The following is a 55,545-nucleotide window of genomic DNA, read 5'->3' on the forward strand; positions in this document are numbered from 1 at the left end:
TGCACTACCTGGGCATGTACGCGATGAACATGGCGGGGGACGTCACCTACGACCCGCTGTTCGTGGCGCTGTCGGTGGTCATCGCGATCGTCGCGGCCACCGTCGCGCTCTGGTTCACCCTGCGGGTCCGCGGCGCGCTCAAGATCGGCGGCGCGGCGCTGGTCATGGGCGTCGCGGTGACCGGCATGCACTACACGGGGATGTACGGGATGTCGGTGCACGCTCACAGCCCGGCGGGGCCGGTGACCGGCGCGAAGGCCATCGACTTCCTGCTGCCGCTGATCGTGGGGCTCAGCGTGATCACCATGGGGCTGCTGCTCACCGTCATGCTCTCGCCCTCGGAGAAGGAACTGCACCGGGAGGCGGAGTTCCGTGCCCGGCTGGAGGGACGCACCCCGCCGCAGCCACAGGGCGGTGCCCAGGTGGCAAAAAACGGGGGCGCGCCGGATGTGGATCTCTTCGGCACGCCCCGCTCTTGAGCTATGTCATAGGTACGGCTTGCGGCGCGTGGTGGGCCGCCGACTCGCCGCGGCGCAAGCCGTACCCTGAGGGGGTTGTAGCGGTAACCCCGCTGATACAGAAGCTACGGCCGCCCGCTTGCAACCCGCTTTCAATCAGCCGAAGAACACCTCGGCCTCCGCGTAGCGCGACACCGGCACCGTCTTGAGCTCGGCCGTCGCCTCGTCGAGCCCGACGCGGACGATGTCGGTGCCGCGCAGCGCCACCATCTTGCCGTAGTCGCCCTCGTGCGCCGCGTCGATCGCCTGCAGCCCGAACCTGGTGGCCAGGACCCGGTCGTAGGCCGTCGGGGTGCCGCCGCGCTGGATGTGGCCGAGCACGGTGGTGCGGGCCTCCTTGCCGGTGCGCTTCTCGATCTCCTTGGCCAGCACCTCGCCGATGCCGCCGAGCCGTACGTGGCCGAACGCGTCGAGCTCGCCGGCCTGCAGCGCGATCTGGCCCTCGATCGGGTGCGCGCCCTCGGCGACCACGAGGATCGGCGAGTAGCGGGTGCGGAAGCGCGACTCGACGTACTCGCAGACGCGGTCGATGTCGAACGGCCGCTCGGGGATCAGGATGACGTTGGCGCCCCCCGCCATGCCCGCGTGCAGCGCGATCCAGCCCGCGTGCCGGCCCATGACCTCGCAGATGAGCGCCCGGTGGTGGGACTCGGCGGTGGTGTGCAGGCGGTCGATGGCCTCCGTCGCGATGTTGACGGCGGTGTCGAAGCCGAAGGTGTAGTCGGTGCCCGACAGGTCGTTGTCGATCGTCTTGGGCACGCCGACGACCTTGACGTCGCGCTCGAACAGCTGCCTGGCGACGCCGAGGGTGTCCTCGCCGCCGATGGCGATCAGCGCGTCGACGCCGGTGGCCGCCAGGTTCTCCTTGATGCGGTCGACGCCTCCCTCGATCTTGATGGGGTTGGTACGCGAGGAGCCGAGAATCGTGCCACCCCGCGGAAGGATGCCCCGTACGGCCTGGATGTCCAACGGCATCGTGTCGCCTTCGAGCGGGCCGCGCCAGCCGTCACGGAACCCGACGAACTCGTGACCGTAGACGCTCACCCCCTTCCGCACGACCGCCCTGATCACCGCGTTGAGTCCGGGACAGTCGCCGCCCCCGGTGAGCACTCCGATTCGCATGACGGGTTCCTCCTATGGGTTTCTTGCCGTTAGTGAAAACATCAGCTCTTCTCAGTCTTCGTCTGAGATTGTCGATATGTGAAGCTCTCGGAGTGGGCGCGGCGGAACGGCGTGCATTACCAGACCGCCTGGCAGTGGGCGCGAGACGGGAAGATGCCCGTCCCGGTGGTCAAGACCGCCACCGGTAGGTACATGGTCCTCGATCGGACCGCCGAGGTCACGGGCCGGACGGTGGCGTACTGCAGGGTGTCCGGCACCGACCAGCTGGCCGAGCTCGATCGGCAGGCGGCCCGCGTGGTCCGTGCGGCCACCGCGATGGGCCTGACCGTCACCGAGGTCGTCGGCGAGGTCGGCTCGGGCATGGACGGCGACCGGCCGAAGCTGGCCCGCCTGCTGCGCGACGCGTCCGTGGGCGTGATCGTGGTCGAGCGCCGCGACCGGCTCGCCCGGTTCGGGCTGGAGCAGCTGTCGGCCGCGCTGGAGGCCACCGGCCGCCGGATCGTGGTCACCGACGAAACGGAGGCCGGCGAGTCGGGCGCCGTCCCCGGCGCCCGGGTCGACGACGAGCTGTTGCGTGACATGGCGGAGGTCCTCACCTCGCTCTGCGCCCGGTTGTACGGCCGGCGCTCGGCCGCCCGCAGGGCCAGGGCCGCGCTCCGGGCCGCCTTCGAGGCAGCGTGAGGCGGCGCATGTCCCCGGCGAGCGAGGCGCATGCCGATGGAGCCGGCACGAGGATCACTAAGATTCTCCGAACGGTTTCACGATGACCGTAATTCTGCCCGTCCACGCGGCCAGTGGTCTAGACCAAACGCGAGCGTAGTGACCGGAACCCCTTTCAGGGAGGCGACTTCGTGGGGATCCTGCATCGTCAACCATGGGTTGACGGCCCTACATCGTCAACCTATGGTTGACTCATGGATCAGACCGTACGTCTCGACGACCTCATCAACGCGATCAAGAGCCGTCACCCCGACGGCGATCTCCTCGGCCAGCTCTCCGACGCCGTGACGTTGGGCGAGCACCTGGGCGAGGTGGCCGACCACCTCATCGGCCACTTCGTCGACCGGGCCCGGCACTCAGGCGCCTCCTGGACCGAGATCGGCCGCAGTATGGGTGTGACCAAGCAGGCCGCCCAGAAGCGGTTCGTCCCCAAGGAGGGAGGGCTGGCCGAAGAGCTCCGCGCCTACGCCCGCTACACCGACCGGGCGCGCTCGGTCATCGTGCGGTCCGAGCAGGCGGCCATCAGGGCGGGCAGCGAGTACATCGAGCCGGAGCACCTCGTGCTCGGGCTGCTGAGCGAGCCGGAAGCGCTGGCGGCCAAGGCCATGGTGACGCTCGGCGCGCCGCTGGAGCGGGTCGAGGAGGTCATGACGGCCATGCTCGCCCCGCCGAGCGAGAACGCGCCCGACAAGCCGCCCTACGCCCCGCAGAGCAAGAAGGCCCTGGAGCTGACGCTGCGCGAGGCCCTGCGGCTCGGCCACAACTTCATCGGCACCGAGCACATCCTGCTCGGCGTGCTGTCGCTCGGCGAGGGGACGGCCGTGGCAGCGCTCGACGGGCTCGGCGTGACCAAGGAGGGTGCCGAGCCCGAGATCCAGCGGATGCTGGCCGAGATTCTGCTCAGGCGCCAGGGGAAGGCTTAGGGCGCCCCGCCGGGCCCTGGGCGAACCTGGTCAGGATGTTGCGCGTCGCGCGGCGGGTGAAGGGGGCGGCGGCCTTGGTGACCCCGTGGCCGCACCGCCTTCCCCGCATCCCGCACACCCAGCGCATCGTCCCTGAGGCGAACACCCCGGCCCCTCCCGGTGCGGTGTAGTAGGTGCTGTCGGAGGAGGTCGCCCGGCCGCCGCAGTCGACCGGCGAATGGGCCAGCACCTTGATGTTCTCGGGCGAGCCGTCGGACACCTTGTCGGTCTCGACGCCGGCCAGGCCGGGGAAGCGCCTGCCCCGGGTGCCCTCGAAGATCCAGTGGCCGGGTCTGCGCAGCACGTAGGCGGCCTCGGCGGGGAAGCAGTCGTACTCCTGCCCGACCAGCGCGCTCTCCGGCGCGGACGCGCGCCAGAGCGGGCACTGGCTCTCCTTGTCGCACGCGATCATCCGGCCGTACAGCCCGATGCGCCAGTAGACGGCGTTGGCGCCGAGGAAGGCCAGGTTCGTGCCGGCGTCGCGGGCCTGGGTGACGGCGGCGCGCATGCCGGGCGACCAGTACTCGTCATGCCCCAGGGACACCACGGCCCTGGCTCCGTCGAGGACACCGGGCCGCAGGTCCAGGCTGGTCAGGTAGGCCAGCGGCACGCCGCTCCGCTCGGCCAGCTCGATCGCGGACAGCTCGAAGTCGAGGAAGAGCCGCGCGCCCGAGGTGTCGTAGGGCCGGTCGAAGGTCACCTTGCGCGAGCGGTCGTCGAACCCGCCCGGACCCTGGTAGAGGCTGCGGCCGCCCCACAGGTTGTACGCCTGCCAGGTGGTCACCGCGTTGACCAGCACCACCCGCCCCTGTGTCGAGGCCGAGCGTACGGTGATCGGGACGTAGCGCTGGCCGCCGCTGGAGGCGTCCAGGCGTACCAGGTAGGCGCCCTCCCGCCAGCCGGTCGTGTCGACGGTGAGCGAGGGCTTCCAGTGGGCGGCCGTGACCATGCCCTCCACCGTCTGGGGCGGCGCCTGACGTACCCCGGGAAGCGGGCCTGAGTGCCAGACCTCCGCCGGATGGGCACCCACGCGGAAGGCGTGCGCGGTGAAGCGCGGCGCGGTCGTGGAGACGCGCATCCGGAACCGCTCGCCGGGCAGCACGCTGACGCGGTCGGCGTATCCCTCGATCTCGTGCTCCGCCCCGCGCTCGGTGATGCGCCAGCGCACCGTCCGGGCGGCCGGCACCTCAGCGGGGGCGGGCGCGGCGGCTTCGGGCGCCGGAGCGGGCGGGTGGGCCGGGGCGGCGGGGGTGGTGCTGCCGCACGCGGACGCCAGCAGGATCAGGACGATCAAGGACTTGCGCACAGCGCACCATGGTCACGACCGCCCGCCCACCGGGCCGGCGACTTGGGGAAGTCCTTACGCCCGCAGCACGCAAGCGGGCCCAGGACGCGTAAGGACCTTTACATCGGCGGCACCCAGGAGGCTCTTTACGCCGGCAGCACGCAAGAGGGGCTGTCGACCTCCAGCACCTCACCCGTCGGCTCGGGTACGCCGTCCTTCAGCGCGAACTCGGTGACCACTCCCGAGTGCTGGTTGGCAACGTACAGGCGGTCGCCGGCGATGGCGAAGTGCCGGGGCCATTCGCCACCCGACGGCACCTCGGCCACCAGTGTCAGGTCCTCGGCCCGCAGTACGGTGATCGTGTTGGGGCCGCGGTTGGCCACGTACAGGAAGTCGCCGTCCAGGTCGAGGTGGGAGGGCTGGTTGACGCCCTCGGCGCGCGAGGCGAGGGTGCCCGCCGTCTTCTCGCCGTCGATGAGGGTGACAATGCCGTCGAGCTCGCCCACGACGTACAGGCGCGAGCCGGCGAAGACCATGTGGCGCGGCCCGGTGCCCGGGGTCAGGCGCAGCGGCTCCAGCGCCTCGCCCTCGGGGGTGTAGCGGCGGATCTGGTCGGTGCCCAGGTCGGAGACGTACAGCAGGCCGTCGTGGAAGACCGTCTGGTGGGCGTGCGGGCCCTGCTGGCGCTCGGGGTGCGGCCCGGAGCCCTCATGGCGCAGCACGATCGGGCGGCCCTCGAACGCGCCGCGGGAGTCGAGGTGATGCAGGCTGACCGTGCCGTCGCCGTAGTTGGCGACGGCGAGCAGATCGCCCTCCGGATCGACCGCCACGTGGCAGGGGCTGTCACCCATGCTGGGCCGCTCGTCCAGCGGGGCGAGCGCGGCCGCTTCCGTGCTGAACGCGCTCAGCCAGCCCTGGGCCAGCTCGCCCACCGCGTACAGCACCGGCAGCTTCGGATGCGCGGCCAGGAACGAGGACGAGGTGAGGCGGGTCAGCTCTCCGCCGGGGGTGACGATGCCGGGCCCATATCCGCCTATATACAGGTGCTTCACAGAAGGCATCCTCTCATGCTTGACTAAAGCAATGAGTTCGTTGACAAAGGCAAGGGTCGCCGAGATCAGGGCCTTCAACCGCTTCTATACGAAGGTCATCGGCGTCCTTCAGGCCGGAATGCTCGACTCTCCCTATTCGCTGGCCGAGTGCAGAGTGCTGTTCGAGCTCGGGCACGCGGGCCGGCTGGAGACGGGCGAGCTGCGCGCCCTCATCGGTCTCGACGCGGGCTACCTGAGCAGGATCCTGACCCGCCTCGAGGGCGACGGGCTGATCTCGAAGGAGCGCGCGGCCACCGACGCCCGCAAGCAGGTCGTCCGGCTCACCGCGGCGGGCGTCGAGTCGTACGGGCTGCTGGACACGCGGTCGGCCGAGGAGGCCGAGCGGCTGCTGGCAACGCTGCCCGAACCGGGGCAGGAACGCCTGGTCGCGAGCATGGCCACGATCAGGACGCTGCTGGAGGGCACCGGCGAGCGCGAGCCGTACGTGATCCGGCCCCTGCGCACGGGCGACCTGAGCTGGGTCGTCTACCGGCACGGCGTCCTTTACAGCCGGGAGTACGGCTGGGGCATGGACTTCGAGCGGCTGGTGGCCAGGATCATCGGCGCCTACGACCCGTCGCGCGACATGGGGTGGATCGCCGAGGTCGGCGGGCAGCCCGCCGGGTGCGTGTTCTGCGTACGGGAGGACGACACCACCGCGCGGCTCCGGCTCCTGCTGGTCGAGCCGTCGGCCCGCGGGCTGGGGCTGGGCGGACGGCTCGTGAGCGAGTGCCTGCGCCACGCCAAGGCCGAGGGCTACAAGCGGATCACGCTGATGACCCGCGACTGCCTGGACAGCGCGCGGCGCATCTACCAGGGGGCCGGGTTCGAGCTGGAGTCGGAGCACACGGAGTCAGAGAACGGGATCGAGGTCACCGAGCAGGAGTGGAGCCGCGACCTCTAGGCCACCGGTCGCTCAGAGCCTTTCGGTGAGCGTGCGAGCCGCCTCCGTGACCAGCTTGCCGTACTCGGGCCGGAGGGCATTTCCCCGCGATCCGGCGGAGCTGACGTGCGCGACCGGGCTAGGCGCGGAAGGGGCCGGCCACCTCGAAGGTGCGGCCGTCGTCGCGGCCCCGTCTGGCCGAGAAGTAGAGCCGCCCGCCGTCGGGCGCGAACGCCAGCCCCGTGAGCTCGGCCCCGCTGAGGCCACCGAGCTTGAGGAACGGCGTGACCGCCCGGTCGGGGGTGATGACGTCGATCTCCGTCGACTGCCTGGCGACGTAGAGGTCGCCCGAGGGGGCGGCGGTGATCGCGCGTACGCCGTCGCAGATCCGGTCGAGCGTGGAGGTCTCGGCGTCGTAGGCCCACAGGCCGCTGTCGCCCTCGGTGGTGAAGTAGCAGACCCCGCCGGCGTAGTGGCAGCCCTCGCCGCCGTCGAAGTGGCGGGCGTCGTCCATCTGGTGGCGCGTGGCCTTGAGCAGGGCGGCGGGCGACGGCACGGGCTTCCAGTCACCGGCGAGGCAGAGCACCTCCAGGGTGCCCTCAGTGAGATCGCCCCAATCGCCGGGCCTGAACCGGTAGAAGCACCCGTCGGGCTCCCCCTCCGTCAGGTAGACGACCTGCCGGTCGGGGTCGCAGGCGGCGGCCTCGTGCTTGAACCGGCCCATGGCCAGGCGGGGGCGCCCGGCCCGCATGCCGTACGGATCGCACTCGAACACCTGGCCGCGGTCACCGAGCTCGCAGGAGAGCCAGCTGTGCCACGGCGTCGCGCCGCCCGCGCGGTTGCGGTCGGTGCCGGACAGGATGCGGTAGGCGTCGGCGATCGAACCGTCGGCGCGGAACCGGAGCGCGGACGCGCCGCCGAGCAGCGGCAGCTCGGAGTTGGACACGTAGATCCAGCCGGTGCCGTCAGGGAAGCACGCACCGCCGTCGGGTGCCGCGTGCCACGTCAGCCCGGCCACCTTCTGGCCCGAGCGGGCCACGACCCGGCCGCTGAACCCCCCGGGCAGCGCCACATCGTCGCCGCCTGGCGGCTCCAGCGGGCCGTAAGGGCTCATCCCGCCCTGCCAGAGCGGGCCCGTGCGGAGGAGAGTCTTGCTGGACATCGTGAGGCCTCCCTCTAGGTGCCACGCTAGTCGACCCCGCCGACATGAATGACAGGGAGGCCCGAGATCAAACTCTGCGCGAAATCTCTGGCCGTCAGGTGAGCGCGACGATGCGCCGGCCGCCCGGGAGCGCGGGCAGTGGCGGTGTCAGCGCTGGGCCTGGAACATCCAGTGCTGCTTGTCGATGTCCTGAGCCACCGCGATGAGCAGGTCCTGGCTGACCGGGTCGGGCTCGTCGGTCGCGGCGACACGCTCACGCATTCGCTTGCCGACGGCCTCCAGGATGTCGGTCATCGTCGCCACGACCTTGCCGTCCTCGATCCAGCCGTTCTCCGGTTGCGAGAGCTTGGTGGACTTGGCGATGGTGGCCGCGCGGCCGTCCGGGTTGATGCTCAGGGCGACGGCGCGTTCGGCGATGGTGTCCGCGTGCTCACGGGCCAGGGCGGTGACCTCGTCGAGTTGGAGGTGGATCTGCCGGAAGTGCGGGCCGGTCAGGTTCCAGTGCATCTGCTTGGCGAGCAGCGAAAGATCGAGGAGATCGACCAGAGCTCCTTGAAGGGCCGTCGCGACCGTCTTCTTCGCCTCGCCCGAGAGCGGACCGGTGATCGTAGCCATGATGTGTTCCTCCCCGTGGTTCGACATCAGGGTCTCTTTGCGACCCACCCCCTTTGCCCGCTTTCCCTCGGTTGACACTGCAATAGTGACAGTGTAATTGTGAAGGTATGAGCGAGACCTGGACCATCCGTGAGCTGGCGGAGCGCGCCGCCGACGCGTTGCGCGCGCACGCCCAGCCGCACGCGCAGCCGCTCAACGGCCGGGTCCGCGACGTGCCCGGCGAACGGTTGATCAGGTGGTACACCACGATCGGCCTCGTCGACCCGCCACTGACCAGGCGCGGCCGGATCGCCCAGTACGGCCGGCGGCATCTGCTGCAGCTCGTGGCCATCAAGCGGCTGCAGGCGGCCGGGCGCTCGATCGCGGAGATCCAGACCGCCCTGACCGGCGCCACGGACACGACCTTGGAGCGGACGGCCCACCCCGGATGGTCGCCCCTGGACGAGGATGTCGCGGCGACGGCGGCCGTTCTGGACGCCACGACGCCCGCGCCCCAGGGTGAGGCGGCTCACGATGCCGCGGACCTTCCGGAGGGCGAGACGCCTGAGCCGCCGGCCCTCCCCGACGGCTCGGCGGCTCGGTCCGGGAGCCCGCGCGGACGGTTCTGGGCCGCGCACCCCGCCGATGCGACCGGTCCCGCCCTTCCGCATCCCCCGCCCATCGGCGTTCCGCGACCGGCCGATCCTCCCCCGTCCGACGGTGCGGGCCGGCCCGGGCACCTCCCCCGGCCGACGAGGCACGGGGCGCTGGTGCGCGGGATCAGGCTGGCCGACGGAGTGACGCTCGTGCTCGACGGTGCCGGCCGTACCCCGGCTGAAGACGACATCCAGGCGGTACTCACCGCGGCGGCACCGCTGCTGGCGCTGCTCGAAGAGAGGAAGCTAGCATGAAGATCACTTCGCTCGAGCCCACCCGGTGCCTGCCGGTGCCGGACGCCGGGTTCGGCGCGCTGCGGACCGCGCGCGGGAACCTGCCTCTGGAGAGCGTCGACGTGTCCGCCGACATCTCCGGCCTGATGGCCGAGGTCGAGGTGACGCAGGGCTTCCGCAACCCGTACGACGTCACGCTGGAGGCCACCTACGTCTTCCCGCTGCCCGACAGGGCGGCGGTGACGGGGTTCAGGATGGAGGCCGACGATCGGGTGATCGACGGCGTGCTCAAGGAGCGCGGCCAGGCCAGGGCCGACTACGACCGGGCGCTGCGCGAGGGGAAGCGGGCCGCGATCGCCGAGGAGGACCGGCCCGACGTGTTCACGATCACGGTGGGCAACCTGCTGCCGGGCGAGCGGGTGACGGTCCGGCTCACGCTGAGCCAGCCGCTGCCGTACGAGGACGGCGCGGCCACGTTCCGCTTCCCGCTGGTCGTCGCCCCCCGCTACATTCCGGGCACGCCGCTCGACGGCCCCGGCGCCGGCGACGGCACCGCGCCCGACACCGACGCGGTGCCCGACGCCTCGCGGATCACGCCGCCGGTGCTCCTGCCCGGCTTCCCCGACCCGGTACGCCTGTCGCTGACGGCGACGATCGACCCCGCCGGGCTGGACCTGCGGGAGCTGTCCTCCAGCCTGCACGTGGTCGAGGAGGAGGGTCATACCGTACGGCTGCGGCCGGGCGAGCGGCTGGACCGCGACTTCATCCTGCGGCTGTCGTTCGAGGCCTCGACCGCGCTGCAGCTCGACGGCCGGGGCGCGTTCTCGCTGACCGTGCTACCCCCTGCGCTGGAGTCGCCGCGCACGCCACGTGACCTCGTACTGCTGCTGGACAGGTCGGGCAGTATGGGCGGCTGGAAGATGGTCGCCGCGCGCCGGGCCGCGGCGCGGATCGTCGACACGCTGACGGAGCAGGACCGCTTCGCGGTGCTGACGTTCGACTCGGTGGTGGAGGAGGCGTTCGAGGGGCTCGTGACGGCCTCGGACCGCAACCGCTACCGCGCGGTCGAACATCTCGCGCGCGTGGAGGCCCGCGGCGGCACCGAACTGCTGGAGCCGCTGCGCCGGGCGATTTCCCTGCTCCGCGACCAGGACGGGCGCGAACGCGTCCTGGTGCTGGTCACCGACGGACAGGTGGGCCACGAGGACCAGATCCTGGAGCAGACCGGCGGCGCGCTGTCGGCCATGCGGGTGCACACCGTCGGCATCGACCGGGCGGTGAACGCCGGGTTCCTGGGCCGGCTGGCCGGTCTGGGCGCGGGCCGCTGCGAGCTGGTCGAGTCGGAGGACCGCCTGGACGCCGCCATGGAGCAGATCCACCGCCGCATCGGCGCGCCCCTCGTGACCGACCTGTCCCTCAAGGGCCTCGACGTGGAGCCCGGCACGGTCACCCACCTGGGCTCCATCTTCCCGGGCGTCCCGCTGCGCGTGCACGGCCGCTACCGGGACGGCTCGTCGGTGACCGTACGCGGGCTGGCGTCGGGCGCCCCGTGGGAGCAGCAGGTGACGGGCACCGTGGTGGACAACCCGGCGATCCGCGCCGTCTGGGCCCGCGCGCACCTGCGCGAGCTGGAGGACCGGTACGCCATGGGCGAGCACGAGCTGGAGGCGGAGATCGTCCGGGTCTCGCTGGAGAACGGCGTCCTGTGCCGCTTCACCGCCTACGTGGCGATCGACACCAGAAAGGTGGCGGAAGGGGAGCCGGAGCACCGCGTCATCCAGCCGGTGGAGCCGCCGAGCGGCTGGGATATGCCGCAGAACCCGCCGATGATGCCCTTCATGGCCCAGGCCGCGGTGATGGCCGCGCCATCCCGCCCCATGTCGATCCCCGACCCGGGCTTCGCCCCCGGCCAGAGTCACGGCCTCATGGGCACCCAGGAGACCGGCGACCCAGACGCGACCCGCCGCACCAGGGGGCCCGGCGGGGCCGCGCCCCGCAGCCCTGGGGGAGGCTCAGCCGGTGGTTTCGGCGGTAGCTCGGCCGGTGGGCGGATGAGCCCGTCGCCGCGGTTCGCGCCGCCCGCCGCTCCCCGGCCGGGCGGGCCCGGCCTGGAGTCCGTCAGGACGCAGCTGGTCGTCGAGCTCGACCGGCTCCGGGCGCTGCTCGGCGCTCCCGACCCGCTCTACCTGGCGGATCTGGGCTCCCGGCTGTCGGCGCTGGCCGCCTTCCTGGGCGGGCATCCGGAGCTGGCCGCCCTGGGCCGCGAGCTGCAGACGGCGGAGCAACCGGGCATCGACGCCGAAGCGCTGCGGGCGCACGCCATCGAGGTGCTCACCGTTCTCACGAGCGGATCACCCTCGGCCCCGACCGGATCGTCCGCGCCGGGTACGCCCCGCCGCCCGTTCTGGAAGCGCACCTGACGGCAGCGCCCGCGTGACCTGTGGGTATGGGGTGATCTGCTAAAGAATCGGCGTCCACTCCTTGAGCAGCACCACCTCATACCCGTTCACCGCCGTATACGGATCGCTCCGGAGGATGTCCCGCACCTCCCCCTCATCGGCCGCCTCGTACACATGCAACGCCCCACTGTCGTCCGCCCACGGCCCCGCCGTCACCAGCCGCCCCTGGTCATGGAGCCCGCGCAGATGGTCCCGATGTGCCGGCCGGACGGCCAGCCGCCGGGGATCGCCGTCGAACGCCAGCTGCACCACAAATCTCGCCATACCCGCACGCTAGGCCCGCGAGCTGGACGGTCGCCGCAACACCGGGCACGGCCGTGGTGTATCACCTGATACATGACGCACACGCTGGCCGCCCTCCCGATGTTCCGTGAGCTGGGCAAAGAAGGGCTGCGCAGGCTGGAGTCCGTCGCGCGGCAGCGGCGCTACCCGGCGGGGCAGGTGCTCTGCACCGAGGGCGACCCGGCCGACCAGCTGATCGTGCTGCTCGACGGCCGGGTCAAGGCCGGGCGGGTGAGCGTCGACGGCCGCGAGGTGGTGCTGTCGGTGGACGCCGCACCCGTGGCGTTCGACAAGACGACCCTCCTGGTGGAGGGCACGCACCGGGCCACGCTGACGGCCCTCACGCCGGTGGAGGTGGCCTACCTGCCAAGCGTGGCGGTGCTCGAGGTGATCGCCACCGAGCCGTCGGTGGCGGCCCGGCTCATGCGTACACTCGCCCAGACCGTACGCGACCTCGATGAGCGGCTCACGGACGCGGTCGTGCTAGACGTCTCCGCGCGGGTGGCCAAGTGGCTGGTACGACGCGGCGAAGGCGGCCGGGTCCAGCTGCACGCCGGACAGGCGGGCCTGGGGGCCGAGATCGGCGCGACCAGGGTGAGCGTCAACCGGGCCCTGCGGTCCTTCGAGCGCCGCGAGCTCGTCGAGATCGGCGACGGCGAGGTGACGGTAAAGGACGCCGAAGCGCTCGCCCGCATCGCGAAGACCACTCCAACCGGCGGCGGAACGAACTCCGGCCAGGTCCACCCGAAATACGAATAGGCGTCTATCGAAGTCCGGCGGCCTGTTCTATCGTCACCGTACATGGCGACCTCTCGCGCACCGCTGCGCTTCGCCGAGGCGATCTCCGCCACCGTTTCCGCGGCCCGGGAATCGGGTTTCTTCTTCGATTTCGACGGCACTGTCGCGCCCATCATGAATGATCCCGACGCGGTGCTCCCCGTCCCCGGGGCGGTGGAGCGGCTGGGCGCGCTGGCGGAGCTGTTCGCCCGCGTCGCCGTCGTCTCCGCGCGCCCCGCCGCGTTCCTGCGCGACCGCTTCTCCGGCGCCCCCGGCGTGCGGCTCTTCGGTCTGTACGGCCTGCAGACGGTGGTCGACGGCGAGATCAGGAACGCCGGTGAGGCGGAGCCATGGGCGCCGGTCATCCGCCGCCTGGTCGCCGAGGCCGCCCGCGATCTGCCGGGCAAGGTGCTGGTGGAGGACAAGGCGCTGATGGTCGCGCTGCACTACAGAGCGGATCCGGAGCTGCGTGGCGCGGTGGAGAGATGGTCGTCGGCGAAGGCCGCCGAGCTGGGCCTGGCCGAGCAGCTGGGCCGCATGGTGGTCGAGCTCAAGCCGCCGGTGCACGGCGACAAGGGCACCGTCGTCGAAGCGGAGAGCGCCGCCCTGGCCAGGGCCTGGTACTTCGGCGACGACCTGTCCGACGCCCGCGCCTTCGAGGCCCTGCGTACGCGCGAGGAAGGCGACCCGGAGTTCGTCGGGGTCAAAGTGGCGGTGGCGAACAGCGAAACCGGCGACGAACTGGCCCGCCAGGCGGATTTCACCGTGGCCGGCCCGGCCGACGTGCCGGCCATGCTGGACGAGATAATCCGTGCTTTCCATGACAACCGGCAAACGCAATAGCCCCGGCCGGAAATTCACCCGCCTTATTAGAGCGGTTCACCCGAGCCGGAAAGTGCTGTCGAGTACGCGGGGCACCATACTCTGGACGGGTGAGCACCCTTGTCCTGGACGGTGGCCTGGCCACCCGCCTCGAAATGCTCGGCGCCGACCTGAGCGACGAGCTGTGGTCGGCGCGGCTGCTGGTGGAGGATCCGGCGCTGATCCGGCGCGTGCACGCCGACTACTTCGCCGCCGGCGCCGACGTGGCCACGACCGCGAGCTACCAAGCGTCGATCCCGGGGTTCGTCCGGCGCGGACTCGACGAGGCGCAGGCCGAGCGGCTGATCAGGCTCTCGGTCGAGCTGGCCGGCCAGGCTCGTGACGAGGCCGGGGGCGGGCTGGTGGCCGCCTCGATCGGCCCCTACGGCGCTTACCTGGCCAACGGCGCCGAATACACCGGCGACTACGACCTCGACGAGCTGGGCCTGCTCTCGTGGCACCGGCCACGCTGGGAGATCCTCGCCTCGAGCGGGCCCGACCTGCTCGCCTGCGAGACCATCCCGTCCTACCCGGAGGCGCGGGCGCTGGCCAGGCTGCTCGCCGAGACGCCGTCGGTCAAGGCGTGGGTGAGCTTCTCCTGCCGCGACGCCGCGCACCTCAACGACGGCACCCCGATCGCCGAGGCCGCCGCGTTGTTCGCCGGCAGCTCGCAGGTGGTGGCCGTCGGCGTCAACTGCACCGCGCCGCGGCACATCCCCGGCCTCATCGCCACGCTGGCCGGCGGCCTGCCGGTAGTCGTCTACCCGAACTCCGGCGAATACTGGGACGCCGAGCAGGGCCGGTGGCGCGGCACCGCCGAGCCCGTGGAGTACGGCCAGGCGGCCGAGGAGTGGCAACGGGCCGGCGCCTCGCTCATCGGCGGCTGCTGCCGTACCACTCCCGAGCACATCAAGCAGATCCGCGCCCACCTGTCCTGAGCCACGTCAAGCTCAGGCTGCGACGTTCTCCGGGGTGCGGCGGCGGGAGGACAGCACGCGGTCGAGGGCGAGCGCGCCACCTCCGCTGAAGCCGACGGCCAGCGCGCCCGCCGCCAGCGACAGGACGAACTCGAAGCCGCCCTTGTCCACCGCGAACCCGTTGGCCCCATGGACGAACAGGATCGCGCCCGCCATGTCCAGCGCCAGCAGCGTCCCCACGACGGGCAGCGCCACACCGAGGATCAGCGCCAGGCCGCCCACGACCTCCAGCACCGCCACCGCCGGAGCGGCGGCCGCGGCCAGCGGGATCCCGGCCGACTCGAAGAACTTGGTGGTCCCGGCGATCCCCATCATGGCGAACTTCTGGTAGCCGTGCACCAGGAAGATCACGCCGACGGCCACTCGGGCGACCAGGATGGCTACGGAACGTGACTGGTCAAGCATGCGCTCTCCAAAAGGCAGTAGTTCAGATTTGAACCAGCACTCTACCCGGAAGTTCAAATCTGAACAACAAGTACACTGGACGCCGTGACGGACACCGCGTGGCTCGACGAGACGGAGATGGCGGCTTGGCGCGCCTTCCTGTCGACCTCCCACCTGCTGGAGCGACGCATCGAAGAGCAGCTCAAGGCCGCGGCCGGGCTGACCCACCCGCAGTACGAGGTGCTGGCGCGCCTGGCCGACGCCCCCGGCCGTCAGATGCGCATGACGGAGCTGGCCAGGGGCGTCGTGGTGTCGAAGTCCGCGCTGACCTACCAGATCGGGCAGCTGGAGAAGGCGGGCCTGGTCGAGCGGACCACCTGCCCGTCAGACGAGCGCGGCGTGCTGGCGGTGCTGACCGAGGCGGGCGTCCGCTGCCTGGAGCGGGTCGCCCCCGGCCACGTGGAGGTCGTCCGGGCCTACCTCATCGACCGGATGACCCGCGGCGAGCTGGAGACGATGACCACCGCGATGCGCAAGACCGAGCAGGCACTACGGCAGTAGTGAACGGTGGTGGTCAGCCCTTGGCGGCCCGGGCCGCGCGCTCCATCTCGACCTTGGCGCTGGCGGCGTACTTGTCGACGTACTCCTGCTCCGACAGCTCCATGAGCGCGTACATGATCTCGTCGGTCACCGCGCGCAGCACCAGCCGGTCCCCCTCCATCCCGTAATAGCGGGAGAAGTCGAGCGGCTTGCCGAATCGCACCCCGGGCCGGATCCCGAGCTTGGGCAGCGGGTGGCCGGGGGGCATCATCTCGAAGGTGTGGACCATGGCCCACGGGATCACCGGCACCCGCGACATGAGGGCCAGGCGGGCGACGCCCGTCTTGCCCTTGTACAGGCGGCCGTCGGGTGAGCGGGTGCCCTCCGGGTAGATGCCCAGGACGTGGCCCTCGCGCAGCACCCGCATGCCGGTGCGCAGCGCGGCCTCGCTGGCCTTGCCGCCCGACCGGTCGATCGGCACGGTGCCGACGCCGCTGAAGAACAGCCGGGTGAAGAAGCCCTTGACGCCACGCCCGGTGAAGTAGTCGGACTTGCCGAGCGAGATGACCTTGCGGCGCAGATGCAGTGGCCCGAAGAAGTGGTCGGCGAACGACAGGTGGTTTCCGGCCAGAATGACCGGCCCCTGCCTGGGCACGTTCTCCACACCCTCCGCCCATGGCCGGAAGGCGACGCGGAGGATAGGCCCCAAGATGGCCTTGACCACCCAGTAGAACACCCGGCCACCTCTTCCCCACAGCGCGATCTGTAAGCAAAGTCATCTTCGCATCTCAGAACCGATGCTCCTACCTCACCTCTCGCACAATCCACCTCGATCGTGCGACGATCGGGCAATTCCGGGATGAAATCCCACCGAGGAGCTGTTATGCCGCTCATGCCAGGCGCGGAGCCCTATCACCACGAAGCAGGCCAGGTCGGCGTACTGCTGTGCCATGGCTTCACCGGCACCCCGCAGTCGCTACGGCCTTGGGGCGAGTATCTCGCCGGGCAGGGGGTGAGCGTCTCCCTCCCCCGCCAGCCCGGACATGGCACCACCTGGCAGGAGATGAACCGCACCCGCTGGGACGACTGGTACGCCGAGGTGGAGAAGGCGTTCGAGGACCTCCAGGGCCGCTGCGCCAACGTGTTCGTGGCGGGGCTGTCCCTGGGCGGCTGCCTGGCGCTGCGGCTGGCCGAGGTGCACGGGGACGCGATCAGCGGCGTCATCGTGGTCAACCCGTCGATCGTACGCGATGTGCCGCTGCTGATGCTGGCCCCGGTGCTCAAGTGGTTCCTGCCGTCGGTGCCGGGGGTTGCCAACGATGTCAAGAAGCCGGGCGTGACCGAGCTGGCCTACGCGCGCACGCCGGTGAAGGCGGCCGCCTCGCTGCCCGGCCTGTGGTCGCTGGTCCAGGCCGACCTGGCGAAGGTGACGCAGCCGCTGCTGGTCTTCCACAGCACCGAGGACCATGTGGTGAAACCGAGGAGCGTGGAGATCATTCGCCAGAAAGTACCGCAGGCCACGATCGAGGAGCTTACCGATAGCTACCATGTTGCGACGCTGGACAACGATGCCGACAAGATCTTTGCCGGGAGCCTCGACTTCATCCGGACACATGCCTCGGTACCCTTGCAGAGGGACTGATCGCACCCAGGGGGAAGTCGCGATCGCTGCGGAGAGGCCGATCTAGGTGACGCCCCAGAGTGACGAGGACGAGGTCTGGCGCCAGATCGTCGCGTCCTTCAACGACACAGCCGAGCGCGACTCGGCCGACCAGCCATGGCCGGACAGCGAGAACGTACCGGTCGAGCCCGTCGCCCGGGTGGTCAAACCCGCGGTCGACGAGGACGCCGACGTGGAGGCGGAGCAGGGCGAGGAGGACCTCGACGAGGATGAGGACGGCGAGGAGCGCTTCGTGCCGCCGCCCCCGCCGCCGCTGCCCAAGCTCGACCTGCCGACCAAGCTGGCCTGGGTGGCGCTGTTCGGCGGCCCCGCCTACCTGCTGATCGCCGCGATGGCCAACTGGCAGATGGAGGGCTGGGCGCTCTTCACCGCCGTGGCCGCGTTCATCGGCGGTTTCGTGGCGCTGGTGGTGCGGATGGGCGACGGCCCGCCCAACGACGGCTGGGACGACGGCGCCGTGCTCTGAGACCGGCTGGGACTCCTTCAGCGACCGGCTAGGAGTCCTTCAGCGAAGGCTCTCTGGGCCCGAACAGCTCCACCACGTCCGTGTAGCGCTCGCGGGCGTCCACGGCGTGACCGACCGCCCAGACGTCGCCCTTGCCCGCGAGGTAGGTGACCGCCTGCAACCGCACGCTGTCCTTGCCCTTCGCGGCGCCGCCCCGGATGATCTCGCAGTCGCTCTTCTCGCAGCGCATCATGAACGGCTCGGCGGCCCGCGACGGGTCGAAGCCGGAGATCCAGAACCGGCCCTTGCCGTCGCCGGTGACCCCGTAGAGCCGCGACTCGGTCTCGGGCAGCCGCTCGCGCTTCCAGCGCTTGCCGTTCCACGACAGGACGAGCGGGTCGACCTCGCCGTCACTGCCGTAGACCCCGCCCACGGCCAGCGCCCGCTTGGGGCCGTCGACCTGGATGTCGCGCAGGTAGCCGCCGGGAATGTCGGGCACGCGCATGGGCTTCCAGGTGGCGCCCGACAGGTGCATGATCAGCGGTGCCCGGCCGGTGTCGCCGACGGCGAACCCGTTGGACACGCCATAGAGCGCGCCCGGCTCCAGGACCTTTCCGTCGTCGTCCCTGGGGGACTCCTGGGTGGTCCACTCGCCGCCCTGGCCGGTGAGGATGAGCCAGGAGTTGTCGCGGCTGCCGACGGCCACGACGCGTCCCGGACGGGCGTCGATGCCGCCGAGCCAGTCGCCCCCGCGCATCCCCTGCGCCCTGACCCGGTCGAAGCCGCCGGTGTCTCCGTGGGCGAGGTAGGGCAGGCCGTCGTGGCCGTCGCCCACGGCCCACACGTCGGACGGTGAGGTGGCGGCCACGCCGCGCAGGTTGCCGGCCCCGGTGGCGTCGCGCAGGGTCACCTCGGACCAGTTGGAGCCGTTCCAGTGGCGGACCGTGCCGCGGTTCTTCCAGACGTCCCAGATCTCCTGCTGGCCGACGGCCCAGACATCGCCTGACGAGAGCGCGGTAACGTCGGAAAGCGAGCCGTCGGCGTCCAGGCGGACGCTCGTCGACTGCTGCCACGCCTCAATGGTGGCGGGGTGGGGATCGGCATGCGCGGCGGGCGTGACCTGCGACAAGGCCACGGACGTCGCCAAGATCAGGGTGAGCGCACGCCGCTGATAGCGACGGGTCATGAGCAAATGCTACGGGTTCGCGGACCTCCCCGCCCCGTTAGGGCCTGACTAGCAGTTCGGCGAGTACCGGCAGGTGGTCGGTCGCGGCCGCCAGATCGGCCTCGGCGGCGTCCACGCCACCGCAGGAGAGCACCGTCAGCTCGCGCCCGGCGAACACCGCGTCGATGCGCTCGCGCGGCTGCCGGGCGGGGAAGGTCAGCCCCTCGCCCCGGGGCGCGGCCGGCCGGCAGTCGGTGAGCCGACCGGCCAGATAGCGCCAGGTGGGCTCGGTCTCCTGCTCGTTGAGGTCGCCGCCGAGCATGGTGGCGGCGCCGTACGCGGCCGCCGTACGCTCCATCAGCGTCATGGCCTCGTACGCGTGCCGCAGCCGGGCCGCGCCGTGGAGATCGAGATGGATCGAGCCGACGGCCAGCGGCACCCCCTCGACGCGCAGGACCGCGACGGCCAGCCCGCGGATCTCCAGGCCGACGAACACCTTCAGCCGGTGGTGCTCGGCCGCCAGCACCTCGATCCCGGGGCGGGCGAGCACCGCGACGCCGCCGAGCCTGCCCCCGGCCACCACCCGCAGGCCGCACGCCTCGGCCAGCTCGCGCCGCCGGCGGCGCCAGTTGAGGAAGCGCGGGACCTCCTGGAGGCACAGGATGTCGGTCCGCATCGACTCGATCACCCGGACCAGCGCGGGCACGCTGTCACGCAGCCCGCGAACGTTGTACGTGGCCACGCGCGCCATCGCGAGCGAACCCGGTCAGCGCATCCTGGCGAGGTCGGCCGCGCCGACGACTCCGGCGGCGGCGCCCAGCTCGGCCAGCCGGATCTCGGCCAGCGGCCGGTGCCCCTTGCCGGTGAGCTGGCGGGCGAAGGTCTCGCGGGCCCGGTCGAGGAAGAGATCGGCCGCGCGGGAGACGCCGCCGCCCACGATGAAGCAGCCCGGGTCGAGGATCGCGGCCAGGTCGGCCATGCCCTGGCCGAGCCAGTCGGCGAGGCTGGCGAAGGCGGCCAGGGAGGCCTCGTCACCCAGCTTGGCCGCCTCGGTGACCTCCTCGCCCTCGATCTTGCCACCGGCCAGGCCGAGCAGGATCTGGGCCCGCTCCGGCTGGGCGGTGGAGATCTGCCTGGCCTCGATGACCAGGGCGTTGCCGCTGGCGTACTGCTCCCAGCAGCCGAGCTGGCCGCACCCGCACAGCCGGCCCTCGGGCACCACCTGCATGTGGCCGAGCTCGGCCCCCATGCCCCAGTGGCCCCTGAACAGCTTGCCGTCGAAGACCAGGCCGCCGCCGATGCCGGTGCCGACCGTGATGCAGACGACGTGGGACTGACCGCGCCCCGCGCCGAACTTGGTCTCGCCCCAGGCCATGGCGTTGGCGTCGTTCTCGATGACGACCGGCAGCCCGATCAGTCCGCTGATCTTCTTCTGCAGGGGCTCCTCGCGCCAGGCCAGGTTGGGCGCGAACCGCACGACCGACCGGGTCTCGTCGACGAACCCGGCCGCGCCGACGCCGACGGCCTCGATCTCCCTGCCTTGGGCGAGCTCGCGCACGACCTCGGCCACCGTGGCGGCGACCTGCTCGGGCTGGTCGGCCGGGGTGGGCTTGAGCGTGTGGGCGATGATCTCGCCGTCGTCGTTGACCACGCCCGCGGCGACCTTGGTGCCGCCGATGTCCACACCGATCGTGAGCATGCCCCTGTATCTCCTCTATCCCAAACCTGGACTAACCCAGATCAATATGTTCAACGTTGTCGCGACCGCGCTCGCCGCTCTGATCGTCGCGTGGCCTGCGAGGGGCCGGCCTGCTCAGCGCGTCGATCGTCTGGCGGAACGCGGCGAACAGCTCGCCGCCGGCCGCCACCAGGTGCCCGGCCACGTCGTTGCCGGACTCCCGCTGTGCCGCGATGGCCCGGCAGACCGGGCAGGCGCGGCAGATGTACTCATCGTGGGGCTCGGACACCGCCTCGCTCCACACGTCCTTGTTCCTCTGCCCGCCGCCGCCCCCCGTGAACGAGTTGAGCACGGTCCTGCCGACCTGGCGGGTGGCCCGCCCCTGGATGGTGTCGAAGAGCTTGCGCGCCTCGTCCGTGACGGTGCCGATCGGGTCTCTGTTGCTCTCAGTCATCTGGCCCTCCTGCTGTGAACCGTACCCGGAGCAGGCCGTCGCGGAGCGCCGCGCCGCTGATCCGTCTGCGGGCCAGCGCCGCCGGCAGTGCCAGGATCCTCCGGTAGGGGCCGGCGGTGATGATCAGCTCGTCGCCCTTGCGGGCCAGGTCCACCTCGGCCCGGTCGGCGCCCGGCAGGGCCAGGGTCAACTCGTCGGCGGACAGCCGCAGCGGCGGCTCCACCTGCGGGGCGGCGAACGGGTCCACCGCGCCGTAGATCGCCCCGCCCACCTGGGCCAGCGCGTCCTTGCCGACCGGCTCGGCCGGAAGGTAGGGCACGACGTGGATGGGCAGCGGCGCGAACGACTCCTCGGCCTCGGCCAGGAGCTTGGACTGGGCCGCCACCCACTGGGCGCGCCACTCGTCGGCGCCCTCGGCGGGGAAGACCCGGTTGGCGATCACCGCGTCGACGCGGTAGCCGTACAGGTTGAGCGAGGTGAGAGTGCGTCTGGCCTCGGCGAGCACCACGGCCTCCGGCGTGAACACCAAGCGCACGGAGGCGCTGTCGCCGGTGAGCAGCTCGCGCACCTCCAGCAGGCCCCGGTGGAAGCGCTCCCCCGCGCTCATGACCTCTTCGCCGGGCGCGCTGATGCGGGCGACGCCGCGCACGAACGGCGAGACGATCTTCATGATCTTGCGGCCGACCGGCATCAGCCTGGTCATGTGCCAGTCGAGCGCCTCGGGCAGGGCCAGCAGGCGCAGGGTCTCGGCGGTGGGGGCGCAGTCGACGACGATGACGTCCCATCGCCCTTCGCGGGCGTGCTCGCGCAGCTCCAGGAGGGCGATGATCTCCTCGGCGCCGGGCAGGATGGTGATCTCCTCGGAGGTGATCTCGTCCAGGCCCAGCTCGGTGAGCAGCCCTCTGGCGTAGTCCTGCAGCTCGCCCCAGTGGCGCTCCAGCGTCTTCTGGGTGTCGACCTGGTGCAGGTGCAGCCCCGGAGCGACCTCGCCCGGCTCGACGCCGAGCGCGTCGGCCAGCGAGTGGGCGGTGTCGGTGGAGACGATCAGCGTCTTCAGGCCGCGCTTGGCGGCGAGCGTGGCGGTCGAAGCGGCGGCGGTGGTCTTGCCCACACCGCCCTTGCCGGTGAAGAGCAGAACTCGCGGGCTCACCTCAGTGCCCTTCGACGCGCTTCTTGAGGCCCTTGAGCGCGGTGTCCACGATGACCTTCTCCGCCTTGCGCTTGATCATGCCGATCATGGGGACCTTGAGGTCGGCCGAGAGCTCGTACGTCACCTCGGTGCCAGTGCCCGTCTCGGTCAGCTGGTAACTCCCCGCGAGCTCGGCGAGCATCTTGCCCGGCTCGACGACCTGCCAGCGGACGCTCTCGTCGTCCTGCCAGGTGTAGCCGAGGGTGTAGGCGTCGCTGATCACTCCGGCGTCCAGGACGAACCGCACCGTCTCCGGCCTGCCGTCGGCACCGGTGCTGAGGATCTCCGCCTCCTTCACCTGACCCGCCCATTCGGGATAGGCCGCGAAGTCGGCGATGACGGCCATCACGGCGGCCCGGTCGGCGCCGACGATGATGCTCGAAGTGGTGCGATCAGCCATGCGACCACCGTACCGGTCGGGTCACCATTCGAGGATGAACGGAACCCCCTTTCCCCGGAAATGACCCACGTTCACGCACTCGGTGCGCCCGATACGGGTGCGCCGGTGAAGTGGCTGGTGCACGTGCCCGAACAGGGCGTAGCGCGGCTGCGTCCGCCTGATCGCCGCCAGCGTCGCCTCGCTGCCCCGCTCGAAGCGCCTGGCCACCACGTCGTACAGCAGCTCGGGCACCGCGGGCGGGATGTGACAGCACAGCACGTCGACCTCGCCGACCGCCTCGACCTTGGCGGCGAACTCCTCGTCACTGATCTCGTACGGCGTGCGGTAGGTGGTCTTGAGCCCGCCGCCGACGAAGCCGAACCGCCAGCCGCCGATCTCCACGCTCTGGCCGTCGAGCACCTGGTGGCCGTCCTGGAGGTAGTCGGACCACAGGCGCGGGATGTCGACGTTGCCGTAGGTGAGGTAGGCAGGCGCGGGCATGGCCGCGAAGAGCTCTTCGTACTGGGCGCGTACGTTGCGCTCGACGTGCTCGCGCGGGTCGCCGTCGAGGGTGGACCACAGTCGCGCCGACATGGCTCTGGCCTCGTCGAAGCGCTTGGCCGTGCGCAGCGCGATGAACTCCGCGGCCCGCTCGGCGCCGAACAGGTCGGGGAAGATGCCCTGCGCGTGGTCGTCGTAGTCGATGAAGAGGATCAGGTCCCCCAGGCAGATCAGCGCGTCGGCGCCCGCGCCCGCGCGGGCGAGCGCGTCGGCCCTGCCGTGCACGTCGCTGATGACATGGACCCTCATGCGGGAAATCCTATGAGAGCGGCTGCTAGCGTGAGAATGACCCCTACCCGTGGGTAATTCAACGCGATAGCGTCCAGGCGGTCCCCCCGAACAGGAGTTGATTCCGTGCGCGAGTACAGCGTCCCGGTGCTGGTCGACGTACCTGCCTCCGCGAGCCTGCCCGACACGGTCTTCAGGCGGGCCGAACAGGAGCCCGGCGCGGTCGTCATGCGGCGCAAGCAGGACGGCGGCTGGCCCGCCGTCACCGCCTCCGAGTTCCGCGACCAGGTGGTCGAGCTGGCCAAGGCGCTGATCGCGGCGGGCATCGAGCACGGTGACCGGGTCGCGCTCATGTCGCGTACCCGCTACGAGTGGACGCTGATCGACTACGCGATCTGGTCGATCGGCGCGGTCACCGTGCCGATCTACGAGACGTCGGCGGTCGAGCAGGTCAAGTGGATCCTGTCCGACAGCGCGGCCAAGGCGGTGTTCGTCGAGCTCGACGGGCACGAGGAGACCGTGCGCGAGGCCGCGCCGGACCTGAAGCCGATCTGGCGCGTCGACGAGACCCTTGACGGCTCCGAGGTGACGGACGCCGTCTTCGAGGAGCGGCGCGCCGGGGTCGGCTCGGCCGACCTGGCCACGGTCGTCTACACCTCCGGCACCACCGGCCGGCCCAAGGGCTGCCGGATCACGCACGACAACCTGCTGTTCACCGCCCGCAACGTGGTGGCGGGCCCTCTGGAGGCGCTCTTCGTCGGCAAGTCGCCGGCGGCGCTGCTGTTTCTGCCGCTCGCGCACATCTTCGCCCGCATGATCCAGGTCGCCATCATCGAGGCGGGCGCGATCCTGGCCCACACCCCGAACATGAAGAACGTGGCCCCGGACCTGGCCGAGTTCCAGCCGACGTTCCTGCTCGGCGTGCCCCGCGTGTTCGAGAAGGTCTACAACGGCGCCGAGCAGCGGGCCATCGCCGGCGGCAAGGGCGCGATCTTCGCCCGCGCCGCCGACACCGCCGTCGCGTGGAGCAAGGCCGAGAGCTCCGGCGGCGCGGGCCTGGGCCTGCGCCTGCGGCACGCCCTGTTCGACCGGCTGGTGTACGGCAAGCTGCGCACGGCCACGGGCGGCCGGTTGACGGCGGCGGTGTGCGGTGGCTCGGCCCTCGGCGACCGGCTCGGCCACTTCTTCAGGGGCGTCGGCATCGAGGTGTTCGAGGGCTACGGCCTGACCGAGACCTCGGCCCCCTGCTCGGTCAACATGCCGGGCGCCAACAAGATCGGCACGGTCGGCAAGCCGCTGCCCGGCGTGTCGATCCGCATCGCCGACGACGGCGAGATCCTGGCCAAGGGCCGCCATGTCTTCCACGGCTACTGGCACAACGACCAGGCGACGGCCGAGGCGATCGACGCCGACGGCTGGTACCACACGGGCGACGTGGGCGAGCTCGACGCCGACGGCTACCTGCGCATCACGGGACGCAAGAAGGAGATCCTGGTGACGGCGGCTGGCAAGAACGTCGCCCCCGGCCCGCTGGAGGACGCGCTCCGAGCGCACCCGCTGATCTCCCAGGCCATGATCGTCGGCGACGGGCGGCCCTTCGTGGCGACGCTGATCACGCTGGACCCGGAGGCGCTGGACCACTGGAAGTCGGTCAACGGCCTGCCGACGGCTACGCTGAGTGAGCTTTGCACGGATCCGCGGGTGCTGGCGGAGGTCCAGAAGGCCGTCGACACGGCCAATCTGACGGTGTCGAAGCCGGAGCAGATCAAGAAGTTCGTCATCCTGGACGTGGACATCACCGAGGACAGCGGGCATCTGACGCCGACCCTGAAGATCAAGCGCAACATGGTGATGCGGGACTTCGCCAAGGATGTGGACGCTCTGTACAAATGACTACGCTGGGTATAGAAATCACTACTCGTTGTCCCAGGTTCTCTGGACGCTCTTGACGCCACCCCGCTAGCCTGAGACAGCAATCGGGACCGGAGATCTGATACATCCCCGGTCCCTACCTTCAAAGGTAGGGGAGATAACGGTGAGCATCAAGGAAGCGGGGATGCAGTTCATCGGCAGCATCGAGAACGAATTCGTCCGGATAGGGGCCGACCAGATGGAGATGGGCCAGCAGCTCACCGAACGCATCAACGGCGTCGCGGACCGGGTCAAGACACTGGACGGCAAGGTCACCGTTCTGGACGGCAAGGTCGCCGTCCTGGACGCCAAGGTCACCGCTCTGGACACCAAGGTCACCTCCATGCAGGCGTCAATAGACGAGCTCCAGGCCGGACAGGCGTCGATGCAGCAGACCCAGACGGAGATGATGCACATCCTCATCGCCATCCAGCGCAAGCTCGACGTCAACTAACCAGCCACGCGAACGGCCCCCGGCACCACGCCGGGGGCCGTTCGCGTGTCAGCCCTTCGTCGCTCCCCCCGTGAGCCCCTTGACGAACTGCTTCTGCAGCAACAGGTAGAACACCAGGATCGGCAGCGTGGCCAGGAACATGAGCGCGAACATCCCGCCGAAGTCCGCCGCGTACTGCCCGAGCGACTTGTAGATGCCCGTCATGATCGTCGTACCCTCGCGCGGCCCATAGATGATCAGCGGATTGAGGAAGTCGTTCCAGATCCACACCCCGAGGAAGATCAGCACGCTGGCCGTCGCCGGGCGCAGCAACGGGAAGACGATCTTCCAGAACGTCTGCCACCGCGTGGCCCCGTCGATGGCCGCGGCCTCCTCCAGCTCCCGCGGCACGCCCTTCATGAAGCCGGAGAAGACGAAGACCCCGAACGGCACGTAGTAGCCGACGTTGAAGAGCACGAGGCCCTGCAGCGTCGACATCAGCCCGAGCGCCTTGAGCACCTGTGTGATCGGGATCAGGATCACCTGCGGCGGGATCATCAGCCCGCACAGCAGCAGGACCATGATCACTCGGGACCACCAGGTGTTCTGCCTGGCCAGGTAGTGGCCGAGCATGGCCGACAGCACCGTCAGGATGATGATCGACAGTGAGGTGACCAGGACACTGGTCCGCAGCGACGACCAGAAGAGGCTGTCCGGGCTGGTCAGCACCCGGATCAGGTTGTCGAAGGTGGGCGGGATCGGCAGTGACATGGCGCCACTGGCGACCTGCCGGCTCTCCTTGAAGACGTTGATCAGCGCGATGTACAGAGGGATGAAGAACACCCCGCCGACGACCAGCGCGACCAGCGGGCGCAGCCACGGCACGGTGGATCGCATCAGAGCTGCACCTCCCTGCGCCCCAGCACGCGTAGCGTGATCACCGACAGCAGCGCGATGACGATCAGCATGACGACGGCCTCCGCCGAGGCGTAGCCGGTGCGGTTCTCCACGAACCCCTCCTGCAGGATGACGAGCGCCACGCTCGCGGTCGTCCCCGTGCCGGGACCGCCGTTGGTGATCACCTTCACGTGGTCGAAGATCTTGAACGCGGAGATCAGCAGGACGACCGTGTTGATGGTGAGCGCGGGCGCCAGCAGCGGCCAGGTGACGCTCCAGAACCTGCGCACCGGACCCGCGCCGTCGATCGCCGCCGCCTCGGCCAGCTCCTGGGGTACGCCCTGCAGCCCGGCGAGATAGACGACCACGCAGAATCCGAGCATCTGCCAGCAGACGATCGACGACAGCGAATAGAGCGCGATGTCCGGGTCGGACAGCCAGCCCGGCGGCTCACTGACGCCCAGCGCCCTGAGCGCCTGGTTGATCGGCCCGTCGTCGGCGAGGATGCGTGTCCAGATGACGCTGATGACCACGGAGCTGATCACCATCGGGGTGAAGAAGACGCTGCGCAGCGCGTTGTACAGCCAGCCGCGGCGGTCGAGGAGCACCGCGATGGCGACGCCCAGGACGTTCGGCACGATGACGACGATCAGCGTGAGGATCGTGGTCACCCGCAGCGACTGCAGGAACGTCTCGTCCTGCAGGAGCAACTGGTAGTTGCGCAGTCCGACGAAGTGCGTCTTGGGCCGCAGCAATGCCTGGTCGGTCAGGCTGTAGCCGAAGCTGAGCGTGATCGGCAGCACGACGAGGCAGAGGTAGATGAGCGTGCCGGGCGCGGCGAAGGACAGGAAATGCCACAGCCCGGCCCCTTTGCCGCCCGGCCGTCGCCGGCGTACTCGGGCCTGCGCGTGGCCGGGCTTGTGATGGTGGATGGTGGTGCCAGCGGCCATCAGGCCAGACCCCTCCTGGTCGGAATCGGATCCCGGTCAGATCGAGGGGCGGGCGCTCGGCGGCCCGCCCCGCCGGATCAGCCGGATTTCTCCCACTCGGTGTCGAGGAAGGCCAGTGCCTGGTCGACCGTCTTCTTGCCGCTGACCAGGTCCTGCGCCGTGGACCAGAACTTGCCCTGCATGCCCGGCAGCATCGCCGTGTCTCCGGCCTCCCAGCTGAACGCGGGGACGGTCGCCTTCTCGTTCAGCGCCTTCTGCCACAGGTCGTAGACGGCCTTGAACACCGGGCCCGTGTCCGACGGCGGCGTGTAGCCCTTGATCGCCGGGAAGAGCGCGTCGGCCTTGACCGAGGCGTCCAGGTTCTCCTTGGTGAGCTGGAAGGCCAGCGCGAACTTCTTGGCCGCGGCCATGTTCTTGGCCGTCGCGCTGACGGACAGCCCGCCGCCGGTGAAGGTCGGCATGTGCAGGGCGCCGTCGTCGCCGGGCCAGGCGAAGACCCCGATGTCGTCCTTCATGGGCGAGGCGTCGGCCGCGGCGGCGAACCAGCTGCCCATCGGATACATCGCGCCCTTGCCGCCGAGGAAGGCCTCCTGCGTCTTGGGGTAGTCCTGCCCGATCTGCCGCTTGTCGAGGTAGCCCTTGGCGGCCAGGTCGGTGAACTTCTGCGCGGCGGCCTTCATGGCCGGGTCGGTGGCGAACTTCACCTCACCGTTGCGCCGCTTGGTCATCCAGTCGGGCGTCTTGGCGTACAGGTCCGTGGCCAGGATGGCGGTCCACGGCTGGGAGGTGACGAACACGCCGCCCGACACGAACGGGGTGATGCCCTCGGCCTTCAGCTTCTCGGCGTCGGCCAGCAGGTCGGCGTAGGTCTTCGGCGGCTCGGCGATGCCGGCCTTCTGGAACAGCTTCTTGCTGTAGTAGACGTTCGGGATCGTCTGCGTGTTGGTCGGCAACTGGAGGATCTTCCCGTTGACCGCGCCGCAGGTCGGGCAGAGGAAGTCCTTGAGCTCCTCCGGCGTCCACGTGGCCAGGCTGGGCTCCAGGGCGATCAGGTCCTGCATGCCGATCTGTACGTCAGGCAGCTGCCCAGAAGCGGCCAGTTGCTTGGCGTAGTCGTTGCGCTCGGACTCCGAAGGCGCGGCGACCAGCTCCACCTCCAGGTCAGGGTTGGCCTTGGTCACCAGATCGACCTGAGCCTTCCAGTACGACTCCGGCAAGTTCGGCGAGGGGAACACCAGGAAGGAGACCTTCTGTTTGCCGCCAGAAGCGGGCGCCGAAGACTGGTCCCCACTGGGCGAATTGCTTGAGCAGGCACTAAGCGCGAGCGCGACGGCGAGTGTCATCGCCCCAGCCGCGAACAGCTTGTTCACTGTGCCACCCTTCTCACTCATCCGATCATTCGATGGGAGCACGAAATGATGCGCGTGAATAGGTAGGATCATTACTAGGGGTAACAGCTAAGCACTGCTAACATAAGGGTTGATCCCACAGAAAGGTAGGATCACTCCGGCTCGGCGCATGCCATGTGATCGGATTGGTATGCGGAGACCGCCAATGCCCGACCCGGTCAAGATCAAACGATGACCAGCTCGCCCGCCTGCTCGGACAGCGCGGTCCTGGCCGTCTCGGGCAGCCCGCCGTCGGAGATCACCACGTCGGCCTCGCTGAGCCGGGCGATCGTGCTGATGCCCACGGTCCCCCACTTGGTGTGATCGGCCAGCACGACCAGGCTGCTCGCGGCCTCGACCAGGGCGCGGTCGGTCTCGGCCTCCATCATGTTCGGCGTGGTGAACCCGGCCCGCGTGGTCATCCCGTGCACGCCCAGGAACAGCACGTCCACGTTGAGCAGCCGGATCGCGGCCACCGCCACCGGGCCGACAAGGGCGTCCGAGGGGGTACGCACGCCGCCCGTCAGCACCACCGTCTGGTCCGGCCGCCCTCCGTGCTGGAAGACGTCGGCGATCCGCACCGAGTTGGTCACCACGGTCAGGCCGGGCGTGTTCACCAACTGGTGGGCGAGCGTCCAGGTCGTGGTCCCGGCCGAGAGCGCCACGGCGGTGCCCGGGGACACCATCTCGGCGGCGCGGCGGGCGATGACCAGCTTCTCGTCCTCCTGCTGGACCGACTTGGCGGCGAAGCCGGGCTCGTCGGTCGAGCCGGCGCCGATGACGGTCGCACCGCCGTGCACCTTGGCCAGCAGCCCCCGCTCGGCCAGCAGTTCGAGGTCGCGGCGGATCGTGATGTCCGAGACGCCGAACTCGCGCACCAGGTCGACCACCTTGACGGCGCCGTTCAGCCGTACGAGCTCCAGAATCGTCTGCTGTCGCTGGACGGCGAGCATCGCATCACCCAGTTCCCAACAGTTTCCCGACATTTCCAGACATGCCATTCGGACGCATCATGACACGCCACCTGCGGATTTCAAGGCCCGTGCTCGGTTGTGGTGGTTCGTGACGGCGTTCGACGTTAAGGAAATGACATCAAATCGTGCGTTGACAGCTGGTTGAGTGTGCTCTTCTCTGAAGGAAATCGAGCGAATTCGGGGGAATGTGAGGGTCCTGGCAAGGAGGAACCACCATGGTCCAACGTCTGCCGATCTCCCGTCGCAACCTGCTGCTCGGCGCGGCCGCCACCTTCGGCGTCCCGGCCGTCCTGGCCGGCTGCGGCTCCAGCCAGCCCGCCGCGCCCCCGGGTGGTAAGTCGTCCGGAAACCTGGGCACGGTCACGTTCGGCTCCAACGCTTCGGACGAAATCCCCAAGAAGTCCCTCGAAACCGTGTTAAAGGGCTTCACCCAGGCCCAGGTGAAGATCAATACCGTGGACCACAACACGTTCCAGGAGAACATCAACCGCTACCTCAAAGGCACGCCTGACGATGTCTTCACCTGGTTCGCCGGATATCGCATGCAGTTCTTCGCCGAGCAGGGACTCGCGACGGACATTTCGGACGTGTGGCAGGAAATCGGGAGCGACTACACACCCGCCTTCAAGGCCGCCTCGACGGGCACCGACGGCAAGCAGTACTTCGTGCCGTTCACGTACTATCCGTGGGCCGTCTTCTATCGCAAGAGCGTGTGGCAGGAGAAGGGCTACGAGCCGCCCAAGACGCTGGACGAGTTCACCGCGCTGGCCAAGAAGATGAAGGCCGACGGGCTGATCCCGATCGGGTTCGCCGACAAGGACGGCTGGCCCGCGATGGGCACGTTCGACATCATCAACATGCGGACGAACGGCTACGACTTCCACATCTCGCTCATGGGCGGCAAGGAGTCGTGGACCGACCCCAGGGTCAAGCAGGTCTTCGACACCTGGCGCGGACTGATGGAGTATCACCAGCCCGCCGCGCTGGGCCGTACCTGGCAGGAGGCCGGGCAGGCGCTGCAGCAGAAGAAGACCGGCATGTACCTGCTCGGCATGTTCGTCGCCCAGCAGTTCCCGGAGAACGAGCGCGACGACATCGACTTCTTCACCTTCCCCGAGATCAATCCGACCTACGGCACCGACTCCATCGACGCGCCGATCGACGGCTACATGATCTCGGGCAAGGCCAAGAACGTCGACGGAGCCAAGGCCGTGCTCAAGCACCTGGCCCAAGGCAGCTCGCAGAACATCGCCACCAAGCTGGACCCGGGCACCCTGGCAGCCAGCTCCAAGGCCGACACCAGCGGTTACAGCACGCTGCAGAAGCGCGGCGCCGAACTGGTGTCCAAGGCGACGCACCTGGCCCAGTTCCTCGACCGTGACACCCGGCCCGACTTCGCCTCGACCGTGATGATCCCGTCGCTGCAGTCGTTCGTCGGCAAGCCGAACGAGATCGACTCCTTGCTGGCGAGCATCGAGAAGCAGAAGACCAACATCTTCCGCTGATGACCACCAAGACCCGTCGCTACTCCGCCCGCGACGTGACCATCCTGGTCATCGGGCTGGGGGTGGCCATCATCGTCAACGTGGGCCTCATCTGGGGGCCCACGCTGGCCTCCATCGGGCTGTCGGGCACCGACTGGAACGGCATCAAGCCGATGGAGTGGGTGGGCGGCCGGAACTACACCGACCTGGTCAACGACTATCCGCCGTTCTGGTCGGCCATCCGCAACAACGTGCTCTGGCTGGGCTTCCTCGGCCTGGTCGCCACGCCGTTCGGATTGTTCTGCGCGGTGCTGCTGGACCGGCGGCTGCGGCTGTCGCGCGTGTACCAGAGCGCGCTGTACACGCCGGTCGTGCTGTCGCTGGCCGTCGTGGGGTTCATCGCGCAGCTCGTCTACTCCTCCGACTACGGCGTGCTGAACGCGGTGACCGGGCTGACCGTGGACTGGCTGGGCGACCGGTCGATCAACATCTGGGTGGTCATGGTGGCGGCCGGCTGGCGGCACGTCGGGTACGTGATGATCATCTACCTGGCCGGGCTGAAAGCTGTCGATCCCGCGCTCAAGGAGGCGGCCGCGATCGACGGGGCCAACGAGGCGCAGGCGTTCTTCCGGGTGGTGTTCCCGACGCTGCGCCCGGTCAACGTGATCGTGCTGGTGATCACGGTCATCGAGGCACTGCGCGCCTTCGACATCGTCTACGCCATCAACAAGGGCAGGAACGGGCTGGAGCTGCTGTCGGTGCTGGTCACCGAGAACATCGTGGGCGAGGCGAGCCGCATCGGGTTCGGCTCGGCCATCGCGGTGATCCTGCTGGTGATCACGCTCGGGTTCATCGTCACCTACCTGTCGCAGCTGTTCAGGGAGGAACGATGACGCTCACCGCGCCCACCACCACGCCCCCGGTCCAGGACCACCGGGAGCCGGTACGCCGCCGGGCGCGTCCGCTGCGGATCCTGCTGCACGTCTTCCTCGGCCTGGTGGCGCTGGGCTGGGTCCTGCCGCTCGCGCTGGCGCTCTACGCCTCGCTGCGCCCGTACGACGAGACCGCGCGGCTGGGATACTTCTCACTGCCCGAGCACCTGACGCTGGACTACTACGGGCAGGCGTGGAGCCAGGCCGACCTGCCCCGCTACTACCTCAACACGCTGATCATCGTTATCCCCGGCGTGCTGATCACGCTGTTCATGGCGTCGTTCACCGCGTTCGCGATCGCGCGGCTGCGCATTCCGGGGCGCAAGGCGCTGCTGATCACGTTCACGGCGGGCAACCTGCTGCCACCGCAGGTGCTCATCACCCCGCTCTACACCCTCTACACGCTCGTGCCGCTGCCCACGTGGCTGTCGGACTCGCAGTCGCTGTACGACTCCTACCTCGGGCTGATCCTGGTGCACGTGGCGTTCCAGTTCGGCTTCTGCGTGTTCGTCATGTCGAACTTCATGCGCACGATCCCGGAGGAGATCACCGAGGCGGCGCTGGTCGACGGAGCGAGCGTGTGGCGCCGTTACTGGCAGCTCACGCTGCCGCTGTGCCGCCCGGTGCTGGCGGCGCTGGCCACGCTGGAGTTCACCTTCATGTACAACGACTTCCTGTGGGCGCTGGTGCTGATGTCGTCGGGCGACAAACTGCCCGTCACCTCGGCCCTGAACAACCTGCGTGGCCAGTTCTTCACCGACTACAACCTGCTGGCGGCCGGCTCGATGCTGGTCGCGCTGCCGACGCTGATCGTCTTCCAGATGCTGCACAAGCAGTTCGTCGCCGGACTCACCCTGGGGGCCACCAAGGGCTAGAGAAGCGCGTGGAAGCGGGCGGCGACCAGGTCCCAGGTCCACTCGCCGGCGATCCAGTCACGGCCCCGGGCACCCATCTTCCGGGCCCGCTCGGGGTCGCCGAGCAGCTCGATCAGGGCCGCGGCGACCTCCGCCACGTCGGTGCCGTCGACGACGAGGCCGGTCTCGCCGTGCCGTACCGCGTCCGGGGCGCCGCCGGACGCGCCCGCGACGACCGGCAGGCCGGTCGCCGACGCCTCCAGGAACACGATCCCCAGCCCCTCGACGTCGACGCCGCCCAGCCGGGTACGGCACGGCATCGCGAACACATCGGCGGCGGCGTAGTAGCCGGCCAGGCTCCCCGCCGGGACCGTGCCGGTGAAGCGGACGGACTCCTGCCCCCGCGCCAGCTTCTCCAGCCTCTTGCGGTACGGCCCGCCGCCCACGAACAGCAGCACCGACTCCGGCACCGCCCGCAGCACCCGGGGCCAGGCCCTGATGAGCTGGTCCTGGCCCTTGCGCGGCACCAGCCTCGACACGCAGATCACCACCGGCCGTCCGGCCAGCCCGAGCTCGGCCTTGGCCGCGTCCGGGTGGAACTGGCCGGTGTCCACGCCCGGCGCCAGCCGTACCAGCTTGGCCGGCGAGATCGCCGCGGCCAGCCGGGCGCGCGTGTACTCGCCGAGGTAGGTCACCACGTCGGCGTGCGCGCCGATCCTGCGCAGCGCCCCGCGGAACAGCGGCGCGCTCGCCCACGACGCCTCGTGGCCGTGGGTGAGCATCACCACGCGCCGCGCGCCGGCCGCCCGTAACCCCGGCGCGAGCAGGCCCAGCGGGGCCGCCGAGCCGAACACCACGGTGTCCGCCCGCTGCTCGGCCAGCAGCCGGGTCGCCCGGCGGGCGACCGCCGGGGTCGGCAGCATGAGCGAGGTGGGGTGCCGGACGATCCGGTACGGCTGGCGGCGGTCGAACTCCGCGCACCCCTCCCAGGCCGGAGCGTAGACAGCCACACCTGGGGTGCGCAGGGCCAGCCCGTGCACGAACGACTGGATGCCGCCCGGCCGGGGCGGGAAGTCGTTCGTGACGATGAGCACGCCGGTCACGGCTGTTGCTGGCCGTTCAGCGCGGCCCACTCCCGGGCCATGGCGATGCGTTGGGGGCCGGTGGGGTGTGATGCGTAGAGGACGTACTCCACCGGATCCGGCGACAAGTCGGAAATATTGGTGATTGCCAGGCGTTTCTGCATGGAGATGAAGGTGGCCGGGTCCTTCGTGAGGTTCAGGGCGTGGAGGTCGGCGCGGGCCTCGATGTGGCGGCTGACCACGTTCTGGGCCGGTCCTGAGATGACCGTTGCCAGGCTCATCAAGCCCATGATCACTCCCACCGCCCGTGGATCGGCCGCCGAGGCGATGCCCGTGCGCCGCCGCAGCATGCCCAGCAGCAGGAACAGCAGGATCGCGCCGAACGCGGCGCCCAGCCCGCCCACCAGCGTGCCGACCAGCACGTCCCCGTACTTGGCGTGGCCCAGCTCGTGCGCCACGACCAGCTCGACCTCGGACTGCGGGGCCCGCAGCAGCGTGTCGTACACGACGATCCGGCGCGTGGCGCCGAAGCCCGAGACGTAGGCGTTGAGCGCGTTCGTCCGGCGGGAGGCGTCGGCGATCAGCACGTCCTCGACCGGGACATGGGCGCGCTCGGCCAGCATCATCAGGTTCGCCCTGAGCGCGCCCCCCGGCATCGGCCGGAAGTCGTTGAACAGCGGCTCGAACACGACCGGATACACGAACGAGGCCACCAAGGTGAACGCGAACGCGCCCGCGGCGGCCGGGATCCACCAGCGCCGCAGCCACCTGGCCAGCGCCACCACGACCAGCACCATGATGGACTGCAGCACCACGCTCACGGCCAGGCTCTTGAGCCGGTCGCCGGTCCAGCCGGCCCAGTCCTGCGTGGACAGGCCGTAGTCGCGCAACTGCACCTCGTACCAGATGCCCAGGGGCCACCTGATCGCCTCGACGATCGCGGTCAGCACCACCACCCCGAGCACGACCCGCACCCACCACGGGCCGCGCAGCTTACCCAGCAGCTTGGCGCCGAACGGCGTGAGCACGAGCAGCCCCGCGAACAGCACTGTCAGCCCGAGCGACAAATATCCGGGCAGGCTCGTGGCCGCGTCGAAGGCGGCGGCCCTGGCGATCTCGGCGGCACTGAAGTCGCGCGCCGGGTCCGGCGTCACCGTGGGGGTGCCCGAGGGCATCACCCGCCAGGGCGTCGTGAACGCCACCACGGCCAGGATCACCGCACCGAGCACGACCAGCGCCCAACCGGCACCGGCCCGGCCGAACCCGACGTCCCCACCGTCCGCGACCCAGCCGCTGGACACGGCGCGGTCACTTGGCGCGGCACGGTCGTCTGCCCCGGCACGGTCGTCCGGCGCGGCACGGCCGTCCGGCGCGGCGCCCTCGCCTGAGGTGGCGGACTCGCTTGATGCGTCGTCGTCAGGCGGCATGTCGTCGGTGCCCTGCAGATCGTCCATCCGCGTTCCCCTTACGCAAGCTGGTCCCGCACGTAGTCGCGCCACCGTGCCGTCAGCGTCCCTGCCGAGAGCCCGAGCCTGGTGAGCCCTCGGTCGATGCCACCCGTCTGGGCATCACGGTAGAGCCTCACCAGAGTTCCCTCACCGAACCGCGCGGCGATGAAGCGACACGCCAGCCACGCCTCCTGGTAGGCCCGTGCCAGGCGTGCGGGCTCCCGGCTGGATGGTGCGAATGCCGCAGGCCCTGGCAATTCGCCCGGCAAGTGCCCGGCCCGCACCTCGGCGGCCAACTCGGCGGCGGCCACCCGGACCGGCAACCCCGCGTCCTGGTAGCCCACGTAGTCGGCGAACCCCTCATAGAGCCACACCGGCAACCGCTTCGTCCCGGCCGCGACGTGGGTGAGCTCGTGAGTGAGCACGATGTCCCGCCCGGTGGGGGTCAGCCGGGCGAAGTTCTCGGGCACCACGACCACTCTCCCGCCATCGGCCACCGCCGCCAGCCCGTCGACACTCCCCACCCCGGCCACCCGAGCAGCCTCGGCCGCCGAGCCGGGCACGAGCACCACGGGTTGTACGGGGCGTCCGAGCACGGCGGAGACCCGCGACCCGGCGGCATCGGCCCGGCGCGCCAGATCACGAAGCGACTCGGGTGCCGCGCGCTGACCGACGACGACCGAACGCACACCTCGTACGATCTCGGAGCCGTCCCCCCAGAGTCCCCGCGCCTCCGCCGGAAGCTCGCGATCACCGGCCGCCGGGTTGTGGCCGGTCGCGGACTGATCGGGGCTGCCGAAGGGAAGATCGCGATCCGTCGCGGGCCGATCGGGCCCACCGGACGGCCGGCCGCGATCCGTCGCAGACTGATCGGGCCCACCGGTCGACAGGTCGCGAACCGCTGCCGAGGGGCCGTCCGTCCCCGGAGACCGGTGCGGGGCGGCGCTGGCCGAGGCGAGGGCCAGGAGCAGCACCCCCACCCCCAAGACTCGGCGGCTCACCTGCACGGACACGTTCCCCGATCGTAGTCGCCCCGCGCCGCGGACCGGCCGTCGCGCAGAGACCCGGGACGTCGTCGTCGAGAGACCCCGCTCCTCGTCGCGGAGAGACCCGGCTCCTCGTCGCGGAAAGCGCCGGCACGTCGTCGCGGAAAGGCCCGGAACACGCGAAGGTCCCGTCCCAGCTGGGACGGGACCTTCGTGACGGTCTTGCAGGCCAGATCAGGCCGGACTTACAGGCCGGGACGCACCGCGCCCACGAACGACGCCTTGCGCCATTTGTTGAGCTTCTCGACGCGCACCGTCGAACCCGTCCTCGGCGAATGGACCATCTTGCCGTTGCCGACATACATGCCCACATGGCCGAGCCCATAGAAGAACATCAGGTCACCTGGCTTCAGATTCTTCCAGGAGACCTTCTTCTTGATGCGGGCGAACTGGCTGTTCGTCACGCGCGGGATCTTGACGCCGGCCTTCTTCCAGGCGTACTGGACGAGACCGGAGCAGTCGAAGGAACCAGGTCCTGTGGCCCCGTAACTGTACGGGTCACCGATCTGGTCCTTGGCCACGGCGACGGCCGTACGGGCCTTCACCTTTTGCCGAGCGACCGCTGTCTGTTGCGCGACCTTCTTCACGGACCTGACGGCTTTCGCCGCTGTATTGGTCCCGGAAACTTCGGCCGCATCTCGCGTTGTCGCCGCCTGCGCTGTCGGGGCAGGGAGGACCAAACCTCCGGCCGTCACGGTCATCGTGAGCGCTGCGCCACTCAGGGCAATGCGGGACAGACGGGGGTTACTGGGGGAGGTAGACAGGATTTCTCCTTGGAGCTTCCACGAACGCCTACCGGGTTAGCTGACGGATTCGGGCCTGGAAGTCGCCCTACGGCGCAATACGCGCCGATTCACCCCTGATCCCTGGGGCGGGATCGCTGGGTCCCCGGCTCCGTGCCTCCTGGCTGCACGGACTCGGCAGGCCACCGCCACGTAATGACAATGTGGAAAGGCGGTGACCTAACGGATTTCTTATCTGTCCACATCGGGGACCCGATGGAGAGTCGCGACGCCATGGCTTGTTCGCCGCGACGCCAGAAGCTACGCCCTTGAGTAACGAGCTGGCAAAGCCGTCATGGGGTTGTCAGGATCACTCAGAGGTGTCAGTAAAGTCCCCAACCGCAGCTGGAGCGCCGGGTTATGTTATTCAAATGTGACCCTTCTCACACTTGACGACACAGTGATCTGTCAGGTCCCATTTGTCACTCTTGTCACACTGGTCCCGCCGACAACGCGCAAGGCAGTGAATGGTGCCGGCCAATGCGCGGAAGTGGGCAACGCGAGGATCGCCGACGGGCCGAGACCAATGATCGTCCTCACCCGCCGAAGGCGTTCGAGCAGCGTTCAGCCGACCCGGCGCCAGCGGCATCGGCCTGCGCGCCGAGGTCGGGTGACCAGCAAATCGGGGCCAGTTGAACGGCCGGTCGGGTTCCGCTGAACAAGCGACCGGAGCCCGCTGAACAGCCGGTCGAAGCCCGCTGGCCACCGGGCCGAGTTCGTTGACCACCAAGCCGGGGAGCCCCGCGTGGACCGCCAAGCGTCCATCGGCGGACCATCCGGTCCATGGCCACCTGAAGCCACGGACCGGGTCAAGAGGACGCACGTCACGGCGCCCAGCGCGCCCCACCGGAGGAGCGTGTCCCTGGACAGAGCCCAGCCACGGACGGCGCATGGGGCTCACCGTGCTTGCCGTACAGAAAATCAGTGCTTTCCCTCCGGAACAACCTACGGGCGGATAGCTCCGACCAGGGTGCCGCCGTAGGAGGAGAGGGTGACCACCTTGACCACGTCGCCGGTTTGGGGGGCGTGCACGATCTGCCCGTTGCCCGCATAAATGCTGACGTGCCCAAGACCCGAGCTGAAGATCAGGTCGCCCGGCTGCAGGTCCTTCAGATCCACCTTGCGGGCCGACCCCCAGGCCCACTGCTGCCACGTGGTCCGGGGCAGAGACACGCCCCCAGCGCGCCACGACGCCTGCGTGAGGCCCGAGCAGTCCCAGCCGCGCGGTCCCGTGCCGCCGAACACGTACGGCTTGCCCACCTGCGCGTAGGCGAACCTGAGCACCGCGGCCGCGTTGCCGGAGGCCGAGCCGGTGTACTTGATGCCGGTGCTGTTGGGGTCACCGGTCTTGTAGGCGCCGAGCTTGTCCAGCAGCTTCTTCTGCTTCGCGATCAGCTTGCGGACCTCCGAGCGCTCATTCTCGACCCCGTCGCGCTCCTTGTCGGCCGCCCGCAGGGCCGCCTCGGCCTTGTCGCGTTCGTCCTTGAGCCCGCGGTTCTCGCGATCGAAGGCCGCCAGCCGCGCCACCTTCTCCTCCGAGAGCTGCCCCGCGAGCGCCATGCTGCCCAGCAGGCCCGTGGGATCCGGCTGGCCGATCATCGTGGGCCAGGAGGTGGAGTCGGGGCCGCGCGTGTAGGTGTCGACGGCCATGTCGATGACCTGGGCGCGCAGCGTGGCGACCGTCTCAAGCTTGCGCTTGTAGCTGGCGTTCAGCTTTCCGTACTCGCCTTGGGCCGCCTTGTACTTCTCGGTCGCCGTGTTGTAGCGGTCGACGACCTTGTCGGCCTGGTCGTTCAGCTTCTTGAGCTTGGCTTTCGCCTGTTTGATCGTGGGCTTCGGCGCGGCCAGTGCCTCGCTTGTGGGGAAAAGCAGCAGCCCGATCGCGAGTCCCGCGGCCAGTGGCGCCCGGCCAAACCTCACAGTGTCGCCTCCAGGGGAATATATCTGGGGCGAAATGGTACAGAAGTGGCGGGTGTGCTTTCACCCTAACAACCGATTCGTAATCTACGCGCGGCCCAGCCTGCGCAGCAGCAGAGCCGACGGAACCGGTCTGGCTCCCATGCGCCGGACGGACTCGGCCACCTCGCGGTCGGAGGAGACCACCGCCATGGCCCGGCCGGGCGGCTCGGCGCGGACGAGCTGGCGGATCAGGTCGTCGGCGATCTCGCCGGGCGCGCTGAAGAGCACCCGCACGCCGCGCGGCGCCACCACCTGGACGGGTGCGTTGAGCTCGGCGCCGTCGAAGACCACGGTCACCTCGACCCTGGTCTGCGCGACCAGCCCGCCGAGGCCGGTCATCAGCCGGTTGCGCTGGTCGGCCAGGGTCAGCGTGCCGTAGCCGGTCTTGGTCACGTTGTAGCCGTCGATGATCAGGTGCACCTGCGGCAGCGCGAGCAGCTGGTCGAGCAGCTGCGGGTCGTCGTCGGCCAGCGCGCGGGCGGGCACGCCCCTGACACCGGGGCGCTCGCCCGTGAGCGCGGCCACCGAGTCGGCGGGCCTGCTGATCATGGTGGGCAGGGCCAGCTCCCTGCGCAGCCCGGCGGAGGCGTCCTGGAGCGCGTCGAGCAGCACCCTGACGCGGGCGTCCTCGATGCTCCTGCCCTCACGCGCGGCCCGGCGCGAGGCTTCGAGCTGCTTCTCCACATCGGCCAGCCGCTCGCGGAGCCGGCGCAGCTCGGACTCGCCCGCGCTGCCCGCGGCCGTGGCGGCGGACTTGGCGTCGTCGGCCGCGTGCTCCATCTCCTCGGCGCGGCGCACGGCCGCCTTGCTCCGCTCGCGGGCCTCGTGGAGCTTGCGGCGCAGGTCGGAGTTCTCGGCGCGGGCCGCCCTGAGCTGCTCGCGAAGCCGGTCGGACTCGTCCTTGGCGGCGCTCTTCTGGGCGGCGAGCTGCTCGCGCAGCCGGGTCACCACCTCTTCGCGCTCGGTCCCCTCGGCCGCGACCGCCGACTGCTCGAGATCGACCCGGGCGGCCTCGACCATCTCCGCCCAGCCGACGGGTCGCGTCAGATAGGCCGCGGCGGCCACCAGCACGGGGTCGGCGGCGGGTGGCACGTTGCCCTCGATCAGCGAGGCGACGAGCTCGGGCCATCCGGCGGCCACCGACTCGGCGACCACCTCGCGGAACTCTTTGTCGTTCTCCAGCTGGGCGGCGATGGGCGCGCTGCCCAGTTTGGCGCGCTTGCGCGGGTCGAACTTGGCGATGCCGCGCAGCGGCGGCGGAATCGTGGCAGCGGGCATGGACCCGAGGACCTGCGCCGCCAGATCGACGACGTTGAGTCTCACCTGCTCGGGAAGCGGGCGAGACAGACCTTCACCCGCTGAACTCATCCCACGGTCCCTTCGTGACATGCCCTTTCAGACAAGGGTACGGCTGTCGTGTACCTGTCCGTAACGGCAGGTCGGATATGGACAAGCGCTTGTTAGGGGTATACGACTGGGCCGGGAACCGCGTTCACCCGGTGTTCATCCAGGAGGCCCACCGTGACGGACGAGATGCGCACCTCCACCCGTGACCTGGAGGAACTGCACGATCGGCTGGGAATCTGGCTCAGCGGGCGAGTTGACCGGCCGGTGACGGTGTCCGAGCTGTCGAGGCCGATGGAGAACGGCATGTCCAGCGAAACGCTCTTCTTCACCGCGTCCTGGCCCGGAGAGCGCGTCCGGTGCGTGGCCAGGATGGCGCCCGCCCAGGAAGCGGTGCCCGTCTTCCCTTCCTACGATCTGCGGGCCCAGTTCGAGATCATGCGCTCGGCCAGGGAGAAAGCTGGAATTCCAGCACCCAGGGCCCTCTGGTTCGAGCCAGACCCCGACCCACTGGGCACTCCCTTTTTCATCATGGAACGGGAGGATGGCGACGTACCGCCCGACGTCCTGCCGTACACATTCGAAGGCTGGATGCTCGACGCGGCGCCGGACGATCGGCGCCGGCTGCAGGACGCGACAGTGGCGATCGTGGCCGCGCTGCACGACGCCCCGTTCACCGAGCGGGACCTGGCCGTACTCCCGGAGGGCGGGCTGCGCCGCCACGTGGACGGGCAGCGCGCCTATTACGAGTGGGCGCACGGCGGGACGCGGATCCCGCTGCTGGAGCGGGGCTTCGACTGGCTGGAGGCGCACTGGCCGCGCGACCCCGGGCCCGACGTGCTCTGCTGGGGCGACGCCCGCATCGGGAACGTGATGTATCGCGACTTCATGCCGGTGGCGGTGTTCGACTGGGAGATGGCCGCGGTGGGGCCGCGCGAGCTCGATCTGGCATGGATGATCTTCCTGCACCGTTTCTTCCAGGACATTACCGAGGCCATCGGCATGCCCGGAATTCCCGACTTCATGCGACGCGACGACGTTTGCGGGAAATATCGGGAGCTGACGGGTTATCAGGTGCGGGACATGGAGTTCTACGAGATGTACGCGGCGCTGCGGCACGGGGCCATCATGGCCAGGGTGTGGCAGCGCCGGATCCACTTCGGCGAGCAGCCCATGCCGGACGACCCCGACGACCTGGTGCTGCACCGGGCCACGATCGAGCGGATGCTCAAAGGCTGGCGTCGTACACCGTGAGCGCGATCTGCACCCGGTTGTTGAGGTTCAGCTTGGTGAGGATCCGCGAGACGTGCGCCTTGACCGTGGCCACGCTCATGTAGAGCTCGCGGCCGATGGCGGCGTTCGACTTCCCCTGGCCGACGGCCAGCGCCACGTCGCGCTCGCGCTCACTGAGCTTGGCCAGCAGGTCGCGGGCCCTGTCCGTACGCCGGCCCGTGCCGCCGCCGTCCTCGGAGACGTGCGTGATGAGCTGGCGGGTCACGGCGGGCGACAGGATCGGCTCGCCGGCCGCCACCTTCCGGATCGCCTCGACCAGCTCGCGCGGCGGGATGTCCTTCAGCAGGAACCCCGCCGCCCCCGCGCGCAGCGCCCGCACCACCTGGGCGTCGGCATGGAAGGTGGTCAGCACCACCACCTCGGGCGGCGACTCGGCGGCGCGCAGGGCCTCCGTCGCGGTGAGCCCGTCAACGTCGGGCATCCGGATGTCCATCAGCACCACGTCGGGCCGGTGCGCGGCGATCAGCGGCGGCACCTCCGAGCCGTCGCCCGCCTCGGCCACGATCTCGATGTCGCCCGTCCCGCCGAGGATCATCGACAGTCCGGCTCGCACCAGGGCGTCGTCGTCGACGATCAGCACGCGGATCGGCGCGGTCATGCGTCCTCCTGGGAAGTCTCCACCGGCCAAGGTAACCAGGCGCGCACCAGGAAGTCGCCTTCGCGGGTCGCGCCGTGTTCGAGTCGCCCGCCCGCGAGCTGGGCCCGCTCGGTCAGGCCGATGAGCCCGGCGCCGGCTCCGGGGATGCGCGTGCTCTGGCGTGCCCGAAGCGGGTTGCGGACCTCGGCCGTCAGGCCCGCCCCCGGACCGCCAGCGACGGTGACCGTCACGGGAGCGCCGCTCGCGTGCTTGCGCGCATTCGTGAGCGCCTCCTGGACGATGCGGTAGACGTTGCGGCCCAGCCCCTCCGGCGCGTCACCGGCGTCGAGCGCGAGGTCCACCTCCATGCCCGCCTCATGGCACTCCTCGATCAGCGGGGGCAGGTCGGCCAGCGTGGGCTGCGGGCGGTCGGGGACGGGGTCACCGGACGCGGGCGCCGAGTGGCGCAGCACGCCGATCACCTCGCGCAGGTCCTGCAGCGCGTGGTGGGCGCTGTTCCTGATCGCCCCGGCGGCCCTGGCGATCTCCTCGGCGGGCGCGTCCGGCCGGAACTCCAGCGCGCCCGCGTGCAGGCTGAGCATGGAGATGCGGTGCGCGAGCACGTCGTGCATCTCCCTGGCGATCCGCTCGCGTTCGAGCCGCTTGGCCTCCTCCGCCGCGCTGTCGGCGCGCTGCCTGAGCGACCAGACGAGCTGCCGCCTGGCCCGGACCACGATGCCCCAGGCGAACACGGTCAGCACGATGGTCGCCCCGAAGACGTTCTGCCCCAGCAGGCCCAGCTCCTTGTCGGGCCTGAGCATGGAGAACGGAATCAGCGTCAGGATGCCGAGCAGCACGATCGGCCCGGAGATCTTGAACGGCCGGTGCACCGCCACGGTGAACAGGGCGACGACCGCGGGCCCGCCCACCAGCGACAGATAGATCGACAGCACCGTGGTCACCAGCGCCAGCCCGACCGGCCACCTGCGGCGCAACCACACCGCCGCGCAGGCCAGCGCGCCGACCACCTGCTCGATCGCCACCACGGGCGTCGGCTGCCCCTCCAGGTCCGGCATGCTCAGCAGAGCCAGCCCGCAGGCGGCCAGGAACATCAGGACGTCGACGATCCAATCGCGGGTCGAGCGCCGCACCGGACGCCGCTCGACGCCGTCCCCCAGCAGGACCGAGGGCAGCAGCCACCGGTATTCCGTCACGTTCCACGAGGTTAGAGCCTGCCCGGGCCCAAGGACAGCGACCAAAGTCGATGGTCGCCGAGACCTACGGCCGACGCGGCGGGCATCGCGGGCGCGGAACGCTGGATGGCATGAAGGTGATATTGGACCTGTTGGGCTGGTTGCTGGTGGCGCAGGGCGTCGGCGGCGTGGTCAACGCCCTGCTGGGCTGGTGGCGGTGGGCCCACGACCTGCTGCTGGTCAACATCCTGCCGTTCCTCCACGGCCGCGAGATCTTCGCCGCCATCGTGATCGGCGTGCTCGGGCTGGTGCTGCTCTCGGCCTCGGCGTCGATGCGCAAGACGGAGAACCGGACGTGAGCGCCGCCGCGCGACCAGGCGAGCCGGACGTGAGCACGACGACGCTGCGTCCGCCGCGCAACCAGGCCGACAGGCGGGCGATCTCCTGGTGGACGGTCCAGGCGATGATCCTGGCCGTGCCGGTGGCCGCCGCCGCGGTGGCGGCCTACTGGCTGTTCACCGACCGGTCCGGCTGGCTGGGGATCGTGACGGCCGTCTTCGCGGCGGGCTGCCTGCTGCTGGCGGTGGCCGCGCCACGCGCGTACTACCGGGTGGAGCGCTGGGAGGTCACCGGCGAGGCCGTCTACACGCGCAAGGGCTGGCTGACCCACACCTGGCGGGTCGCGCCGATGTCGCGCATCCAGACCGTCGACACCGCGCGGGGGCCGGTGCAGCGATTGTTCGGGCTGGCGGACGTCACGGTGACCACGGGCTCGGCGGCGGGCGCGATCAAGATCGAGGCGCTGGACCACGAGCTGGCGGCCGAGCTGGCACGGCGGCTCACCGCGATCACCCAGGCGACGCCGGGAGACGCGACGTGAGCTGGCGGAAACTGTCCTCACGGAGCCTGGGCGCGTCGGCGGTGCTGTCGCTGGCGATCGTGGTGCCCGCGGTGACCGTCCTGGTGCGCGCGCTGATCGGGCTCGACTGGTCACTGGGCGCCACGGTCGCGGCGGGCGCGGGCGCGGCGGCGCTGATCGTGGCCGGGGTCCTGGTGTACGACGGGGCGCGGCTCCGCTCGACCCGGTGGCGGCTCACCACAGAACGCTTGGAACTGCGCTCGGGCATCGCCGTACGGCAGCACCGCTCCATCCCGCGCGACCGCGTGCGCAGTGTCGACCTCACGGCGGATCCGGTACGGCGGGTGTTCGGGCTGACCGTCGTCAAGGTCGGCACCGGAGAGCACCCGGGCGAGGGGACCGAGCTCACCCTTGACCCGCTGTCCAGGTGGGAGGCCGAGGAGCTGCGCCGTACCCTGCTGCGGACCGGCGAGGTCCCGCTCGGGGACGACCGCGCGGTGGCGGAGCTGCGGTGGGCCTGGATCAGGTACGCGCCGCTGTCGGTGTGGTCGTTCGCGGGCGGCGCGCTGGTGCTGGGAGCCCTGTACAAGCTGCTCGACGCGTTCGGCGTGAACCTGTTCACCACCGGGACGGCGACGGGCGCCTGGGACTGGGTCACGGGGCAGCCGTGGCTGGCGGTGCCGCTGCTCGTGGCGGCCAACGTGGTGGTCGGGGTGGCGGGCGCGCTGCTGCTGTTCGCCGAGTCGTGGGGGCGCTACCGGCTGGAGCGCGAGCCGGGGCGGCTGCGGCTGCGGCGCGGGCTGTTGACCAGCCGGTCGCTGACGCTGGAGGAGCGGCGACTGCGCGGCGTGGAGATCAGCGAACCGCTGCTGCTGCGGCTGGGCGGCGGAGCGCGGGTCAAGGCCGTCGCCACCGGGCTGCGCAAGGCGGCCGAGAACGAGACGGAAGACGTGGCCGCGCTCACCCCGCCACTCCCCCGCGCACTGGCCGAACAGATCGCCGAACGCGTCGCGGGCCCGTGGCGGGCCGGGCTGGTGGCGCATCCTGCGGCGGCCAGACGCAGGCGCCTCGTCCGCGCGGTCGTCACCGTCGTGGTGCTGGCCGCGTTGGCCGCTGTACCGTCACTTCTCTGGGCGTGGCAGGGCGGCTGGATCTGGCCCGTGGCCGTGCTGGTCATCGGGCTCCCGACCGGCCTGTGGCTGGCCGCCGACGCCTACCGGGGGCTCGGCCACGCGCTCGGCCCGCACCACCTGATCACCAGGAAGGGCTCGGCCGCACGGCGTACGGTCGCGCTCGACCGGAGCGGCATCGTCGGCTGGACGGTCGAGCAGTCGTTCTTCCAGCGCCGCGCCGGTCTGCTCACGCTCTCGGCGACGACGGCTGCGGGAGACGGGCACTACGACGTCGTCGACGTCGGCACGGGCGAGGGGCTCGACCTGGCGGCACGCGCCGTACCCGGCCTGCTGGAGCCCTTCCTCGCCGGCAAAAGCAGCGAGCCGCGGATCTCCCCCGGCTTGCCCATGCCCCTGTATTGGACAAGCTAGATCACGCGGCTCATTTGCTTTGCGGGGCCCACGCTATTTGCCGCACTTGCAACGCACTTGCAGAGCTGTAACCGTCGCCGTCAAGCTCCGGCCGGGTGGACGATCCGCGACGGGACGCGGCGGGAGGATTCGCGGCGGCTCGAAGGGCGGGCTCACCTGCCGAGCCCGCGCCACGCGACCCGCCTGCGGGCGGCCGCGTGCCTCTGCGGGGAGCTGAGCGGCCCCCAGAGGTCCGGCGCGACGCCGGTCATGCCTGTGACCGTGAGCGAGCTCGCGATGCGCGACAGTGGCCGCTGGACGGCCTGAAGCACCCTGCCAGGCCGACGGCGGTCAGCTGCCGATCGGCTTCTTGGCCAGTTCGGCCAGGTACGCCTTGGCCAGGGACAGCGCCCCGTCGCGCGCTTCCTTGTCGGGCATCAGCTTGACCTTGGGCGAGTTGACGGGCTCGTCCTTGGGCCGCTCGGCACCCGAGTAGTCCACCACGATCACCGTCGCCCCCTGCCGCAGCAGCACCGTGCCCGTGGAGGCGAACGTCTCGCCGTGCATGATCCGCACGTACTGGCTGAAGGCCGCCTCTCCCAGGCCCTTGACCTCGGACAGCCCGCTCCACGAGATGCCGCCGATGGTGGAGCCCGCGTTGGTGCCGCGGCTGCCGCGCTGCCCCGTGTAGTAGGCGCGCGCGGCCGGCGCGTCCTCGACGCCGGCGCGGTTGGTGAAGCGGTGCGTGGTGATCAGCGCGCTGCGGATCCGCTTGACGTCGGCGCCCACGGGGATGTCCAGGTTCAGCCACCGGCACTCGGTCTGCGCGTCGTTGCCCACCTCGGTGCCACGGGCGCGCGGCGTGGGAGTGGGGACCAGCCGGCTGACCGGGTCTTTCATGGCCTGGCAGGCGGCCGGGAAGATGGCGAGGTTGGTGGGCGAGGGCGTCCCCTCGGGCTTGGGCGTGCTGGTGACGGCGGCCTTGTCCGGCTGGGCCAGCACGTTGGGGTGCTGCGCCTTCCAGGCCGCCACGCCCTTGGCGATGTGCCCGAGTACGGTGCTGGCCTCGCGGATCCCGTTGGCCTCGGTGACCGACTGGGTGGTCGCGTTGCTGAGGATCTGCGCGTCCTTGCGCTGCTGGTCGGCTTGGTACTTGACCCTGATCGTCATGTCGTCGACGCGGGCGTGGGCCTCGCCGAAGGAGTACCACAGCAGCTTGCCGGAACGGCGCCAGGTGTATTGGGCGAACGCGGCGTCACCGATGCCGGGCACGTCCTTGACCGGGGAGACGTACTCCTTCTCTCCCTTCTTCGGCGTGGGCTTGGCCGTCTCGGCGTACTTGCCGCCGCCGTAGTCGATGTCGTAGGAGTTCTGGGCCATGGTCCGGCCGGTCTTGGCTCCGTCGCCGCGGTGCTGCTCGACACGGACGTCGATCTCCCGGCTGCGCCAGTATTCGCCGAACGAGATGCGGCGGTTGACCCAGTTGCAGGTGAAGCTGAGCGTGTAGTCGGAGTCGTTGGAGCCCTTGGCCACCGTCGCCTGGGGCACGAGGCGTTCGGTCTCGCTCTCGGGCAGCATCGAGCACACGTCGAACGCCGGCGCCGCCGCCGAGACGGGCGACTTGACCGGCTTGGCGCCGGTCGAGGGTGTAGAGCGGGCGACCTTTCCGTACACGATGTACGCGCCCGCGCCGCCCCCGATCAGCACGACCACGGCGACGGCCACCACGGGCAGGATCCACGACCGCCTGCGCGGCGGAGGCGGGGGCGGGGGCGGCCCCCAGGGCGATCCGGGCGGTCCGGGTGGTCCGGGTGGCATGGTCGGCTGCTCGAACTGCCTGCCCTGGATCGGATAGGGGTTGGTCGGCGGCTCGAACGCGCTACCGGGATTCACGAGGGACTCCTGAGGTTGCCCTGACTTGCGGGGAAACATGCTAGTCACACCACTTGCAAGATGCTTGCGAAGGGCTTCAGTTGCGCAGCGCCGCGGAGACCACGCGGGCGGACTCGATCGCCGTCTTCCTGTCGGCCGGAGAGCTCGGCGGAACGTCCTCGCGGCGCAGGATGACCTCGCCCACGAGGTTACTCGTACGGAAGAGCAGCGTGCTGTCCGATCGGCCGGACTTGGTGCTGTTCATGTAGAGCTCGTAGGCGTCCTGGACGAACGCCGCCTCGCCCACGCCCGGCACATCGGCCAGGGGGCCGACGGTCTTGCGGAAGACCGTGCCCTTCGCCGCCGCGCGGCTACCGCGCTCGCTGTCGAACCGCAGCCGGGCCACGGCGGGGCCGCTGTAGTCGCCGTCGGGCTGCTCGGCCCTGGTCCGCACGGTGATCGAGCGGACGACCCGGGAGCCGTCGCGCACCTGCCACACGCACTCGCCCGCCCTGGTGCGCTGCCGCTGCACCGGCATCTTCCCGGGGCCGTTCAGCAACTGCCCGGCCTGTGCGTCACCGATCAGCCCGCACGGGTCGGGCGCCGCCGCGTAGCTGCCCGTCTCCTTCGGCCCGTTCAGTACGCTCACGCCGTACCAGCCGCCCACCCCCACCACGGCGACGGCGGCCAGCACGGCGGGCACGAGCCACCATCGGCGCCGACGAGCACCGGAAGCGGACACGAAGCGAGCGCCGGAAGCGGGCACGCCGCTCAACCGCTCGCCGATCTGCTCGGCCGAGGGCCGGGTCGCGGGGTCCTTGGCCAGCATGGCCATCAGCAGCCCGCCGAGCTCACGCCCCGCCCTGGCCGGGAACGGCGGGTCGTGCAGCAGCACCGCGGCGGCCACCGCGGCCGGCAGGGCGCGCTCGAACGGCGGCCGGCCCTCAACCGCGGTGTAGAGGCTCGCGCCGAGCGACCACAGGTCGGAGGCGGGGCCGGCGGCATGCTCGTTCAGCCGCTCGGGGGCCATGTAGCCGGGCGAGCCCGCGGTGCCCCGCCGATCGCCCCGGCCGCCCATCGGGGTCGCGATGCCGAAGTCGGTGAGCATGGCCGAGCCGTCGGCGTCGAGCATGATGTTGCCCGGCTTGACGTCCTGATGCAGGATGCCGTGCGCGTGCGCCACCCGCAGCGCCGACAGCACCTGTGCCCCGATGCGGGCCACGGCCTGCGGCGGCAGCGGGCCGCGCGCCACGATGACCTTGTCCAGCGAGCGCCCGGCGACCAGGTCCATGACGATCCACGGCTGGTCACCGTCGAGCACCACGTCGTGGACGAGCACGATGGCGGGATCGCGCAGCCGCCCCGCGGACCTGGCCTCATGGATCGCCCGATCGGCGAACTCGGCCCGCTGGCGCGGCGTCAGCCCGGCCGGCACCCGCACCTGCTTGACCGCGACCTGCCGGTCGAGCGTCTGGTCGAGCGCCCGCCACACGGTGCCCGCGCCGCCTTCGCCGAGCCGCTCCACCAGGCGGTAACGGCCGGCCAGGAGGTAGAAGTCAGCCTGCACTGCGCAACGCCCGCTCGCTGGCCCGCGCGGCCTTCAGCGCCGACTGCCTGATGTCCTCGTCGGTGGGCTTGGTGGCGAGCGTGGTGTACTCGACGCTCACCACCAGGTTGGCCAGCCGGTAGTAGACGTGGGCGGAGTGCACCCGCCCCGACGGCCCGGTGAGCTCGAAGGCGAAGCCCTCCTCCCCGAGGCCGGTGAGGGCGTGGACCGGAGTGCGCTTGGCCTTGAGTGAGTTCTTCACCCCGATCTCCGGCCAGGTCCAGTCGACCTGGTCGTACTTGGCCCAGTAGCGCTGCTGGTTGCCCAGCAGCGTGTGTGCCGTCACCGGAGTCATCGACCAGGGGTCGGCGGTGTCGGAGTCCTTCTGGAGCTGCAGCCCCACGCCGCTGCCCTGGACCGGCCAGCCGCACTTGGGGCCGACCTCGTCGGAGCCGGGCTGTGGCTTGGGCGGCTGCCGGGTGTTCAGCAGTTCGCCGATCTCGGCCTGGGCGAGGAGCGAGCACACGTTCATGGGGACGCTGAAGGCTTCCGGCACCTTGTCCTGATTTTTCGCCACAAAGTAGGTGACGCCGACGGCGATCAGCAGCACCGCCACGGCGGCGGCGATCCAGACGATCGCCTTACCGCGGCGCTTCACCCGGCCGGGCGCGGTGAGATCGTGCTGCGTCGCGAGCCGGACCGTCCGCCCGGCCGCGACCTCCCCGAGCGCGTGAACGGCGGCCCGCGCGTCAAGGCGGGCGGCGGGATGGCGTGCCATCATGGCGGCGAGGACCGGCCCGATCGGGCCGGGCACGACCGGCGGCGGCAGCGTCAGCGTCGCCCTGATCCGCTCGGCCGGCGAGCCGCCGTAGGCCGGCCCGCCCGCGGCGGCCGTGAAAAGCGTGGCGCCGAGCGACCAGATGTCGCTGGCCGAGCCGCCCGGCTCACCCTCCAGCCGCTCGGGCGCGATGAAGCCGGGCGAGCCGATCATCAGCCCCTGCTCCGTCAGCGTCGCCTGCCCCTCCTGCCGGGCGATGCCGAAGTCGGTGAGCACAACCCGGCCGCCGTCGGTGAGGAAGACATTGCCCGGTTTGACGTCGCGATGCTGCAACCCCTGCGCGTGCGCGGTGGACAGCGCGTCCAGGACGCGTGCCCCGATGTCGGCTACCTGCTCCTGCGGCATCGCCCCGCGCTCCCGGACCGCTTCCGCGAGAGTACGGCCCCGCAGCAGCTCCATGACCAGCCACGGCCGCTCGTGCTCGACGATGACGTCGTGCAGCGCCACGATGCCCGGATGCCGCAGCCGCGCGGTCGCCTGGGCCTCGCGTACGGCCCGGGTCACGAGGTCGCCGCGCTCCTTGGCGGACAGGCCCTCGGGCAGCGTGACCTCCTTGACCGCCACCTCGCGGTCAAGCATCTCGTCCCTGGCCAGCCACACCCTGCCCATGCCGCCGCTACCGAGCGGCCGCAGCAGTGAGTAGCGGCTGGCGAGTCTTCCCCCGGACATAAACGGAAGGGTAACTAAGGATCAAGCCAGACAGTTATTCGTTCGAAACTGATAACTGTCGGTCTACCTCTCTATGGTCTTGGTTCGTGGATCCGGTTCAAGGCACTCTCGACGAGCTCGGCACTCCGCTGAGCGACGTCACGTTCGTCGTGTTCGACCTCGAGACGACCGGGGGTTCCCCGGCCGATCACATGATCACCGAGATCGGCGCGGTCAAGGTGCGGGCGGGCGAGGTGCTCGGGGAGTTCTCCACGCTGGTCGATCCCGGCGGGCCGATCCCGCCGTTCATCTCCGTGCTGACCGGCATCACCGACGCCATGGTGGTGGCCGCACCGCGCATCGAGTCGGTGCTGCCGGCCTTCCTCGAGTTCATCCGCGGCACGACCCTGGTCGCCCACAACGCGAGCTTCGACACCCGTTTCGTCAAGGCGGCCTGCGCGGCCCACGGCTATCCCCCACCGGCCAATCCGGTCGTCGACACCGTCGACCTGGCCCGCCGGGTGCTGACTCGTGACGAGACGCCCAACGCCAAGCTCGCCACGCTGGCCAGGTTCTTCCGCAGCCCGACCGACCCCTGCCACCGCGCTCTGGAGGACGCCAAGGCCACCGTCCACGTGCTTCACGGGCTGATCGAGCGGGCCGGCTCCTTCCAGGTCCACACGCTCGAAGAGCTCAAGTCCTTCGTCCGCGCCCCCACTCCCGAACAGCAGCGCAAGCGCCACCTGGCCGAGTCGGTGCCCCACTCCCCCGGCGTCTACCTCTTCGAGGACGAACGCGGCGAGGTCCTCTACATCGGCAAGAGCACCAACCTGCGCAACCGCGTCCGCTCCTACTTCACCGCCAGCGAGACCCGCCCGCGCATCCGCGAGATGATCGGCATCGCCGAACGGGTCCGCCACATCGTCTGCACCACCGCCCTCGAAGCCGAAGTACGCGAGCTGCGCCTGATCGGCGGCGCCAAACCCCGCTACAACCGCAGGTCGCGCTTCCCGGAGAAGGTCGTCTGGCTCAAGCTGACCGACGAGCCGTTCCCCCGGCTGTCGATCGTGCGCGAGCTCAAGGACGACGGCGCCGCCTACCTCGGCCCCTTCTCCAGCAGCCGCTCGGCCGACGACGCCCGCATCGCCCTGCACGAGGCGGTGCCGCTGCGCCAGTGCACCCAGCCGATCAGCCTGCGCACCCACCGAGCGGCCTGCGTCCTCTACGAGATGGGCCGCTGCGGGGCGCCGTGCGAGGGCAGGGAGAGCCAGACCGACTACGCGCTGCACGCCCAGGCCGCCCGCCGGGCCATGACCCTCGACGCCTCGTCCGTCTTCTCCGCGGTGTCGGCCCGCATGGAGCGCCTCTCGGTCGAGCAGCGCTACGAGGAGGCCTCCGTCGACCGTGACCGCCTCGCGGCCTTCGTCCGCGCCGCGGCCCGCATGCAGCGCCTCACGGCCATCACCCGCATCCCCCAGCTGGTCGCCGCCAGCCCGGCCTTCGACGGCGGCTGGGACATCCACGTCATCCGCTACGGCCGGCTCAGCGCGGCCGGCGTCATGCCACGCGGCGCCCACCCCGTCCCCTACGTCGAGTCCCTCGTGGCCATGGCCGAGAGCGTCATCCCCGGCCCCGGGCCCGTCCACGCGGCCAGCGCCGAGGAGACCGAGTGCATCCTGCGGTGGCTGGAGTCACCGGGGATCCGCCTGGTGGAAGTCGACGGCGAGTGGAGCCTGCCCGCCCACGGCGCCGCCCGCCACAAGGCCCGCATCGACCTCGCCTACCGCGGCCTCGATCAGGGCCGCTAGAGTTGGCCCATGGTCACGGCTATCGTCCACATCAACGCCGAGGTAGACCGGATCCCGGAGGTCGCTCAGACGATCGCCGAGATCGAGGGGGTCAGCGAGGTCTACTCCATCACCGGCGAATACGACCTGCTGGCGATGGTCCGGGTGGCCGCCTACGAGCAGATCGCCGAGGTGATCCCGGGGCGCCTCAACAAGGTGGCCGGCGTGCTCCACACCGAGACCCACATCGCCTTCCGCACCTACTCCAAGCACGATCTCGACGCGGCGTTCTCGATCGGCTTCGGCGAAAGCGACTAGCTCCACGTAGGGATTAGCCGCGTTACGACCGGCACGGGCTGAGCGCCGCCCATAGCGCGGGAAATCAGGCTTTTTTACGGCCGGCACGGTGAGCCCCCATGCGCGTGCGGGGCTGGGCCCTGTCCAGGGATACGGTCCTGAGGTGTGCGGGGTTGGGCGCCGTGACGAGACGGTGAGACCGTGGCTTCTGACGACCCCTCACCGCACCGGCCCTGACGGCAAACGAACGGGCCCGGACGGATGATCCGTCCGGGCCCGAACCGAAGAGAAACTACCGTGTCACGGAGTGGTCGTCGCCGGCTCCGATCGCCGCGTGCTCCTCCTCATGCTCATGCTCATGCCCATGCCCGTCGTCGAGAGGGATCTTCTCCCCTCCGTACGCCTTGGACATCAGGGCGCGCAGCTTGCCGATCGGGCCGCGCATCCCCTTCGGCGGGATCCCCGCGCTGTCGGGGGCGGCCGGCAGCATCAGCACCGGCTCCTTGCCCTGGACGTGCGCGGCGATGTCGTCGTCCGCCGGCGTGTGCAGCTCGATGTACTCGCCGTGCGGCAACCGCTTGATCACACCGGACTCGACGCCGTGCGAGACGACACCCGCGTCGTAGCGCTGCAGGCCGAGGCAGATGCGATAAGTGATCAGGTACGCCAGCGCGGGCAGTACGAAGATCAGCACCCGCCCCACGTACGTGGTCACGTTCAGGCTGATGTGGAAGTTGGCCGAGATCTCGTCGTTGGCGCCGAGCAGCCAGAGCACACCGTAGAACACGATGGCCGTCATGCCGATCGACGTGCGGTGCGGGTTGTTGCGCGGGCGGTCGGCGATGTGGTGCTCGCGATTGTCGCCCGTGACCCAGCGTTCCAGGAACGGATAGAGCGCCAGGCCCGTCATGATGATGCCCATGGGCACCAGCGCCGGGATGATGACGCTGAGCGGCAGTGTCCCGGCATGGGACGTGCCGAACAGGTTGATCTCCCACGGCACCATGATGCGCAGCGCGCCTTCGAGGAAGCCCATGTAGAAGTCGGGCTGCGAACCGGCCGAAATGTCGGCGGGCGTGTAGGGCCCGAACAGCCAGATCGGGTTGATCTGGGCGAACGTCGCCAACCCCGCCACCACCGCGAACGTGAACAGGAAGTACGCGCCCGCCTTGGCCATGAAGGCCGGGTAGAAGGGCGCTCCCACCACGTTGTGGTTGTTACGGTTCTTGCCGGGCATCTGGGTGTGCTTCTGCGTCCACATGAGCACCATGTGGGCGGAGACGAGCGCCAGGATGATGCCCGGGATGAGCAGGATGTGCAGTGAGTAGAACCGGGAGATGACATCCTCACCCGGATATTCCCCGCCGAATAGGAAGAACGTGACGTACGTGCCGACCAGCGGCAGCGAGATCGCCACACCCTCGGTGATCCGCAGACCGGCGCCCGACAGCAGGTCGTCAGGCAGGGAGTAGCCGGTCAGGCCCTCGGCGAGCGCCAGCGTCAGCAGCCCGACGCCGATCAGCCAGTTGAGCTCGCGCGGCTTGCGGTAGGCGCCGGTGAAGAACACCCGCAGCGCGTGCACCATCATGCCGGCCACGAACATCAGGGCCGCCCAGTGGTGCATCTGCCGCATGAGCAGACCACCCCGGACGTCGAAGCTGAGCTCCAGCGACGACGCGTAGGCCTGGGACATCTCGACGCCCTTGAGCGGGGCGTACGACCCGTCGTAGGCGATCTCCGCCATGCTCGGCTTGAACCAGAACGTCAGGAACGTACCGGTCAGCAGCAGGATGACGAAGGAGTAGAGCGCGATCTCGCCCAGCAGGAACGACCAGTGGTCGGGGAAGACCTTGCGAAAGTTGCGCTTGAGGAAGTTGCCCGCGCCGAGGCGCTCGTCGAGGAAGTTCGACGGGCCGGCGATGGCCTTGGGTACGGTGGTCAGCTCGCTCATGCCTGGCCTCCCTTGGACCTGGCCTCGGCTTCGGCGTCGCCGCGCTCCCAGTAGCTGGGACCGGGCGGCACGTTGAAGTCCCCCTTGGCGACGAGGAAACCCTCACCGTCGACCGTGATCGGCAGCTGCGGCAGCGGCCGGGCGGCCGGGCCGAAGATGACCTTCGCTCCGTCGGCGGCGTCGAAGGTCGACTGGTGGCAGGGGCAGAGGATGTGGTGGGTGGTCTGCTCGTAGAGGGCCGCGGGGCAGCCCACGTGCGTGCAGATCTTGGAGTAGGCGACGATGCCGTCGTGCGTCCAGTTCTGGTTGGTCCCGGACTTGATCTCTTCGGGCCGGAACTTGATCAGGATCAGCGTCGCCTTGGCCAGGGCGTTCAGGTCGTGCTGGTAG

General features: G+C 70.1%; 55 protein-coding genes and 1 riboswitch (2 of these 56 running past the window's edge). Of the genes, 23 read left to right on the plus strand and 32 right to left on the minus strand.

Annotated features, from left to right (window positions below; translation table 11 throughout):
* Positions 1 to 479: the 3' portion of an MHYT domain-containing protein gene (locus tag ACIBO2_RS07805; RefSeq protein ID WP_397295918.1), read on the plus strand. 376 nt of this gene lie to the left of the window's left edge; 479 of the gene's 855 nt are visible here — the last part of the coding sequence; its start codon lies beyond the left edge, outside the window; it ends in the stop codon at positions 477 to 479.
* Positions 480 to 614: 135 nt separating this feature from the next.
* Here ACIBO2_RS07805 and ACIBO2_RS07810 read toward each other — a convergent pair whose 3' ends face one another.
* A complete protein-coding gene (locus tag ACIBO2_RS07810) occupies positions 615 to 1,640 on the minus strand; it encodes a 6-phosphofructokinase (RefSeq protein WP_358538494.1) in 1,026 nt (341 codons plus the stop codon).
* 78 nt (positions 1,641 to 1,718) lie between these two features.
* On the opposite strand from ACIBO2_RS07810, the gene ACIBO2_RS07815 reads away from it, so the two are divergent.
* Both ACIBO2_RS07815 and ACIBO2_RS07820 read left to right on the plus strand, forming a co-directional pair.
* Positions 1,719 to 2,321 (plus strand): IS607 family transposase, encoded by a 603-nt coding sequence (locus ACIBO2_RS07815; RefSeq protein WP_358538496.1) that lies wholly within the window; start codon positions 1,719 to 1,721, stop codon positions 2,319 to 2,321.
* A 233-nt stretch (positions 2,322 to 2,554) separates the two neighbouring features.
* Positions 2,555 to 3,283: a Clp protease N-terminal domain-containing protein gene (locus ACIBO2_RS07820; protein WP_358538499.1), complete on the plus strand. Its 729-nt coding sequence runs from the start codon at positions 2,555 to 2,557 to the stop codon at positions 3,281 to 3,283.
* Here ACIBO2_RS07820 and ACIBO2_RS07825 read toward each other — a convergent pair.
* Entirely contained in the window at positions 3,261 to 4,628 is a 1,368-nt protein-coding gene (locus tag ACIBO2_RS07825) for a N,N-dimethylformamidase beta subunit family domain-containing protein (RefSeq protein WP_358538501.1), read from the minus strand. The two genes, ACIBO2_RS07820 and ACIBO2_RS07825, sit on opposite strands and share 23 nt — an antisense overlap.
* A gap of 125 nt (positions 4,629 to 4,753) precedes the next feature.
* Positions 4,754 to 5,668: a lactonase family protein gene (locus tag ACIBO2_RS07830; protein WP_397295921.1), complete on the minus strand. Its 915-nt coding sequence runs from the start codon at positions 5,666 to 5,668 to the stop codon at positions 4,754 to 4,756.
* Positions 5,669 to 5,690: 22 nt separating this feature from the next.
* On the opposite strand from ACIBO2_RS07830, the gene ACIBO2_RS07835 reads away from it, so the two are divergent.
* Positions 5,691 to 6,602, plus strand: a complete 912-nt coding sequence (locus tag ACIBO2_RS07835; protein WP_397295923.1) for a GNAT family N-acetyltransferase — start codon at positions 5,691 to 5,693, stop codon at positions 6,600 to 6,602.
* Positions 6,603 to 6,720: 118 nt separating this feature from the next.
* Here the strand turns inward: ACIBO2_RS07835 and ACIBO2_RS07840 are convergent, their stop codons facing one another.
* Both ACIBO2_RS07840 and ACIBO2_RS07845 read right to left on the minus strand, forming a co-directional pair.
* Positions 6,721 to 7,743, minus strand: a complete 1,023-nt coding sequence (locus ACIBO2_RS07840) for an alkaline phosphatase PhoX (RefSeq protein ID WP_358538507.1) — start codon at positions 7,741 to 7,743, stop codon at positions 6,721 to 6,723.
* Between the two features lie 147 nt (positions 7,744 to 7,890).
* Positions 7,891 to 8,358 carry a DNA starvation/stationary phase protection protein gene (locus ACIBO2_RS07845; RefSeq protein ID WP_358538509.1) on the minus strand — a complete coding sequence of 156 codons (468 nt, stop codon included), beginning with the start codon at positions 8,356 to 8,358 and terminating at the stop codon, positions 7,891 to 7,893.
* Between the two features lie 107 nt (positions 8,359 to 8,465).
* On the opposite strand from ACIBO2_RS07845, the gene ACIBO2_RS07850 reads away from it, so the two are divergent.
* Entirely contained in the window at positions 8,466 to 9,248 is a 783-nt protein-coding gene (locus tag ACIBO2_RS07850; RefSeq protein ID WP_397295925.1) for a MerR family transcriptional regulator, read from the plus strand.
* Positions 9,245 to 11,647 (plus strand): VIT domain-containing protein, encoded by a 2,403-nt coding sequence (locus ACIBO2_RS07855; RefSeq protein WP_358538513.1) that lies wholly within the window; start codon positions 9,245 to 9,247, stop codon positions 11,645 to 11,647. The genes ACIBO2_RS07850 and ACIBO2_RS07855 overlap by 4 nt, the downstream gene beginning before the upstream one ends.
* A gap of 39 nt (positions 11,648 to 11,686) precedes the next feature.
* Here ACIBO2_RS07855 and ACIBO2_RS07860 read toward each other — a convergent pair whose 3' ends face one another.
* A complete protein-coding gene (locus ACIBO2_RS07860; protein ID WP_358538515.1) occupies positions 11,687 to 11,950 on the minus strand; it encodes a YciI family protein in 264 nt (87 codons plus the stop codon).
* A gap of 72 nt (positions 11,951 to 12,022) precedes the next feature.
* Between ACIBO2_RS07860 and ACIBO2_RS07865 the strand changes: the two genes are divergently transcribed.
* The 3 genes from ACIBO2_RS07865 to mmuM all read left to right on the plus strand — a co-directional run bounded on the left by ACIBO2_RS07865 (position 12,023) and on the right by mmuM (position 14,544).
* The gene (locus ACIBO2_RS07865; protein WP_358538517.1) at positions 12,023 to 12,727 is read left to right on the plus strand and encodes a Crp/Fnr family transcriptional regulator; all 705 of its coding nucleotides are present in this window, start codon (positions 12,023 to 12,025) and stop codon (positions 12,725 to 12,727) included.
* A 42-nt stretch (positions 12,728 to 12,769) separates the two neighbouring features.
* On the plus strand, positions 12,770 to 13,588 hold the full coding sequence (gene otsB / locus ACIBO2_RS07870; RefSeq protein WP_397295928.1) for a trehalose-phosphatase: 819 nt from the start codon (positions 12,770 to 12,772) through the stop codon (positions 13,586 to 13,588).
* Positions 13,589 to 13,677: 89 nt separating this feature from the next.
* Positions 13,678 to 14,544, plus strand: coding sequence for a homocysteine S-methyltransferase (gene mmuM / locus ACIBO2_RS07875; protein ID WP_357945062.1), 867 nt, complete (start codon positions 13,678 to 13,680; stop codon positions 14,542 to 14,544).
* A gap of 12 nt (positions 14,545 to 14,556) precedes the next feature.
* Here mmuM and ACIBO2_RS07880 read toward each other — a convergent pair whose 3' ends face one another.
* Positions 14,557 to 14,988, minus strand: coding sequence for a DoxX family protein (locus ACIBO2_RS07880; RefSeq protein ID WP_358538525.1), 432 nt, complete (start codon positions 14,986 to 14,988; stop codon positions 14,557 to 14,559).
* Positions 14,989 to 15,072: 84 nt separating this feature from the next.
* On the opposite strand from ACIBO2_RS07880, the gene ACIBO2_RS07885 reads away from it, so the two are divergent.
* A complete protein-coding gene (locus tag ACIBO2_RS07885; protein ID WP_358538527.1) occupies positions 15,073 to 15,528 on the plus strand; it encodes a MarR family transcriptional regulator in 456 nt (151 codons plus the stop codon).
* A 13-nt stretch (positions 15,529 to 15,541) separates the two neighbouring features.
* On the opposite strand, the gene ACIBO2_RS07890 is transcribed toward ACIBO2_RS07885, so the two are convergent.
* Positions 15,542 to 16,243, minus strand: a complete 702-nt coding sequence (locus ACIBO2_RS07890; protein ID WP_397295931.1) for a lysophospholipid acyltransferase family protein — start codon at positions 16,241 to 16,243, stop codon at positions 15,542 to 15,544.
* 147 nt (positions 16,244 to 16,390) lie between these two features.
* Between ACIBO2_RS07890 and ACIBO2_RS07895 the strand changes: the two genes are divergently transcribed.
* Entirely contained in the window at positions 16,391 to 17,149 is a 759-nt protein-coding gene (locus ACIBO2_RS07895; RefSeq protein ID WP_358538531.1) for an alpha/beta fold hydrolase, read from the plus strand.
* Positions 17,150 to 17,195: 46 nt separating this feature from the next.
* Complete coding sequence (locus ACIBO2_RS07900) at positions 17,196 to 17,654, plus strand: hypothetical protein (protein WP_358538533.1); 459 nt, start codon at positions 17,196 to 17,198, stop codon at positions 17,652 to 17,654.
* 28 nt (positions 17,655 to 17,682) lie between these two features.
* On the opposite strand, the gene ACIBO2_RS07905 is transcribed toward ACIBO2_RS07900, so the two are convergent.
* Genes ACIBO2_RS07905 through ACIBO2_RS07935 form a run of 7 tightly spaced genes read right to left on the minus strand, consistent with a single transcriptional unit; the run spans position 17,683 to position 23,308 of the window.
* Positions 17,683 to 18,819 carry a hypothetical protein gene (locus ACIBO2_RS07905; RefSeq protein ID WP_358538535.1) on the minus strand — a complete coding sequence of 379 codons (1,137 nt, stop codon included), beginning with the start codon at positions 18,817 to 18,819 and terminating at the stop codon, positions 17,683 to 17,685.
* A gap of 37 nt (positions 18,820 to 18,856) precedes the next feature.
* Positions 18,857 to 19,549 carry an endonuclease/exonuclease/phosphatase family protein gene (locus tag ACIBO2_RS07910; protein WP_397295934.1) on the minus strand — a complete coding sequence of 231 codons (693 nt, stop codon included), beginning with the start codon at positions 19,547 to 19,549 and terminating at the stop codon, positions 18,857 to 18,859.
* A 15-nt stretch (positions 19,550 to 19,564) separates the two neighbouring features.
* Positions 19,565 to 20,497, minus strand: coding sequence for an ROK family glucokinase (locus ACIBO2_RS07915; RefSeq protein WP_358538539.1), 933 nt, complete (start codon positions 20,495 to 20,497; stop codon positions 19,565 to 19,567).
* Positions 20,498 to 20,528: 31 nt separating this feature from the next.
* The gene (locus ACIBO2_RS07920; RefSeq protein ID WP_397295936.1) at positions 20,529 to 20,930 is read right to left on the minus strand and encodes a hypothetical protein; all 402 of its coding nucleotides are present in this window, start codon (positions 20,928 to 20,930) and stop codon (positions 20,529 to 20,531) included.
* Positions 20,923 to 22,080, minus strand: a complete 1,158-nt coding sequence (locus tag ACIBO2_RS07925; protein ID WP_358538543.1) for an ArsA family ATPase — start codon at positions 22,078 to 22,080, stop codon at positions 20,923 to 20,925. The genes ACIBO2_RS07920 and ACIBO2_RS07925 overlap by 8 nt, the downstream gene beginning before the upstream one ends.
* Before the next feature lies 1 nt (position 22,081).
* Entirely contained in the window at positions 22,082 to 22,519 is a 438-nt protein-coding gene (locus ACIBO2_RS07930; RefSeq protein WP_358538545.1) for an SRPBCC family protein, read from the minus strand.
* Positions 22,520 to 22,540: 21 nt separating this feature from the next.
* Positions 22,541 to 23,308 (minus strand): metallophosphoesterase, encoded by a 768-nt coding sequence (locus ACIBO2_RS07935; RefSeq protein WP_358538547.1) that lies wholly within the window; start codon positions 23,306 to 23,308, stop codon positions 22,541 to 22,543.
* A 105-nt stretch (positions 23,309 to 23,413) separates the two neighbouring features.
* Here ACIBO2_RS07935 and ACIBO2_RS07940 point away from each other — a divergent pair, with 105 nt between their 5' ends.
* Both ACIBO2_RS07940 and ACIBO2_RS07945 read left to right on the plus strand, forming a co-directional pair.
* Positions 23,414 to 25,180, plus strand: coding sequence for an AMP-dependent synthetase/ligase (locus tag ACIBO2_RS07940; RefSeq protein ID WP_397295939.1), 1,767 nt, complete (start codon positions 23,414 to 23,416; stop codon positions 25,178 to 25,180).
* Positions 25,181 to 25,322: 142 nt separating this feature from the next.
* A complete protein-coding gene (locus tag ACIBO2_RS07945) occupies positions 25,323 to 25,652 on the plus strand; it encodes a hypothetical protein (protein ID WP_358538552.1) in 330 nt (109 codons plus the stop codon).
* A gap of 48 nt (positions 25,653 to 25,700) precedes the next feature.
* Here the strand turns inward: ACIBO2_RS07945 and ACIBO2_RS07950 are convergent, their stop codons facing one another.
* From ACIBO2_RS07950 to ACIBO2_RS07965, 4 genes are all read right to left on the minus strand, one after another.
* Complete coding sequence (locus tag ACIBO2_RS07950; RefSeq protein WP_357945026.1) at positions 25,701 to 26,528, minus strand: carbohydrate ABC transporter permease; 828 nt, start codon at positions 26,526 to 26,528, stop codon at positions 25,701 to 25,703.
* Positions 26,528 to 27,478: a sugar ABC transporter permease gene (locus ACIBO2_RS07955; RefSeq protein WP_358538554.1), complete on the minus strand. Its 951-nt coding sequence runs from the start codon at positions 27,476 to 27,478 to the stop codon at positions 26,528 to 26,530. Before ACIBO2_RS07955 ends, ACIBO2_RS07950 begins: the two co-directional genes overlap by 1 nt.
* Before the next feature lie 77 nt (positions 27,479 to 27,555).
* Positions 27,556 to 28,869, minus strand: coding sequence for an extracellular solute-binding protein (locus tag ACIBO2_RS07960; protein WP_358538556.1), 1,314 nt, complete (start codon positions 28,867 to 28,869; stop codon positions 27,556 to 27,558).
* A 182-nt stretch (positions 28,870 to 29,051) separates the two neighbouring features.
* The gene (locus ACIBO2_RS07965; RefSeq protein ID WP_358538558.1) at positions 29,052 to 29,819 is read right to left on the minus strand and encodes a DeoR/GlpR family DNA-binding transcription regulator; all 768 of its coding nucleotides are present in this window, start codon (positions 29,817 to 29,819) and stop codon (positions 29,052 to 29,054) included.
* A gap of 236 nt (positions 29,820 to 30,055) precedes the next feature.
* Here ACIBO2_RS07965 and ACIBO2_RS07970 point away from each other — a divergent pair, with 236 nt between their 5' ends.
* The 3 genes from ACIBO2_RS07970 to ACIBO2_RS07980 are packed head-to-tail and all read left to right on the plus strand — an operon-like array spanning position 30,056 to position 33,131.
* Positions 30,056 to 31,345 carry an ABC transporter substrate-binding protein gene (locus ACIBO2_RS07970; RefSeq protein WP_358538560.1) on the plus strand — a complete coding sequence of 430 codons (1,290 nt, stop codon included), beginning with the start codon at positions 30,056 to 30,058 and terminating at the stop codon, positions 31,343 to 31,345.
* Positions 31,345 to 32,217: a sugar ABC transporter permease gene (locus ACIBO2_RS07975; RefSeq protein ID WP_358538562.1), complete on the plus strand. Its 873-nt coding sequence runs from the start codon at positions 31,345 to 31,347 to the stop codon at positions 32,215 to 32,217. The genes ACIBO2_RS07970 and ACIBO2_RS07975 overlap by 1 nt, the downstream gene beginning before the upstream one ends.
* A complete protein-coding gene (locus ACIBO2_RS07980; protein WP_358538565.1) occupies positions 32,214 to 33,131 on the plus strand; it encodes a carbohydrate ABC transporter permease in 918 nt (305 codons plus the stop codon). Before ACIBO2_RS07975 ends, ACIBO2_RS07980 begins: the two co-directional genes overlap by 4 nt.
* Here the strand turns inward: ACIBO2_RS07980 and ACIBO2_RS07985 are convergent.
* The 6 genes from ACIBO2_RS07985 to ACIBO2_RS08010 all read right to left on the minus strand — a co-directional run bounded on the left by ACIBO2_RS07985 (position 33,128) and on the right by ACIBO2_RS08010 (position 40,750).
* The gene (locus ACIBO2_RS07985; protein ID WP_358538568.1) at positions 33,128 to 34,213 is read right to left on the minus strand and encodes a glycosyltransferase family 4 protein; all 1,086 of its coding nucleotides are present in this window, start codon (positions 34,211 to 34,213) and stop codon (positions 33,128 to 33,130) included. The two genes, ACIBO2_RS07980 and ACIBO2_RS07985, sit on opposite strands and share 4 nt — an antisense overlap.
* Positions 34,210 to 35,646, minus strand: a complete 1,437-nt coding sequence (locus ACIBO2_RS07990; protein WP_397295944.1) for a M48 family metallopeptidase — start codon at positions 35,644 to 35,646, stop codon at positions 34,210 to 34,212. Before ACIBO2_RS07990 ends, ACIBO2_RS07985 begins: the two co-directional genes overlap by 4 nt.
* An 11-nt stretch (positions 35,647 to 35,657) precedes the next feature.
* Positions 35,658 to 36,653 carry a hypothetical protein gene (locus tag ACIBO2_RS07995; protein WP_397295946.1) on the minus strand — a complete coding sequence of 332 codons (996 nt, stop codon included), beginning with the start codon at positions 36,651 to 36,653 and terminating at the stop codon, positions 35,658 to 35,660.
* A 218-nt stretch (positions 36,654 to 36,871) separates the two neighbouring features.
* Entirely contained in the window at positions 36,872 to 37,387 is a 516-nt protein-coding gene (locus ACIBO2_RS08000; RefSeq protein WP_358538574.1) for a C40 family peptidase, read from the minus strand.
* A 73-nt stretch (positions 37,388 to 37,460) separates the two neighbouring features.
* Positions 37,461 to 37,619, minus strand: a riboswitch (cyclic di-AMP (ydaO/yuaA leader).
* 794 nt (positions 37,620 to 38,413) lie between these two features.
* The gene (locus ACIBO2_RS08005; RefSeq protein ID WP_358538576.1) at positions 38,414 to 39,388 is read right to left on the minus strand and encodes an NlpC/P60 family protein; all 975 of its coding nucleotides are present in this window, start codon (positions 39,386 to 39,388) and stop codon (positions 38,414 to 38,416) included.
* 84 nt (positions 39,389 to 39,472) lie between these two features.
* Positions 39,473 to 40,750 (minus strand): NYN domain-containing protein, encoded by a 1,278-nt coding sequence (locus ACIBO2_RS08010; protein WP_358538579.1) that lies wholly within the window; start codon positions 40,748 to 40,750, stop codon positions 39,473 to 39,475.
* Between the two features lie 198 nt (positions 40,751 to 40,948).
* Between ACIBO2_RS08010 and ACIBO2_RS08015 the strand changes: the two genes are divergently transcribed.
* Positions 40,949 to 42,025 carry a phosphotransferase family protein gene (locus ACIBO2_RS08015; RefSeq protein WP_358538581.1) on the plus strand — a complete coding sequence of 359 codons (1,077 nt, stop codon included), beginning with the start codon at positions 40,949 to 40,951 and terminating at the stop codon, positions 42,023 to 42,025.
* Here the strand turns inward: ACIBO2_RS08015 and ACIBO2_RS08020 are convergent.
* Positions 42,000 to 42,662, minus strand: coding sequence for a response regulator transcription factor (locus ACIBO2_RS08020; protein WP_358538584.1), 663 nt, complete (start codon positions 42,660 to 42,662; stop codon positions 42,000 to 42,002). The two genes, ACIBO2_RS08015 and ACIBO2_RS08020, sit on opposite strands and share 26 nt — an antisense overlap.
* On the minus strand, positions 42,659 to 43,855 hold the full coding sequence (locus tag ACIBO2_RS08025) for a sensor histidine kinase (protein WP_397295950.1): 1,197 nt from the start codon (positions 43,853 to 43,855) through the stop codon (positions 42,659 to 42,661). Before ACIBO2_RS08025 ends, ACIBO2_RS08020 begins: the two co-directional genes overlap by 4 nt.
* Positions 43,856 to 43,965: 110 nt before the next feature.
* Between ACIBO2_RS08025 and ACIBO2_RS08030 the strand changes: the two genes are divergently transcribed.
* Genes ACIBO2_RS08030 through ACIBO2_RS08040 form a run of 3 tightly spaced genes read left to right on the plus strand, consistent with a single transcriptional unit; the run spans position 43,966 to position 46,237 of the window.
* Positions 43,966 to 44,193: a hypothetical protein gene (locus ACIBO2_RS08030; protein ID WP_397295952.1), complete on the plus strand. Its 228-nt coding sequence runs from the start codon at positions 43,966 to 43,968 to the stop codon at positions 44,191 to 44,193.
* A complete protein-coding gene (locus ACIBO2_RS08035) occupies positions 44,190 to 44,714 on the plus strand; it encodes a PH domain-containing protein (protein ID WP_397295954.1) in 525 nt (174 codons plus the stop codon). Before ACIBO2_RS08030 ends, ACIBO2_RS08035 begins: the two co-directional genes overlap by 4 nt.
* A complete protein-coding gene (locus ACIBO2_RS08040; RefSeq protein WP_358538594.1) occupies positions 44,711 to 46,237 on the plus strand; it encodes a PH domain-containing protein in 1,527 nt (508 codons plus the stop codon). Before ACIBO2_RS08035 ends, ACIBO2_RS08040 begins: the two co-directional genes overlap by 4 nt.
* Positions 46,238 to 46,567: 330 nt before the next feature.
* Here the strand turns inward: ACIBO2_RS08040 and ACIBO2_RS08045 are convergent, their stop codons facing one another.
* From ACIBO2_RS08045 to ACIBO2_RS08055, 3 genes are all read right to left on the minus strand, one after another.
* Positions 46,568 to 48,109 carry a hypothetical protein gene (locus ACIBO2_RS08045; protein ID WP_358538597.1) on the minus strand — a complete coding sequence of 514 codons (1,542 nt, stop codon included), beginning with the start codon at positions 48,107 to 48,109 and terminating at the stop codon, positions 46,568 to 46,570.
* A gap of 76 nt (positions 48,110 to 48,185) precedes the next feature.
* Complete coding sequence (locus ACIBO2_RS08050) at positions 48,186 to 49,655, minus strand: serine/threonine-protein kinase (protein ID WP_358538599.1); 1,470 nt, start codon at positions 49,653 to 49,655, stop codon at positions 48,186 to 48,188.
* Positions 49,645 to 51,141, minus strand: coding sequence for a serine/threonine-protein kinase (locus tag ACIBO2_RS08055; protein WP_358538602.1), 1,497 nt, complete (start codon positions 51,139 to 51,141; stop codon positions 49,645 to 49,647). The genes ACIBO2_RS08050 and ACIBO2_RS08055 overlap by 11 nt, the downstream gene beginning before the upstream one ends.
* An 86-nt stretch (positions 51,142 to 51,227) precedes the next feature.
* On the opposite strand from ACIBO2_RS08055, the gene ACIBO2_RS08060 reads away from it, so the two are divergent.
* On the plus strand, positions 51,228 to 52,928 hold the full coding sequence (locus tag ACIBO2_RS08060) for a DEDD exonuclease domain-containing protein (protein ID WP_358538604.1): 1,701 nt from the start codon (positions 51,228 to 51,230) through the stop codon (positions 52,926 to 52,928).
* Positions 52,929 to 52,937: 9 nt separating this feature from the next.
* Positions 52,938 to 53,225, plus strand: coding sequence for an Lrp/AsnC family transcriptional regulator (locus tag ACIBO2_RS08065; RefSeq protein WP_225298448.1), 288 nt, complete (start codon positions 52,938 to 52,940; stop codon positions 53,223 to 53,225).
* Positions 53,226 to 53,496: 271 nt separating this feature from the next.
* Here the strand turns inward: ACIBO2_RS08065 and ACIBO2_RS08070 are convergent, their stop codons facing one another.
* Positions 53,497 to 55,155, minus strand: coding sequence for a cytochrome bc complex cytochrome b subunit (locus tag ACIBO2_RS08070; protein ID WP_397295957.1), 1,659 nt, complete (start codon positions 55,153 to 55,155; stop codon positions 53,497 to 53,499).
* Positions 55,152 to 55,545 carry the final stretch of a Rieske 2Fe-2S domain-containing protein gene (locus tag ACIBO2_RS08075; protein WP_397295959.1) on the minus strand. The gene runs 719 nt beyond the window's last position, so only the last 394 of its 1,113 coding nucleotides appear in the window; its start codon lies off the right edge, out of view — the gene reads right to left on this strand; the stop codon is at positions 55,152 to 55,154. The genes ACIBO2_RS08070 and ACIBO2_RS08075 overlap by 4 nt, the downstream gene beginning before the upstream one ends.

It is taken from the genome of Nonomuraea sp. NPDC050022, assembly GCF_044460705.1.
GTDB lineage: Bacteria > Actinomycetota > Actinomycetes > Streptosporangiales > Streptosporangiaceae > Nonomuraea.

Bases quoted from the DNA above. Each gene is read 5' to 3' on its own strand.
- ACIBO2_RS07965 (WP_358538558.1), bottom strand. From the start codon at position 29,819: ATGCTCGCCGTCCAGCGACAGCAGACGATTCTGGAGCTCGTACGGCTG.
- ACIBO2_RS07835 (WP_397295923.1), top strand. From the start codon at position 5,691: ATGAGTTCGTTGACAAAGGCAAGGGTCGCCGAGATCAGGGCCTTCAAC.
- ACIBO2_RS07980 (WP_358538565.1), top strand. From the start codon at position 32,214: ATGACGCTCACCGCGCCCACCACCACGCCCCCGGTCCAGGACCACCGG.
- ACIBO2_RS07910 (WP_397295934.1), bottom strand. From the start codon at position 19,549: ATGGCGCGCGTGGCCACGTACAACGTTCGCGGGCTGCGTGACAGCGTG.
- ACIBO2_RS08070 (WP_397295957.1), bottom strand. From the start codon at position 55,155: ATGAGCGAGCTGACCACCGTACCCAAGGCCATCGCCGGCCCGTCGAAC.
- ACIBO2_RS07845 (WP_358538509.1), bottom strand. From the start codon at position 8,358: ATGGCTACGATCACCGGTCCGCTCTCGGGCGAGGCGAAGAAGACGGTC.
- ACIBO2_RS07865 (WP_358538517.1), top strand. From the start codon at position 12,023: ATGACGCACACGCTGGCCGCCCTCCCGATGTTCCGTGAGCTGGGCAAA.
- ACIBO2_RS07960 (WP_358538556.1), bottom strand. From the start codon at position 28,869: ATGAGTGAGAAGGGTGGCACAGTGAACAAGCTGTTCGCGGCTGGGGCG.
- ACIBO2_RS07975 (WP_358538562.1), top strand. From the start codon at position 31,345: ATGACCACCAAGACCCGTCGCTACTCCGCCCGCGACGTGACCATCCTG.
- ACIBO2_RS07955 (WP_358538554.1), bottom strand. From the start codon at position 27,478: ATGGCCGCTGGCACCACCATCCACCATCACAAGCCCGGCCACGCGCAG.
- ACIBO2_RS07840 (WP_358538507.1), bottom strand. From the start codon at position 7,743: ATGTCCAGCAAGACTCTCCTCCGCACGGGCCCGCTCTGGCAGGGCGGG.
- ACIBO2_RS07905 (WP_358538535.1), bottom strand. From the start codon at position 18,819: ATGACCCGTCGCTATCAGCGGCGTGCGCTCACCCTGATCTTGGCGACG.
- ACIBO2_RS07970 (WP_358538560.1), top strand. From the start codon at position 30,056: ATGGTCCAACGTCTGCCGATCTCCCGTCGCAACCTGCTGCTCGGCGCG.
- ACIBO2_RS07850 (WP_397295925.1), top strand. From the start codon at position 8,466: ATGAGCGAGACCTGGACCATCCGTGAGCTGGCGGAGCGCGCCGCCGAC.
- ACIBO2_RS08030 (WP_397295952.1), top strand. From the start codon at position 43,966: ATGAAGGTGATATTGGACCTGTTGGGCTGGTTGCTGGTGGCGCAGGGC.
- ACIBO2_RS07990 (WP_397295944.1), bottom strand. From the start codon at position 35,646: ATGGACGATCTGCAGGGCACCGACGACATGCCGCCTGACGACGACGCA.
- ACIBO2_RS07860 (WP_358538515.1), bottom strand. From the start codon at position 11,950: ATGGCGAGATTTGTGGTGCAGCTGGCGTTCGACGGCGATCCCCGGCGG.
- ACIBO2_RS07920 (WP_397295936.1), bottom strand. From the start codon at position 20,930: ATGACTGAGAGCAACAGAGACCCGATCGGCACCGTCACGGACGAGGCG.
- ACIBO2_RS07915 (WP_358538539.1), bottom strand. From the start codon at position 20,497: ATGCTCACGATCGGTGTGGACATCGGCGGCACCAAGGTCGCCGCGGGC.
- ACIBO2_RS07895 (WP_358538531.1), top strand. From the start codon at position 16,391: ATGCCGCTCATGCCAGGCGCGGAGCCCTATCACCACGAAGCAGGCCAG.
- ACIBO2_RS07855 (WP_358538513.1), top strand. From the start codon at position 9,245: ATGAAGATCACTTCGCTCGAGCCCACCCGGTGCCTGCCGGTGCCGGAC.
- ACIBO2_RS07820 (WP_358538499.1), top strand. From the start codon at position 2,555: ATGGATCAGACCGTACGTCTCGACGACCTCATCAACGCGATCAAGAGC.
- ACIBO2_RS08000 (WP_358538574.1), bottom strand. From the start codon at position 37,387: ATGACCGTGACGGCCGGAGGTTTGGTCCTCCCTGCCCCGACAGCGCAG.
- ACIBO2_RS08020 (WP_358538584.1), bottom strand. From the start codon at position 42,662: ATGACCGCGCCGATCCGCGTGCTGATCGTCGACGACGACGCCCTGGTG.
- ACIBO2_RS07810 (WP_358538494.1), bottom strand. From the start codon at position 1,640: ATGCGAATCGGAGTGCTCACCGGGGGCGGCGACTGTCCCGGACTCAAC.
- ACIBO2_RS07950 (WP_357945026.1), bottom strand. From the start codon at position 26,528: ATGCGATCCACCGTGCCGTGGCTGCGCCCGCTGGTCGCGCTGGTCGTC.
- ACIBO2_RS07830 (WP_397295921.1), bottom strand. From the start codon at position 5,668: ATGCCTTCTGTGAAGCACCTGTATATAGGCGGATATGGGCCCGGCATC.
- ACIBO2_RS08065 (WP_225298448.1), top strand. From the start codon at position 52,938: ATGGTCACGGCTATCGTCCACATCAACGCCGAGGTAGACCGGATCCCG.
- otsB (WP_397295928.1), top strand. From the start codon at position 12,770: ATGGCGACCTCTCGCGCACCGCTGCGCTTCGCCGAGGCGATCTCCGCC.
- ACIBO2_RS07935 (WP_358538547.1), bottom strand. From the start codon at position 23,308: ATGAGGGTCCATGTCATCAGCGACGTGCACGGCAGGGCCGACGCGCTC.
- ACIBO2_RS08055 (WP_358538602.1), bottom strand. From the start codon at position 51,141: ATGTCCGGGGGAAGACTCGCCAGCCGCTACTCACTGCTGCGGCCGCTC.
- ACIBO2_RS07880 (WP_358538525.1), bottom strand. From the start codon at position 14,988: ATGCTTGACCAGTCACGTTCCGTAGCCATCCTGGTCGCCCGAGTGGCC.
- ACIBO2_RS07930 (WP_358538545.1), bottom strand. From the start codon at position 22,519: ATGGCTGATCGCACCACTTCGAGCATCATCGTCGGCGCCGACCGGGCC.